The sequence below is a fragment of the Methylococcus sp. EFPC2 genome (assembly GCF_016925495.1).
Lineage (GTDB): Bacteria > Pseudomonadota > Gammaproteobacteria > Methylococcales > Methylococcaceae > EFPC2.
The window spans coordinates 2,305,312-2,362,982 of record NZ_CP070491.1 but is presented as its reverse complement, the minus strand read 5'-3'; the positions used below and the strand labels follow the sequence as shown (position 1 = coordinate 2,362,982).

49 protein-coding genes (2 of these 49 only partly in view) are annotated in these 57,671 nt (G+C 62.2%); 38 read left to right on the top strand and 11 right to left on the bottom strand.

The window, feature by feature from the left end:
• A protein-coding gene (locus JWZ97_RS09970; protein WP_205428458.1) for a nitrite/sulfite reductase crosses the window boundary here: on the bottom strand, positions 1-1,505 show its 5' portion. The gene continues 148 nt to the left of window position 1, outside the view; the window shows 1,505 of its 1,653 coding nt (coding positions 1-1,505); its start codon is at positions 1,503-1,505; the stop codon falls past the left edge of the window.
• 354 nt (positions 1,506-1,859) lie between these two features.
• Here JWZ97_RS09970 and nhaD point away from each other — a divergent pair, with 354 nt between their 5' ends.
• Positions 1,860-3,176 (top strand): sodium:proton antiporter NhaD, encoded by a 1,317-nt coding sequence (nhaD, locus tag JWZ97_RS09965; RefSeq protein ID WP_371822618.1) that lies wholly within the window; start codon positions 1,860-1,862, stop codon positions 3,174-3,176.
• Between the two features lie 145 nt (positions 3,177-3,321).
• Here the strand turns inward: nhaD and JWZ97_RS09960 are convergent, their stop codons facing one another.
• Positions 3,322-4,002, bottom strand: coding sequence for a response regulator transcription factor (locus tag JWZ97_RS09960; protein WP_205428449.1), 681 nt, complete (start codon positions 4,000-4,002; stop codon positions 3,322-3,324).
• A gap of 285 nt (positions 4,003-4,287) precedes the next feature.
• Between JWZ97_RS09960 and JWZ97_RS09955 the strand changes: the two genes are divergently transcribed.
• On the top strand, positions 4,288-7,464 hold the full coding sequence (locus JWZ97_RS09955; protein WP_205428448.1) for a discoidin domain-containing protein: 3,177 nt from the start codon (positions 4,288-4,290) through the stop codon (positions 7,462-7,464).
• A gap of 57 nt (positions 7,465-7,521) precedes the next feature.
• Here JWZ97_RS09955 and JWZ97_RS09950 read toward each other — a convergent pair whose 3' ends face one another.
• A complete protein-coding gene (locus tag JWZ97_RS09950) occupies positions 7,522-9,783 on the bottom strand; it encodes a PKD domain-containing protein (protein ID WP_205428446.1) in 2,262 nt (753 codons plus the stop codon).
• 218 nt (positions 9,784-10,001) lie between these two features.
• Here JWZ97_RS09950 and nadC point away from each other — a divergent pair, with 218 nt between their 5' ends.
• The 16 genes from nadC (at position 10,002) to JWZ97_RS09870 (ending at position 27,883) form a co-directional block, all read left to right on the top strand.
• Complete coding sequence (nadC, locus tag JWZ97_RS09945) at positions 10,002-10,823, top strand: carboxylating nicotinate-nucleotide diphosphorylase (RefSeq protein WP_240342305.1); 822 nt, start codon at positions 10,002-10,004, stop codon at positions 10,821-10,823.
• A 117-nt stretch (positions 10,824-10,940) separates the two neighbouring features.
• A complete protein-coding gene (gene ppk1, locus JWZ97_RS09940; RefSeq protein WP_205428441.1) occupies positions 10,941-13,268 on the top strand; it encodes a polyphosphate kinase 1 in 2,328 nt (775 codons plus the stop codon).
• A gap of 52 nt (positions 13,269-13,320) precedes the next feature.
• Positions 13,321-13,875, top strand: coding sequence for a GTP cyclohydrolase I FolE (gene folE / locus JWZ97_RS09935; protein WP_371822482.1), 555 nt, complete (start codon positions 13,321-13,323; stop codon positions 13,873-13,875).
• 12 nt (positions 13,876-13,887) lie between these two features.
• Complete coding sequence (hemH, locus tag JWZ97_RS09930) at positions 13,888-14,859, top strand: ferrochelatase (protein ID WP_205428438.1); 972 nt, start codon at positions 13,888-13,890, stop codon at positions 14,857-14,859.
• An 11-nt stretch (positions 14,860-14,870) separates the two neighbouring features.
• A complete protein-coding gene (locus tag JWZ97_RS09925; RefSeq protein ID WP_205428437.1) occupies positions 14,871-15,770 on the top strand; it encodes a 5'-nucleotidase in 900 nt (299 codons plus the stop codon).
• A gap of 97 nt (positions 15,771-15,867) precedes the next feature.
• Positions 15,868-17,376, top strand: coding sequence for a sensor domain-containing diguanylate cyclase (locus tag JWZ97_RS09920; protein WP_205428435.1), 1,509 nt, complete (start codon positions 15,868-15,870; stop codon positions 17,374-17,376).
• Between the two features lie 187 nt (positions 17,377-17,563).
• Positions 17,564-18,391, top strand: coding sequence for an HDOD domain-containing protein (locus JWZ97_RS09915; RefSeq protein ID WP_205428433.1), 828 nt, complete (start codon positions 17,564-17,566; stop codon positions 18,389-18,391).
• Positions 18,392-18,503: 112 nt separating this feature from the next.
• On the top strand, positions 18,504-18,878 hold the full coding sequence (gene sdhC / locus JWZ97_RS09910; RefSeq protein WP_205428431.1) for a succinate dehydrogenase, cytochrome b556 subunit: 375 nt from the start codon (positions 18,504-18,506) through the stop codon (positions 18,876-18,878).
• Positions 18,879-18,885: 7 nt separating this feature from the next.
• A complete protein-coding gene (sdhD, locus tag JWZ97_RS09905) occupies positions 18,886-19,266 on the top strand; it encodes a succinate dehydrogenase, hydrophobic membrane anchor protein (protein ID WP_205428429.1) in 381 nt (126 codons plus the stop codon).
• Positions 19,267-19,268: 2 nt separating this feature from the next.
• Positions 19,269-21,056, top strand: a complete 1,788-nt coding sequence (gene sdhA / locus JWZ97_RS09900) for a succinate dehydrogenase flavoprotein subunit (protein WP_205428427.1) — start codon at positions 19,269-19,271, stop codon at positions 21,054-21,056.
• Positions 21,057-21,072: 16 nt separating this feature from the next.
• Positions 21,073-21,855, top strand: a complete 783-nt coding sequence (locus tag JWZ97_RS09895; RefSeq protein ID WP_205428425.1) for a succinate dehydrogenase iron-sulfur subunit — start codon at positions 21,073-21,075, stop codon at positions 21,853-21,855.
• Positions 21,852-22,097 (top strand): succinate dehydrogenase assembly factor 2, encoded by a 246-nt coding sequence (locus JWZ97_RS09890; RefSeq protein WP_205428423.1) that lies wholly within the window; start codon positions 21,852-21,854, stop codon positions 22,095-22,097. Before JWZ97_RS09895 ends, JWZ97_RS09890 begins: the two co-directional genes overlap by 4 nt.
• Positions 22,087-22,509 (top strand): protein YgfX, encoded by a 423-nt coding sequence (locus JWZ97_RS09885; protein ID WP_205428421.1) that lies wholly within the window; start codon positions 22,087-22,089, stop codon positions 22,507-22,509. Before JWZ97_RS09890 ends, JWZ97_RS09885 begins: the two co-directional genes overlap by 11 nt.
• A 125-nt stretch (positions 22,510-22,634) precedes the next feature.
• Positions 22,635-23,159, top strand: a complete 525-nt coding sequence (locus JWZ97_RS09880) for a tetratricopeptide repeat protein (protein ID WP_205428419.1) — start codon at positions 22,635-22,637, stop codon at positions 23,157-23,159.
• Positions 23,160-25,100 carry an ATP-dependent DNA helicase gene (locus JWZ97_RS09875; protein ID WP_205428417.1) on the top strand — a complete coding sequence of 647 codons (1,941 nt, stop codon included), beginning with the start codon at positions 23,160-23,162 and terminating at the stop codon, positions 25,098-25,100.
• A 92-nt stretch (positions 25,101-25,192) separates the two neighbouring features.
• Positions 25,193-27,883, top strand: a complete 2,691-nt coding sequence (locus tag JWZ97_RS09870) for a cation-transporting P-type ATPase (protein WP_205428415.1) — start codon at positions 25,193-25,195, stop codon at positions 27,881-27,883.
• 80 nt (positions 27,884-27,963) lie between these two features.
• Here JWZ97_RS09870 and JWZ97_RS09865 read toward each other — a convergent pair whose 3' ends face one another.
• Positions 27,964-30,120, bottom strand: a complete 2,157-nt coding sequence (locus JWZ97_RS09865; protein ID WP_205428413.1) for a carboxy terminal-processing peptidase — start codon at positions 30,118-30,120, stop codon at positions 27,964-27,966.
• Positions 30,121-30,533: 413 nt separating this feature from the next.
• Between JWZ97_RS09865 and JWZ97_RS09860 the strand changes: the two genes are divergently transcribed.
• Both JWZ97_RS09860 and JWZ97_RS09855 read left to right on the top strand, forming a co-directional pair.
• Entirely contained in the window at positions 30,534-30,794 is a 261-nt protein-coding gene (locus JWZ97_RS09860) for a hypothetical protein (protein WP_205428411.1), read from the top strand.
• Positions 30,795-30,815: 21 nt separating this feature from the next.
• The gene (locus JWZ97_RS09855; protein WP_205428409.1) at positions 30,816-31,409 is read left to right on the top strand and encodes a DUF502 domain-containing protein; all 594 of its coding nucleotides are present in this window, start codon (positions 30,816-30,818) and stop codon (positions 31,407-31,409) included.
• 128 nt (positions 31,410-31,537) lie between these two features.
• Here the strand turns inward: JWZ97_RS09855 and JWZ97_RS09850 are convergent, their stop codons facing one another.
• Positions 31,538-32,305 (bottom strand): metallophosphoesterase, encoded by a 768-nt coding sequence (locus tag JWZ97_RS09850; protein WP_240342304.1) that lies wholly within the window; start codon positions 32,303-32,305, stop codon positions 31,538-31,540.
• 145 nt (positions 32,306-32,450) lie between these two features.
• Here JWZ97_RS09850 and ispG point away from each other — a divergent pair, with 145 nt between their 5' ends.
• Complete coding sequence (ispG, locus tag JWZ97_RS09845) at positions 32,451-33,668, top strand: flavodoxin-dependent (E)-4-hydroxy-3-methylbut-2-enyl-diphosphate synthase (protein ID WP_205428407.1); 1,218 nt, start codon at positions 32,451-32,453, stop codon at positions 33,666-33,668.
• Positions 33,669-33,694: 26 nt separating this feature from the next.
• Here ispG and JWZ97_RS09840 read toward each other — a convergent pair whose 3' ends face one another.
• The 3 genes from JWZ97_RS09840 to JWZ97_RS09830 form a co-directional block, all read right to left on the bottom strand.
• The gene (locus JWZ97_RS09840) at positions 33,695-34,312 is read right to left on the bottom strand and encodes a hypothetical protein (RefSeq protein WP_205428399.1); all 618 of its coding nucleotides are present in this window, start codon (positions 34,310-34,312) and stop codon (positions 33,695-33,697) included.
• A gap of 68 nt (positions 34,313-34,380) precedes the next feature.
• The gene (locus tag JWZ97_RS09835) at positions 34,381-35,514 is read right to left on the bottom strand and encodes an aminotransferase class V-fold PLP-dependent enzyme (protein ID WP_205428397.1); all 1,134 of its coding nucleotides are present in this window, start codon (positions 35,512-35,514) and stop codon (positions 34,381-34,383) included.
• A 289-nt stretch (positions 35,515-35,803) separates the two neighbouring features.
• Positions 35,804-36,226: a hypothetical protein gene (locus JWZ97_RS09830; RefSeq protein WP_205428395.1), complete on the bottom strand. Its 423-nt coding sequence runs from the start codon at positions 36,224-36,226 to the stop codon at positions 35,804-35,806.
• Positions 36,227-36,516: 290 nt separating this feature from the next.
• Here JWZ97_RS09830 and gyrA point away from each other — a divergent pair, with 290 nt between their 5' ends.
• From gyrA to JWZ97_RS09775, 11 genes are all read left to right on the top strand, one after another.
• Entirely contained in the window at positions 36,517-39,108 is a 2,592-nt protein-coding gene (gene gyrA / locus JWZ97_RS09825; RefSeq protein WP_205428393.1) for a DNA gyrase subunit A, read from the top strand.
• A 34-nt stretch (positions 39,109-39,142) separates the two neighbouring features.
• Positions 39,143-40,225 (top strand): 3-phosphoserine/phosphohydroxythreonine transaminase, encoded by a 1,083-nt coding sequence (serC, locus tag JWZ97_RS09820; RefSeq protein WP_205428386.1) that lies wholly within the window; start codon positions 39,143-39,145, stop codon positions 40,223-40,225.
• A gap of 74 nt (positions 40,226-40,299) precedes the next feature.
• Entirely contained in the window at positions 40,300-41,400 is a 1,101-nt protein-coding gene (gene pheA, locus JWZ97_RS09815; RefSeq protein WP_205428384.1) for a prephenate dehydratase, read from the top strand.
• A 61-nt stretch (positions 41,401-41,461) separates the two neighbouring features.
• The gene (hisC, locus tag JWZ97_RS09810) at positions 41,462-42,577 is read left to right on the top strand and encodes a histidinol-phosphate transaminase (protein ID WP_205428382.1); all 1,116 of its coding nucleotides are present in this window, start codon (positions 41,462-41,464) and stop codon (positions 42,575-42,577) included.
• Entirely contained in the window at positions 42,574-43,449 is an 876-nt protein-coding gene (locus tag JWZ97_RS09805) for a prephenate dehydrogenase/arogenate dehydrogenase family protein (RefSeq protein WP_205428381.1), read from the top strand. The genes hisC and JWZ97_RS09805 overlap by 4 nt, the downstream gene beginning before the upstream one ends.
• Positions 43,450-43,678: 229 nt before the next feature.
• Complete coding sequence (gene cmk / locus JWZ97_RS09800; RefSeq protein WP_205428379.1) at positions 43,679-44,344, top strand: (d)CMP kinase; 666 nt, start codon at positions 43,679-43,681, stop codon at positions 44,342-44,344.
• A gap of 105 nt (positions 44,345-44,449) precedes the next feature.
• On the top strand, positions 44,450-46,117 hold the full coding sequence (rpsA, locus tag JWZ97_RS09795) for a 30S ribosomal protein S1 (protein ID WP_205428377.1): 1,668 nt from the start codon (positions 44,450-44,452) through the stop codon (positions 46,115-46,117).
• Positions 46,118-46,170: 53 nt separating this feature from the next.
• Positions 46,171-46,482: an integration host factor subunit beta gene (ihfB, locus tag JWZ97_RS09790; RefSeq protein ID WP_205428375.1), complete on the top strand. Its 312-nt coding sequence runs from the start codon at positions 46,171-46,173 to the stop codon at positions 46,480-46,482.
• Between the two features lie 68 nt (positions 46,483-46,550).
• Complete coding sequence (gene lapB, locus JWZ97_RS09785; RefSeq protein WP_205428373.1) at positions 46,551-47,711, top strand: lipopolysaccharide assembly protein LapB; 1,161 nt, start codon at positions 46,551-46,553, stop codon at positions 47,709-47,711.
• A gap of 31 nt (positions 47,712-47,742) precedes the next feature.
• The gene (smrA, locus tag JWZ97_RS09780; protein WP_205428371.1) at positions 47,743-48,339 is read left to right on the top strand and encodes a DNA endonuclease SmrA; all 597 of its coding nucleotides are present in this window, start codon (positions 47,743-47,745) and stop codon (positions 48,337-48,339) included.
• Between the two features lie 196 nt (positions 48,340-48,535).
• Positions 48,536-50,542: a cation:proton antiporter gene (locus tag JWZ97_RS09775; protein ID WP_205428369.1), complete on the top strand. Its 2,007-nt coding sequence runs from the start codon at positions 48,536-48,538 to the stop codon at positions 50,540-50,542.
• 3 nt (positions 50,543-50,545) lie between these two features.
• Here the strand turns inward: JWZ97_RS09775 and JWZ97_RS09770 are convergent, their stop codons facing one another.
• The gene (locus JWZ97_RS09770; RefSeq protein WP_205428368.1) at positions 50,546-51,343 is read right to left on the bottom strand and encodes a hypothetical protein; all 798 of its coding nucleotides are present in this window, start codon (positions 51,341-51,343) and stop codon (positions 50,546-50,548) included.
• Between the two features lie 125 nt (positions 51,344-51,468).
• Between JWZ97_RS09770 and JWZ97_RS09765 the strand changes: the two genes are divergently transcribed.
• From JWZ97_RS09765 to tilS, 3 genes are all read left to right on the top strand, one after another.
• A complete protein-coding gene (locus JWZ97_RS09765; RefSeq protein ID WP_205428366.1) occupies positions 51,469-52,188 on the top strand; it encodes a dienelactone hydrolase family protein in 720 nt (239 codons plus the stop codon).
• Between the two features lie 39 nt (positions 52,189-52,227).
• Entirely contained in the window at positions 52,228-53,193 is a 966-nt protein-coding gene (gene accA, locus JWZ97_RS09760) for an acetyl-CoA carboxylase carboxyl transferase subunit alpha (RefSeq protein WP_205428364.1), read from the top strand.
• 105 nt (positions 53,194-53,298) lie between these two features.
• Positions 53,299-54,648, top strand: coding sequence for a tRNA lysidine(34) synthetase TilS (tilS, locus tag JWZ97_RS09755; protein ID WP_205428362.1), 1,350 nt, complete (start codon positions 53,299-53,301; stop codon positions 54,646-54,648).
• A 39-nt stretch (positions 54,649-54,687) separates the two neighbouring features.
• Here tilS and JWZ97_RS09750 read toward each other — a convergent pair whose 3' ends face one another.
• Together JWZ97_RS09750 and fliL are read right to left on the bottom strand one after the other, a co-directional pair.
• Positions 54,688-55,032 (bottom strand): phenylpyruvate tautomerase MIF-related protein, encoded by a 345-nt coding sequence (locus JWZ97_RS09750; RefSeq protein WP_205428360.1) that lies wholly within the window; start codon positions 55,030-55,032, stop codon positions 54,688-54,690.
• Positions 55,033-55,053: 21 nt separating this feature from the next.
• Positions 55,054-55,455 (bottom strand): flagellar basal body-associated protein FliL, encoded by a 402-nt coding sequence (gene fliL / locus JWZ97_RS09745; protein ID WP_205428359.1) that lies wholly within the window; start codon positions 55,453-55,455, stop codon positions 55,054-55,056.
• 87 nt (positions 55,456-55,542) lie between these two features.
• Here fliL and nagZ point away from each other — a divergent pair, with 87 nt between their 5' ends.
• The 3 genes in view from nagZ to JWZ97_RS09730 are tightly spaced (at most 11 nt apart) and all read left to right on the top strand, a layout consistent with a single transcriptional unit that may run on beyond the window.
• Entirely contained in the window at positions 55,543-56,571 is a 1,029-nt protein-coding gene (gene nagZ, locus JWZ97_RS09740) for a beta-N-acetylhexosaminidase (protein ID WP_240342302.1), read from the top strand.
• An 11-nt stretch (positions 56,572-56,582) separates the two neighbouring features.
• Complete coding sequence (locus JWZ97_RS09735) at positions 56,583-57,131, top strand: hypoxanthine-guanine phosphoribosyltransferase (RefSeq protein ID WP_240342301.1); 549 nt, start codon at positions 56,583-56,585, stop codon at positions 57,129-57,131.
• 9 nt (positions 57,132-57,140) lie between these two features.
• A protein-coding gene (locus JWZ97_RS09730) for an S-methyl-5'-thioinosine phosphorylase (protein ID WP_205428357.1) crosses the window boundary here: on the top strand, positions 57,141-57,671 show its 5' portion. 204 nt of this gene lie beyond the right edge of the window; only the first 531 of its 735 coding nucleotides appear in the window; it begins with the start codon at positions 57,141-57,143; its stop codon lies beyond the right edge, outside the window.

Sequence of the window (57,671 nt, the reverse complement as noted above, 5' to 3'; positions counted from 1 at the left end):
GGGCCGAGGCGTTCACCGAGCGACGCATCATTGGAAGAGGAGCCACCCAGGGTGATCTGGTACCACTCCTCGCCTTTCTTATCGACGCCGAGGATGCCGATGTGGCCGACGGTATGATGGCCACATCCGTTCATGCAGCCGGAAATGTTGATGCGCAAGTCGCCCAGGTCGTAGAGGTAGTCAATATTTTCCAGCCTTGAATAAATATCCTGGGCGACCGAAATGGAACTGGCATTCGCCAGTGAGCAGAAATCCAGCCCCGGGCAGCAGATGATGTCGGTGGCGGTACCGATGTTCGCGGTTGCTAAGCCGAGTTCGTCGAGCGTCTGCCATAAGGTATAGAGATCGGACTCCTTCACGTCGGCGAACACCAGGTTCTGCGTGTGTGTTACGCGCAGTTCTCCGCCGCTGTAGCGGTCGCACAAATCGGCGACGGCATCCATTTGGGTATCTGTGATGTCTCCGGGCGCGACACCCGGGGCCTTGAGCGAAATGAAGACGGCTCGGTAGCCAGGAGTTTTATGTTCCGCGGTGTTGCGCCGCACCCACGCGGCGAAGCCGGGATCGCGTTCCTGATGCGTGACAAAGGCGGAATCCGGCGAGGATATCGTTTCGTAAGCCGGTGGCAGAAAGTACTGCTTGACCCGTTCAATCTCGCGGGCGTCGAGCAGTAGGCTGTCGCGGATATGAGCCCACTCTTCCTCGACCAGCGCGGTGAACTTCTCGATTCCTTCTTCTTTCAGCAGGATTTTGATGCGTGCCTTGTATTTGTTGTCGCGCCGGCCGTAGCGGTTGTAGACGCGCAAGATGGCTTCGAGATAGGACAGCAGGTGCTGTTTTTCGAGGTAAGGACGTATGGTCTTGCCGATGATGGGGGTGCGGCCCAGGCCGCCGCCGACCAGTACCTCAAAACCGATCTCGCCGCTTGCGTTCCTGACCAAGTGCAGGCCGACGTCGTGAAGCTGCGTCGCGGCGCGATCCTTGGCGGCGCCGCTGACCGCGATCTTGAACTTGCGCGGCAGGAAGGCGAACTCGGGATGCAGGGTGGACCACTGGCGGATGATCTCGCACCAGGGACGCGGATCCTCGAGTTCATCGACGCATACGCCGGCAAGATGGTCGCTGGTGACGTTGCGGATGCAGTTTCCGCTGGTCTGGATGGCATGCATTTGTACGGAGGCAAGCTCGGCCAGCATGTCCGGCACGTCCTCCAGCCTGGGCCAGTTGTACTGGATGTTCTGGCGGGTGGTGAAGTGGCCGTAGTTCTTGTCGTATTTGCGGGCCAGGTGCGCCAACATGCGCAACTGGCGTGACGACAACAGGCCATAAGGCACCGCGACTCGCAACATCGGCGCGTGGCGTTGTATGTAGAGTCCGTTCATCAGCCGTAGCGGCCTGAACTGATCTTCGCTCAGTTGTCCTTCCAGAAAGCGGCGGGTCTGATCGCGGAACTGGGCGACCCGTTCGTCGACCAGAGTTTGATCGTATTCGTCGTATCGATACATGGCGGAATCTAAATGTTGGAGGGCGGAAGCCTGACGTTCTGCGAATAGCTCCTGAGTCCGGGAGGAAGGGGCTCGGGGGCTTATTGCGATACTGTCGTAGAAATTGCTATGGCTATGATTTTACTTTATAAAGGGCGGCCATAGGAAATCAATTCGAAGGCTTGGGGCGCTTGCGTGGATTCGCCGCGCGACCTGAACAGAGTTTGCGCCGTTTCGCTGAAAATCAGGGGGGCTCGTTTGCCGGGGCGCAGGAGCGTTTCGGGGCGCGGGCGATCGTTTTTCAATTACTAACAAGAGGGTTTGGCTTTGTTACGCGCACTTGCATTTATCTCGCTGCTTCTGGTCGTGCCAGGTGTGGCGTTGGCCGAAGAATTTGACGTATTGGGCCTGACGAACACGCACCGGGGGCTTTACTGCGTTCTGATCTTCATCATTTCCTACGCCTTCGTCATGACCGAGGAGTTTACGCACCTGCGTAAGTCCAAGCCGGTCATTCTGGCTGCCGGCATCATATGGGCCGAGGTCGCCTATCTGGCCAGTTCCAATGGCGTGCCGGCGGAAGCGGTGCACACGGCTTTTGAGCGTAACCTGGCAGAGTTTGCCGAGTTGATGCTCTTCCTGCTCGTGGCGATGACCTATATCAACGCCATGGCCGAGCGCAATGTCTTCGAGGCTCTGAGGGCTTGGTTGGTCAATCGCCGATTCGGTTACCGCAAGCTGTTCTGGATCACCGGCGTAATCACCTTTTTCCTTTCCGCGGTAGCCGACAACCTGACTTCGGCATTGCTGGTTGGCGCCGTCGTCATGGCCGTGGGTGCCAACAGCCCGAAATTCGTTGCCCTGGGCTTCATCAATTTGGTGATCGCGGCCAACGCCGGCGGCGCTTTCAGCCCGTTCGGCGACATCACGACGCTGATGGTTTGGCAGGCCGGAAAAGCCGAGTTCTTCGATTTCTTCGAGTTGTTTCTCCCTTCGGTGGTGAATTTCGCGGTTCCTGCAGCCTTCATGCATTTCGCCATACCCGACGAAGCGCCGAGCTTCAGTGACGAGGACGAGAAGGTCGATCTCAAGCCGGGCGCTTTGGTGATCTGCGGCCTGTTCCTCTTGACCATAGTGACCGCCGTCAGCTTCAAACAGTTCCTCCACCTCCCGCCTTTCCTAGGCATGATGGTCGGTCTGACCTATCTGATGTTCTACGGCTACCGGTTGAAGCTGGTCTTCAATTACGGCAACTTCGGAAAGTTCGATGTGTTCCAGCACGTGAAGGATTCCGAGTGGGATACCTTGCTGTTCTTCTTCGGTGTGGTGTTCGCGGTCGGCGGCCTGGGTTACATCGGCTATCTGCAATTGGCCTCCGCCGCCATGTACGATGGTCTGGGCGCTACGACGGCCAATATCCTAATCGGCGTATTGTCGGCCATCGTCGACAACATTCCGGTGATGTTCGCCGTATTGCAGATGAATCCCGATATGGACATTTATCAATGGATGTTGGTGACGCTGACCGCGGGTGTCGGCGGTTCCATGTTGTCGGTCGGATCGGCTGCAGGCGTGGCGCTGATGGGGACCTCGCGCGGCATGTACACCTTCTTCAGTCATCTGAAGTGGACGCCGGCCGTGATCGCCGGCTACGCCGCCGCAATCTTTGCACACTATTTGATCAACGGATGATCCGCAAAGCCTTGTAATCGGTTGCACGCAAAAACGCCTGGTGATAGCCAGGCGTTTTTTTTGGTGCGGTGGGGCGTCGCTGATGTAACGGAAATGGGGAGGTGGCCGCCTTCTGCCTGACCGGCCAGCGATGTCTCCGCCGACCTCAGCTTGCCGAAGACTGCTGGGGGGCTTCCGATTCTCCTTCCTGCAGGTTGTCCAAAGTCGCCTGCAGCCCGATCACATCGCCGCCCAGCGCCAAGTGAGCGAGTTGTGCCGAATTGGTGACGCCGAGTTTTTTCAGGATGCGCGTCTGGTGTACGCCCACGGTCTTGGGGCTGGAGTTGAGCAGCTTGGCGATCGCTATGACCGTTCGACCCTCGGCCAGATGCCGGAACACTTCGAACTCGCGCGGAGTCAGTAATTGCAGGCCCCAACCCAGCTTGCCCGACTGGACGGGCGGCGAGTCGATGAAATAAGAGCCCCCATCGGCCACTATGCGGGCGGCGGCCAGAATCTCCGCAACCTTTCTTCTTTTGCCAACGAATCCGCGCACACCTATGTCCCGCGCGCGCTGGATCAGCATTTCGTTCTCATGAGCGGAGAATATCAAGATTCTTGCATCCGGCGAGCGCTGCAGTATTTTGCGCGCGACTTCCAGTCCACCGATATCCGGCAGGGACATTTCCATGATCACGACGTCCGCATTACAGTCCAGGTAGGACTGGTAGCCGGTATAGCCGTTGTCGGCTTCGCCAACTACTACGAAATCCGAGGACTGTTTGGCCGAGCATGTTAGGCCGTCGCGCACGACGGGGTGGTGATCGATCAATAAGAGTCGAATCATACCGGTCGATAGCTCCTGTGTTTCTGGGGCATGGGGAAAGTCCTGGCAGATGCCATGTCCCCTGCCCGCGGTTTCCATGGCATCGCCGCCCTTTTGGGGGCGGGCTAAGTTTATCCGAAATCTGGGTCATTTGTGCAGTAAGTCATTTCCCGTTAGTGGGGAAGTATGCGGAGGCCTCCTCAACATGAACCAATTCGAGTAACAAAACCGGAAAAATAGGGATTTTCTCTATATATATTGTCGCGGCTTGTGCTTGCAGGATTTTGTGATGATAGGGTGAGGCTCATGATTAGAAAAATAGGAAAACTTCCCCTGACATACTTACTGCTTACGGCGGGGGCGAATGCCGCGCAAGGCGCGGATACCGTCGTTCTGGACGATTTCGAATCAATTTCCGGATGGTTGGCCACCCGTTCCCCGAAAGCCGATTTGAAACTGACTCTTGACGCCGGCCGAACGGGTAAGGCAATACGGCTCGACTTTGCCTTCCCGGAAGGGGGAGGGCAGATTGTTTTTCACAAGCGATTGGGTATCAAGCTGCCCGAAAATTATGCGTTTACCTATCAGATTCGGGCAGAAGCTCCGGCGAGCGATCTGGAGTTTAAATTGTCGGGTGCGGGAGGACAGGATGTCTGGTGGAATCGACGCTACGACCAGACATTTTCCCCGGATTGGCGTGAGTATAGGGTGAAGAAGCGGATGCTGGATTTCGCCTGGGGGCCGTCCGGAGGAGCACCGCTCAAACGAGTGGAGTCCGTCGAGTTTGTCTTGACGTCTTCGGAAGAAGGGAAGGGCAGCCTGTGGCTGGACGATCTCCGACTCGAGAAACGCGACCCCGAGACGACCGGCCCCTTTTTGCCGACGGTGACCGCTTCGACCACGAGAGGCGCTTACACCCCGGACGCGGTGATCGACGGTAAGCCGGAGACCTTTTGGAAAAGCGACGGGCGATCCGAGCGGCAGTGGTTGATGCTGCATTTCCGGAAGAGTCGCGAGTACGGCGGGCTGATAATCGATTGGAGCCGGGAGGACTTCGCATGGGCTTACCAGGTGCAAATTTCCGCGGACGGAGTGCACTGGTTGCCGGTGCATTCCGTCACAGCCGGGAATGGGGGGCGCGATTACATCTATTTGCCCGACACGGAGTCACGCTTTTTACGTTTGGCGTTGAGCAAAAGCAGTCGCGGCCAAGGTTATGGTATCCATACCCTAAGCGTGCAGCCGTTCGAGTTCTCCGCCACGCCCAACCTATTCTTCCAGTCCGTCGCGAGTGATGCGCCGCGCGGCCTCTATCCGCGTTATTTCTTCGCGGAGCAGGCCTATTTTACGGTCGTCGGCGAAGACGACGGCGCGCGCCAGGAAGCGCTGCTCGGGGCGGATGGCGCACTGGAGGTCGACAAAGGCGCGTTTTCCATCGAGCCTTTTCTTTACGCTGGCGGCAAGTTGATCACCTGGAACGACGTCGATCCGGAGCAGGAACTCGACGAGGGCTATCTGCCGATACCGTCGGTGAAGTGGAAATACGATGGGCTTGCGCTAACAACCACCGCGTTTGCCGACGACGGCGTGCTCTATGCCCGCTACCGCATCGAAAACGGGCGGACAGAACGCGTACAGCCACGGTTGTTTCTCGCCTTGCGGCCTTTCCAGGTCAATCCCTTGTGGCAGTCCCTCAACATGGTCGGGGGTACGACGCGCATCGGCCGACTGAAGCAGGATGGACGCGCGATCTGGGTCAACGACGAACGCCTGGTTGTTCCTTGGCCCCAGCCTCTGCATTTCGGAGCGCTCAGCTTCGAACAAGGCTCCGTCACCGATGATTTGCTGGAGGGCAAGGTGCCGGGAGAATCCGAGGTCGTCGACGCTTTCGGCTATGCGTCCGGCGCACTGGAATATGACTTTGATCTGGCGCCGGGTGCGTCGCGTGAAGTTTTTCTGGCCGTCCCGTTTCGTGGGGCGAAGGATACACCGGAATCAAAATGGGTCGGAGAAGAGGGTGATAGAGCCGCGCGCTTTCACCTCCAGCGGGCTCGAGACGCCTGGGCCTCCCGCCTTGCTCAGGTGGAGTTCGGGGTTCCGCTGATGGCCCGAAAGTTTGTCGATACGCTCAAGAGCAATCTGGCCTGGATCCTGATCAATCGCGATGGTCCAGTCTTACAGCCGGGATCCCGTACTTATGCCCGTGCCTGGATACGCGACGGCGCAGTCATTTCTTCCGCTTTGCTCGGCATGGGCTACGCCAAAGAAGCGCGAAGTTTCATCACCTGGTACGCCGGCCAGCAGTTTGCCAACGGCAAGATACCCTGCTGCGTCGACCGGCGAGGGCCCGACGGCGTGCCGGAAAACGACAGCCATGGCGAGTTCATCTACATGATCGCCGAATATTTCCGCTATACGCACGACATCGGCTTCGTCAGGGAGATGTGGCCGCATATCGCCAAGGCCGTGTCCTACATCGAATCCCTGCGGAAACGGCGCCTGACCGACGCGTACCGGACCCGTGAAGAAAAGCGGATCTTTTACGGTTTGATGCCCGAGTCCATCAGTCATGAAGGTTATGCCGCCCGACCGGTACACGCCTACTGGGACGATTTCTGGACCCTGCGCGGACTCAAGGATGCCGCACAACTCGCCGAACGGGTGATGGATGAAGAGCATCGGCGGCGCTATGCCGAGTTGCGCGACGAGTTCGCCCGTGACTTGTACGCGTCCATCCGGAATGTCATGAACGCGCGCGCGATCGCTTATATTCCGGCCTCGGCCGAACTGGCGGATTTCGATTCGAACGCCGTGGCCATGTTCGTCACTCCGGGGGGGGAATTGTCCCGTCTTCCTCAGCCGGCACTGGCAAACACCTTGGACGAGTGGTGGGACTATTTCCAAAAGCGCCGCGACGGCGAGGTCGAGTGGTCGGCCTATACGCCTTATGAAGTCCGCATGGCCGAGGCCTTGGTCCATCTGGGGCAGCGCGAGCGTGCGCTGGCCCTTCTTGACTACCTGTTTCAGGGGCAGCGGCCCGCGGCTTGGAACCAGTGGGCCGAGGTGGTCTGGCGCGACCCCAAAACGCCCAAGTTCATCGGCGACATGCCCCATACGTGGATCGGTGCCGAATATGTCCGCGCATTTCGCAGTCTGTTCGCTTATGAGCGCGAGGCTGATCAAGCCCTGGTTTTGGCGGCGGGATTGCCGTCAGAGTGGCTGGCCAGCGGCGAGGGCGTATCGGTCAAGGGTCTGCCCACGTGGCACGGTACGCTCAATTATGCGCTCCGCCCAGCAGCAAACGGCGAAGTGCACTTGAGTCTGACCGGCGATCTGAGTTTCCCGCCGGGAAAAATCGTGGTCGCTGCGCCGAGCTCGACGCCGCTCAGGGGCGTCACCGTCAACGGCAAGCCCATCAACACCTATACGGATACGGAGGCCGTGATCGGAGCGTTTCCCGCCGAGGTGGTATTGAAATATTGAGCTCGTCGGGCAATAAAACGCCCCGTCGTTGCGGACGGGGCGTGGGGGATGGGACGCTTATCGGCTGATGCTGACCGCACTGACGGCATTCGTGGCCGGCTCATAGGTATAGCCGGGCAGGCTGATGCCGGTTACCGAGAAGGTGAACGTTCCCTTGGCGGCTTTCGTGGGCGGCGAGAGCAGGGTCGCCACGCCGGACGAGTTGCTTATTGCCCTGGCATTTGTGTTCACCAGGCTGCTCCATTTGCCGGTGATGGTCGCATTGGGGATGAGCCGACCCTTGCCGTTCGTCACGGTCACGCTCGCCTTGGCCGCGGTCACCTTGTTGACGGTGATCAGGCCGATCGAGACCTGGGAGACCCGCAGAGAGGTCAACGCAGGGTCGGGCGCGACCGTAACGGTGACGGCCTGGCTTGCCGTCAGACCCGCGTCGTCGACGACCGTCAGCTTGGCCGTGTAGGTGCCCACATTGCTATAGGTGTGTAAGGGGTTGGGTTCGTTTGCCGCCGTACCATCGCCGAAATCCCAACGGTAGGAAACGACGGTTCCGTCATCGGTGGTTCCGTTGCTGGAGAAGCTGACCGGCAGCGGAGCGAATCCCGTCAGAGGCGATCCCGAAGCGACGACAACGGGCGGCTGCAGACTGGCTGGGGCGGTGGCTTCCTGGGTAATGGCGCCCGTGAGGCGGTACTGCCCCAAGCTGCCGTAGTCGGTGTAGCCGGGATGGGTGGCGGTGGCGGCTTTGCCGGTACCGTCGATCTTGAGGTAATACGTGCCCGCCCCCAGCGTCGTGGATAGCGAGGCGCTCAGCGAGTCGGCCGGATTTGCTGCGAGGACCAGTGTGCCGGCGGAGTCGTAGAGTTCCGCCGACACATCCAGGTTCGGCCCACGGGCCGCGGGATAGACCGTCAGGTCGACCGGTCCTCCGGTCGTGGCGAAAGCGTATAAATCCACATCCCCTCGCTGTTCGATATTGCCGGTGCGGTCGATGCTGACCGTGCTGCCGCTGACCGTACCCGAGAGCGTCGTGGCGGTGGCCGTGGTATTGCCGACGTCGTCGGGCCGAACCAGTGCTCCGTGGGTTTGGATGATGCTGAAATCGTCCTGCTTGTTGTTGGCGTTGGGATATTCGCCCTGGCTCCATTGCACGAGTTCCTTGTAATAACCGACACCCATGATGGGAGCCCAGCCCGTCGCACCGGAGCCGTGGCCCTGGTAATACGCCACACTGGTGGTGCCATCATGGTTTAAGCCGAGGTTATGTCCGACTTCGTGGGTGATCGCTTCGGCCACGTATTTCTCGTTGCCGGCTCCCAGATTGTCGTAAAAGATCCAGGCAGGTTTGTAACTGGTGCTGGGGTAATCGAACACGCCTACATAGGCGATGCCGCCGCAGGCGCAATTCAAAACGTTCTTGGTGATGAGTGCTCGGGTTCCGTAGGATGGATCGGTCCAACCGCTGCGATCCAGGGACTCCGCAGGGGGCTCTTCGGTGGTCACGTCGACGTTGAAGGCCGCGTAATCCTCGGCCACCCGCTGCCAGATGTATTGGATGCGCGCCCGTTCGGTATCGTCGAACAGCGCCGGGTTGCCGGTCAGGTCAAAGGCCGGCGCCTCGAGCGTCGCTTTCCCCGCATAGTTGTTCCATGCCGTGCCGGTTATGGTTTGGCCGTTGAAGTCCAGGTAGATGACCCGATTGGAGCCGGGGCGGCTGTGCAGTTTGAACGTCTGGTTCAGGTCGAGAGGCGCGGCGGTGGCTGCGGCCGAAGCGGTGTCGGTGGTTCCGCTCGCCAATTCGGGTGCTTGCGGAGGGGGAGGAGTTTCCACGTAATACATGCGCCCGGTCACGTCGATCCACGCCGTGGCATCCTGTTCCAGCACTTCCTTGAAGCGCTCGGGAGTCATCCCGTGAGCCGCCGCCACCGCGGGCAAATTGGCGCCGAGGGCGGCTATGGCCTCCTTGCCCTGCATGTTCTTGCTCATCAGCGTTTTGCCGGCAGTCGCGCCGTCCGCTTGCGGGCCCGGCGTTTTTTCGCCCGCCCGCCCGGCGGCCACGGCATTCCCCGCTCCGGAGCCGTTTTCGCCCGCTATGGCAACCGACTCGACCAGGCCATCGTTCCCCGACTTCAGGACATAGTTATAACCCTGGAGCGTTTGAGCGGCCGCTTCGGTCGACAGTCCTGCCGCGCCCACGGTCAAATTCGCGCCGATCGGTTTATCGGCCGCCCAAAGTGTGTTGCCGGCGCACAGCCCGACGGCAGCAACCAGCAGCCAACGGCCGCCACGCGAGTTGCGGCGAGCATCGTATGGTGTGTTCATCGCGTTATCTCCTTGAAGTCGTTCCCGGAACGGGAAGCACATTTCCAAAATCGGTACGGGGCACAGTGTGGCCGAATCCTGTGTTCAAACTGTGACATCGGCCACAATGCCGGCATACTTTGTGTCTCAGAGCCAAATTCGCGAACGTTTGTATTTTCCGTTTCAGCGTTTACAGTGAGCGTTCGTCGAGAATCCGAAGAGGCAAACCTGCAGTGTTGGTGAGCGAGGCAGAAATAGACCGCTTTTTGGCGGAGGATCTGGGTACGGGCGACTTAACGGCACAGATCGTGCCGAAAAACGCGTGGGCGAGTGCCCGCTTGATCACGCGCGAAAAAATGGTGCTGTGTGGACGGGCGTGGTTCGACGCCGTGTTTGCGCGCCTGGATGACACGGTGCGGATCGAATGGCAGGTGGGGGAAGGCGAGGAGGCCGAGGCCGGCACCACGCTCTGCCAGCTTGATGGGCCAGCGCGCGCCTTGTTGAGCGGCGAAAGGACCGCCCTGAATCTTTTGCAGACTTTGTCGGGCACCGCTACGCTGGCTCGTGAATACGCTCGGGCGGTTGCCGGGACGACGCTGAAAGTCCTCGATACCCGTAAGACTGTCCCGGGATTGCGACAGGCGCAGAAATACGCCGTACGTTGCGGCGGATGTCACAATCACCGTATGAGACTGGACGACGGCATCCTGATCAAGGAAAACCACATCCTGGCGGCCGGTTCCATCGCGCGTGCGCTGGACGAAGCGCGCGCGCTGCATGCCGGAGTGCCGATCGAGGTCGAAGTGGAAAGCCTGGACGAACTCGAACAGGCCCTGGCGGCCGGGGCGAAGAGGCTGCTGCTGGACAACTTCACCCTCACCATGATGCGCGAAGCGGTGATCCGCACCGCCGGTCGGGCAGCGCTGGAAGCCTCCGGCAATGTCGATCTGGCCACGGTGAAGGCCATCGCCGACACGGGCGTGGACTATGTCTCGGTCGGGGCTTTGACCAAAAACGTACGCGCCATCGACCTGTCGCTGCGCATCACGCTGGCCGCTTGAGCGGGGCCCCGACTCGCCCGGTGCCCGCTTGGCTAATCCGGCGAAACTCTTTAGCCTAGGCGGCGGAGGTCTGTCCGATCCCGGCGCTCTCCGGACCTGCCTTCATGAGGAACTCCCTTGATCATCGGTAACGTAAAAGGCATCAGCAAATCGACCCGTGCCCTGTTGGCCGAGCACGGAATTTTTTCGGTGGAGGAACTGGCGCAGTCGGACGTGGACCGCCTGCTGAAGATACCCGGCTTCACCCGCCAGAAGGCGGAGCGCATGGTCCGTTCCGCCCGGCACGTGGTCGGCGATCTGGAAAAACAGCATAGCGCGATGCGCTTACAGGGCATCGAATTGTCCGCGCCCAGCCAGGGCCAGACGGCCGATGCCGTCGATCTCGCCGATCCCCGGTTGTATATCAATCGCGAATTGAGTCTGCTCGATTTCAACTGGCGGGTCTTGGAGCAGGCCAAGGACGAGCGCACGCCCTTGCTGGAGCGGCTCAATTTTCTGGCTATTTCGTGCTCCAACCTGGACGAGTTTTTCGAGGTTCGCGTGGCCGGACTCAACCAGAAGGCCGAACTGGGATCGAGCAAGACCGAGCCCGACAGCTTGAGCCCTCAAGAGGCTTTGGCGGCCATCGGCCAGCGCACGCACGAGCTGGTGGCCGAACAATACCGCGTGCTCAATGAGCTTCTGCTGCCCCAGCTCGAGGCGCAAAACATCTGTTTCGTCCGCCGCACCGACTGGAATGCGTCGCAGCAGACCTGGCTGCGCCGGTATTTCGAGGAAGAGCTATTGCCCATCCTGAGCCCCATGGGGCTGGATCCCTCGCACCCTTTCCCGCGCATCCTCAATAAGAGCCTCAATTTCATTCTTTCCCTGTCCGGCAAGGACGCCTTCGGTCGCGACATCGAATTGGCCACCCTGCAGGCGCCGCGCGCCTTGCCGCGCATCGTGCATCTGCCGCCCGGCGAGACGGAGAGCGGGCCGCACGACTTTGTGTTCCTGTCTTCCATCATCCATGCCTTCGTCGACGAGCTGTTTTACGGCGTGAAGGTGCGCGGGTGTTACCAATTCCGGGTCACGCGCAACAGCGATCTGTTCCTGGACGACGAAGAATTCGACGATCTGCTGCACGCGGTCGAAGGGGAGTTGACCGCGCGCAATTTCGGCGACGAGGTCAGGCTGGAAGTGGCCGACAACTGTCCCGACGGCATCGTCGAGTTCTTGCTCGGACAATTCGGGCTGGCGGAGGATCGCTTGTACCGGGTCGAGGGACCGGTCAACCTGAGCCGCGCGCGCGAGGTCTACGACATGATAGAGCGGCCGGATCTCAAATACCCACCGTTCATCGCCGGCCTGCCGCGCGCCTTGGCTAGCTATAAGGACGATATCTTCGAACTGATCCGCAAGCAGGACATCCTCCTGCATCACCCCTACGAGTCGTTCGCTCCGGTGATCGAGCTGGTTTGGCAGGCGGCGCGCGATCCGCAGGTCGTCGCGATCAAGCAGACTCTCTACCGCACCGGTTCCGATTCGCCGCTGGTGGAGGCCCTGGTCCATGCGGCGCGTGCCGGCAAGGAAGTGACGGTGGTGGTGGAATTGCTGGCCCGTTTCGACGAAAAGGCCAACATCTCCCTGGCCAACCGCTTGCAGGAGGCCGGTGTCCAGGTGGTGTACGGCATCGTCGGCTACAAGACCCACGCCAAGATGCTGCTCGTCCTGCGGCGCGAGGGGCGTAACCTGCGTTATTACACCCATCTCGGCACCGGCAATTACCATTCGCGTACTTCCCGCATCTACACCGATTACGGGCTGTTCACCTGCGACAAGGAGTTGGGCGAGGATGTGCGCCGCGTGTTCGTGCAGCTCACCAGCCTGGGCAAGGTCAGCCGTCTCAACAAGCTGCTGCATTCGCCTTTTACCTTGCACAGCTCGCTGATCAAGAAGATCAACCGGGAGATCGAGCACGCCCGCCACGGCCGCTCGGCGCGCATCGTCATCAAGATCAATTCCGTCGACGAGCCGCAGTTGATCCAGGCCTTGTATCGGGCGTCGATGGCGGGCGTGAAGATCGTCCTCATCGTGCGCGGGGTGTGCTGCCTGCGCCCCGGCGTGGCGGGTGTGTCCGAAAACATCGAGGTGCGCTCCATCATCGGGCGTTTCCTGGAGCACAGCCGCGTCTATTACTTCGAAAACGGCGGCGAGCCGGAAATCTACGCCGCCAGCGCGGATTTCATGAAGCGCAACATGTTTCGCCGGGTAGAAAGTTGTTTCCCCATCGAAAACCGCAAGCTCGGTGAGCGTATCCGCGCGGACCTGGCGCGCTACCTGGCCGACAACAGCCAGGCCTGGCTGTTGAAGGTCGACGGAAGTTATCAGCGCCTGACGCCCGCCGGGGGCGAAGAAGTGAGTGTGCAGGCCGCATTGTTGAAACAATATGCCGAGCCGTATTGATGCCTACCCGCAAGCGTGTACCATTCCCCGCTTTTTGCCCACCGACCGAGCGATGAGTTCCATGGAAAATCTCTTCACCCAAATCATCCAGGAAATCGGCGAGGACGTGACCCGCGAGGGGCTCGTCGACACGCCCAAGCGCGCCGCAGCCGCTTTCCGTTTCCTGAACCGCGGCTACCAGCAGACACTGGACGACGTGCTCAACAATGCCATCTTCGAGGCCGATACCGAGGACATGGTGATCGTCAAGGACATCGAGCTGTATTCGCTGTGCGAGCATCATTTGTTGCCGTTTATCGGCAAGTGCCATGTCGCCTACCTGCCGACGGGCAAGGTGCTCGGATTGTCCAAGGTGGCGCGTATCGTCGACATGTACGCCCGCCGCTTGCAGATCCAGGAGCGGCTCACCAAGCAGATCGCCGACGCCATCCAGCAGTCCATCCAGCCTGCCGGGGTTGCCGTGGTGATCGAGGCCAAGCACCTTTGCATGATGATGCGCGGCGTGGAAAAGCAGAATTCGGTGATGCAGACCTCGTCCATGCTGGGCTTGTTCCGCAAGCAAATCAGTACCCGTTCGGAATTCCTCAATCTCATCAACCGGGCCTGAGGGCGTTCGCACGTGAGCGCGAAAAATACCAAAACCGGCCTGTTGCTGGTCAACCTGGGGACACCGGATGCACCGACGGCGGCCGCGGTGCGGCGTTATCTGGCCGAGTTTTTGGGCGATCCGCGGGTCGTGGAGATCCCCAGGCCTATCTGGTGGTTGATCCTGCACGGCTTCATCCTGCGGCTGCGGCCGCGCAAGGCGGCTCACGCATATGCCTCGATCTGGACCGAGCAGGGTTCTCCCTTGCTGGTCCTGACCAAGGCCTTGGCCGAAGCCGTGCATGCGGAGCTGGGCGACGACATCCCCGTCGAACTCGCCATGCGCTACGGTCGTCCCGCCATCCGGGAGCGCCTGGAGGGGCTGAAGGCCCGCGGCGTCAACAATATCATCGTGCTGCCGCTGTATCCGCAGTACGCGGCGGCCACCACGGCCTCCATCTTCGATGCCGTCAGTGCGACCTTCACCCGCTGGCGGCATATACCGTCCTGGTCGTTCTTCAGCGACTACCACGACGAGCCGGCCTATATCGAGGCGGTGGCCGATAGCATCGCCGCCTACTGGCAGGAGCATGGCCGGGCGGAGCGGCTGCTCATGTCCTTCCACGGCCTGCCGGAGCGCTCGCGGGCCTTGGGTGATCCCTATTACGATCAATGCGTACGTTCCGCCGCCCTGATCGCGGCGCGATTGGGTCTGGGGGAGGGCGCTTGGCAACTGGTTTTCCAATCTCGCTTCGGTCCCGCCGCCTGGCTCAAGCCTTACTGTGTGGATGTCTTGAAGAGCTTGCCGGGCGAGGGCGTTCGTTCGGTCGACGTGGTCTGCCCGGGGTTTGCGGTGGACTGTCTGGAGACGCTGGAAGAAATCGCCATCGCCAACCGCGAGGTTTTCCTCGAGGCCGGCGGAAGCAGCTATCGCTACATTCCGGCGCTCAACGACAGCCCGGGCAATGCCCGTTTGATCGCCGGATTGACCCGGTCACGAAGCTAGCGAGGCAGGGCATGGCGGTGCAGGCGCGCAAACTGGTGGTCGCCATTTCATCGCGTGCGCTGTTCGATCTGGATGCCTCGCACCGGATATTCGAACAGGACGGCAAGGAGGCCTATTGCCAATTCCAGGTGGCACACGAGGACGAACCGCTGGACCCTGGCGTGGCCTATCCGCTGGTGCGCAAGCTGTTGTCGATCAACGACAGGCTGCCCGAGCCGCTGGTAGAGGTGATACTCCTCTCGCGCAACAGCGCCGATACCGGCCTCAGGGTTTTTAATTCCATCGAGCATCACCGCCTCGACATCAGCCGCGCCGCTTTCACGGGCGGACAGTCGCCGTTCGGTTACATACAGGCCTTCGGCGCGCACCTGTTCCTGTCGTCCAATGCGGAAGACGTGGTCCGCGCATTGGACGCCGGCCACGCCGCCGCGACCATTTTTCCTTCCGCGACGGGCGCGAATGCGTCCGATCAGTTGCGCATCGCTTTCGACGGCGACGCCGTGCTGTTTTCGGACGAATCGGAGCGCATCTACCAGGCCGAGGGCTTGCAGGCGTTCACCGCCAACGAAAAGGCGGAGGCGCGCACGCCGATGACGGGTGGGCCGTTCAAGGAGTTTCTCGCGGCGCTGCATTACATACAAACCCGCTTCGAGGCTGAGGCCTCGCCCATACGCACCGCGCTGGTTACCGCCCGCGGAGCGCCCGCGCACGAAAGGGTGGTGCGCACCCTCAGGACCTGGAACATCCGCATCGACGAAGGCCTGTTTCTCGGCGGCATGGAGAAAGGGCCTTTCCTCAAGGCTTTCGGCGCCGACATTTTTTTCGATGACCAGCAAGGGCACTGCGAATCCGCCAGTCGCCATGTCGCCACCGGTCATGTCCCGCACGGCGTGAGCAACACCCGCCGCTGACTTTCCCGCAGCGCTGTGAAATTGTTCGCAGCTTTGCGCGCGCATCTTGGTACAAAATTTGACTGCAATCACTTTTTCCTTCGTCTTGAGGATGGACGTGAAAAGAGAAGTCGGTCTACGGAATTTGCGAGTCTATCTGGTATTGGGAGGCAGCTTTCTCACGCTGACGGGAATGCTGATGGTGGTCTCGGTTTCGTTGGATATTCGCCGGGCGGAGCAGCGCTTCTCGGAGCAGGCCAACCTGACCCAGAGCCGTTTCGAGGCGATGGCGAGCCGCAACCAGATCGCCCTGCAGGGCTTTGCCGCCATGCTGAAAATCGTCGACCCCGACGATTTTCAGGCGCAGTCCCAGTACGCCCGTGAGGTTCTACGGACACAGTCCCACCTCTATATGCTGGAAATCGTGCAGCAGGCCACGGCCGAGCGTCTGCTCGAAATGAGCCGGTCGCTGGCCGTGCGGGGTATCACCGGGTTTACCCCCCAGCGCGTCGAAGCAGGCCGCCTGGTGCCGGCTCCGGCGCAGGCCGCGTATTACTTGCTGACCTTCATGGAGCCCTTGACCCCGGAGAACCGGCATGTGCTCGGATTCGATTTCGAATCCATGGACGCCACGCGCGACGTGCTCCATCGGGCAATGGTCACGGAGACTGCCGTCGCGAGCGCCCCCTTGCGTGTGTTCGACGGCGAGATGGCCTATCTCCTGATGCAGTCCGTACGCCGCAACGATAGGCAGATTTTCGCCGTCGTGATTTGCAGGGCCAAGGACATGATGCCGGCCGAACTCGCTGCGGACGGGCGCCTGGGCCTGCAGGTCATTTATGAAGGTCCCGGCGGCACGGCGGAAAACAAGCTGATTTCCCAGCCCGTGAGCATCGAGCCCGGCCCTCTCGCGCGCCGGTTTCTTCCCCGTCTGCGCGCGCAGCACCCGGTCGACGGACCCGAGCAACCGTTCCGCTTGGTCATCGAGAAGCAGTTGGACTGGGATATCATCCAGCTCCCGATGGTGGGCCTGATCGCCGTGGGCGGAGCGGCGGCGCTCCTCGTACTGGTCGAATATGCCCGCGCTCATCATCGTCACGAGATGAAGCGCCTAGAGGAAAGCGACAAGCTATTCGTGCTGGCCAACTTCGATAACCTCACCGGCCTGCCGAACCGTCAACTGTTCAAGAACCGCCTGGAGCAGGCCCTGGCCGTCGCCCACAGACAGGGTACCTTGCTCGCGGTTCTGTTCCTCGATCTCGACGGATTCAAGGGCATCAACGATTATTACGGCCACCAGACGGGGGATCGGGTGTTGCGGAGAGCGGCCGGCATTTTTCAGCGTTGCGTGCGGGAAATCGATACCGTGGCGCGTTTGGGCGGAGACGAATTCGTCATCCTGCTACAGAACATCGACGGACGGGGAAAAGCGGAACAAGTGGCGCAGAAGATCAAGAAGGCCTTCATGAAGCATGGCGGCGAAGCCAAGGCCTTGCCCATCATCGGCGTCAGCGTCGGGGTCGCGATCTATCCCGAGGACGGCGTGTCCGCCGTCGACTTGATCCGTGAGGCCGACGTGCATATGTATCGCGACAAGAGCGAGCGCAAGTCCCCGCCGGTGGCCTAAGCGGCGTCCGCAACACCCCGTCGCGCGGGTGACGGGAGAGCCCTCGGATTTCCGGCCTGCCTGGGGCGGCCGCCATGATGGTATACTCCAGCTTCGTTTTAAAAGGAAATCGGACGCCTCGCCGAGGGTTCGAAGCGCTGGATAGTCGGTGGCGTGTCGACCCTCGACCGACACTTTGGGGTCTTGCATGAAAAACATCGACGCCTTGTTCGAACAGTGTGAAAAACTGCCGGCCATACCCCAGGTCGTTCGCGAGCTTATCCTGAGTTTCAACGATGTCGATGTAGACACCAGGAAGATCGCCGCCAAGATCGCCCTCGATCAGGTGATTTCCGCCCGCGTCCTGAGAGCGGCCAATTCGGCGCGTTTCGGCGTCTCGCGCCGCATAGCCTCGCTCGGCGATGCCATGCTGCTGATGGGGTTCAACGCCGTGCGCACCCTGGTGATCGCCAGCGGCTTGGCCGGTGCCGTCAAGGCCCCTCCCGGTTTCGATCTGAAAGCGTATTGGAAGCACTGTGCCGCCACCGCGGGCTATGCCGGCTGGCTGGCCAGGCGCCTGGGTCTGCGGGAGGACTTTGCCTATACCGGCGGTTTGATGCTGCATATCGGCATCCTGCTGATACGCCAGGAGTTGCCGGGAGTGGCGGACGGCATCGAGAAGGAGGTTGCCGCCGGAACCGGGCGCGTGATTGCGGAAGAGAAGGCGCTGGGTTACAACCATGCCGATGTCGGTGCCGAACTGGCCCGGCGCTGGAATTTCCCGCCCGAAATCACCCAGGCGTTCCAGGTGTATCCGCGGCCGCTGGAACAGGCCGAGTTCGTTCCTCTCGCCGGCGTGTTTTATCTGGCCGATCTGATTGCGACCCTGCAGCTGGCGAACGTGGATAAGGACGACCTCAAAGCCGGCCTGCCGGTCGAGCTGACGAGTCGGCTGGCGGCCGACGTCGACGAGTTGGCGGCCGCGTTGCCCGGTGTCTCGGAAATCAGCGGAGCCTTCGATGCGCTGCTCGGTTGATGCGGGTCGAACGGCCGGAATTCGAATCCCCGGAGTGGCTTTCTCGAGCGATCGAGCGGCCCGCGGGGTTGATTTGCGAGTCTGTGCAGAATTTGAGTCCCCCGGTTTCCCGATGAACGAACGTCCCCTGTCACCCCATTTGCAGATCTATCGACTCCCTTTGACGGCATTGGCGTCGATTTTCCATCGCATCACCGGGGTCTTGCTGAGCGTCGGCCTGATCTTTCTCGCCGGCCTGCTTATGGCGGCCGCCCAAGGTGCCGAACACTATGCGCCGCTACGGGATTTCCTGGGCTCGCTGCCGGGGCGAGCGCTGCTTTGGGGATGGCTATACGCCCTGTGCTTCCACCTATGCCATGGGCTGCGCCACCTGATCTGGGACAGCGGCCGGGGCTTCGACCGCGCCACCCTCGGTCGACATGCCTGGTACGAAGTGGCGGCCTCGCTCATCTTGACCGTCCTGCTCGCCCTTGCCCGTTTCGTCTGAACTCGCCATGAATTTTTATACGCCTCTTTCGCGCGCGCGCGGTTTCGGGTCGGCTCGCAGCGGTCGGCAACACTGGTGGCGCCAGCGAGTCACCGCTTTGGCCCTGATTCCCGTAAGCGCCTGGCTGGCGCTCTCGGTCGCCGCGCTCCCGCAGGCCAGCCATGCGGAACTGTTGGCCTGGGTGGCGCAGCCCTGGAACACGGTTTTACTGCTGGCCGTGGCCGGACTGGGCTTTTACCACGCCATGCTGGGCTTGCAGGTGATCGTCGAAGATTACCTCCACGCGCCGGTGGCCAAAATACTCGGCCTGCTCGCCGTCAAGCTGGCCCTGGGATTCGCCGCTCTGGTGGCGGGCTACGCTATCTTGCGCATCGCCTTCGCGGGTTGAGCATGGCAAACGGCTACCCGATCATCCAGCATGATTACGACGCCATCGTGGTCGGGGCCGGAGGCGCCGGCCTGCGCGCCACGTTGGGCTTGGCCTCGCGCGGCCTGACGACCGCCTGCATCACCAAGGTTTTCCCCACCCGCAGCCATACCGTGGCCGCCCAGGGAGGCATCAGCGCCGCGCTCGGCAACATGGGCGAGGACGACTGGCGCTGGCACATGTACGACACGGTGAAAGGCTCGGACTGGCTGGGCGATCAGGATGCGATCGAATATATGTGCCGGGAGGCCATCCCGGCCGTCATCGAGCTGGAACATTACGGCGTGCCGTTTTCCCGCACCCCCGACGGCAAGATCTACCAGCGCCCCTTCGGCGGCATGACCACCCATTTCGGCGAGGGCGTCGCCCTGCGCACCTGCGCCGCGGCGGACCACACCGGCCACGCCATCCTGCACACGCTGTATCAGCAGTCCCTGAAACACGGGGCGGAATTTTTCATCGAATTCGTCGCCCTGGACCTCCTCATGGAGGACGGGGTCTGCCGGGGCGTGCTGGCCTGGCGCCTGGACGACGGCAGCCTGCACCTGTTCCGCGCCCATACGACTCTGCTCGCTACGGGGGGCTACGGCCGCGCCTACTTGTCCTGCACTTCCGCGCACACCTGCACGGGCGACGGCAACGCCATGGTTTTGCGCGCCGGCTTGCCCTTGCAGGACATGGAGTTCGTGCAATTTCATCCGACCGGCATCTATGGCGCAGGTTGTCTGATCACTGAAGGAGTAAGAGGCGAGGGGGGCTATCTCAGCAATTCGGAGGGCGAGCGCTTCATGCGCCGCTACGCCCCGCATGCCGGAGATCTGGCCTCGCGCGACGTGGTGAGTCGGGCCATTACCCTGGAAGTGCGGGAAGGCCGTGGCGTGGGGCCGCACAAGGACCATGTGCATCTGCACCTGGAGCATCTCGACCCCGCCGTCGTCCGCGAGCGCCTGCCCGGTATCGCCGAGAGTGCCCGCATTTTTGCCGGCGTGGACGTGACCCGAGAGCCCATACCGGTGCTGCCGACCGTGCATTACAACATGGGTGGCATACCGACCAACTACCGGGGCGAAGTGGTCAGTCCGCGGAACGGCGATCCGGAAGCCGTCGTGCCCGGCCTGATGGCCATAGGCGAAGCGGCCTGCGTATCGGTGCACGGCGCCAACCGGCTGGGTTCCAATTCGCTGCTCGACCTGGTGGTGTTCGGCCGCGCCGCCGCGATCCGTTGCGCCGAATTGATCCGGCCGCGCCAGCCTCACAAACCCTTGCAAGGTTATGCCTGCGATGCCGCGCTGTCCCGTTTCGACAAGCTGCGTCACGCCCGCGGTACACGCAAGACCGCGGAAATACGCCTGCGGATGCAGCGTTGCATGCAGCGTCACGCCAGTGTCTTCCGCACCGGCGAGGTGTTGGCGGAGGGTGAGGCAGAGTTGCGCGCCGTCCTGGACGATTTTGCCGACGTGTCTTTGGTCGACCGCTCGCTGATCTGGAACACCGATCTGGTGGAGGCGCTGGAACTGGAAAATCTGTTGCAGCAGGCGCTGGTGACGCTGGCCGCCGCGCGCAACCGGGAGGAAAGCCGCGGCGCCCATGCGCGCGAGGATTTTCCCGAACGCGACGACCGCGAGTGGCTCAAACACAGCCTGGTGCGGCTGGAAGGGCAGGGAGGCGTCGCCATCGATTACCGGCCGGTGCATCTTTACACGCTCGACGACGACGTCGAGGTCATTCCGCCCAAACCGCGGGTTTATTGAGGCGAGGTTGCGTTAGATGGGCTTGTTCAAACGACCGGATATCTCCAAGGTCCACCCGGGAAAGCACTGGTCCGCGCCGGCCGGCGGCCAAGTGCTGCGGCGCTTCGAGATCTACCGTTACGATCCGGAAAACGGCGGCCATCCCCGGCTGGACGTTTTCGATATCGATACGGCACGCGCCGGTTCCATGGTGCTGGACGCGCTCATCGCCATCAAGAACGAAGTCGACCCCAGCCTGAGCTTCCGACGCTCCTGCCGCGAGGGGGTTTGCGGCTCGTGCGCCATGAACATCGACGGGCGCAACACCCTGGCTTGCACGCAGGCGCTGTCTGACTGCGGCACGACCGTGAAGATTTATCCCTTGCCGCATCTGCCCGTCATCAAGGACCTCGTGTCGGACATGACGCATTTTTACGCCCAATACGCGTCGGTGCGGCCCTGGCTGGAGGCTCAGACGCCACCCCCGGCCGACCGCGAGCGGCCGCAGGGCAAGGCGGAGCGCGAGCGACTGGACGGGTTGTACGAATGCATCCTGTGCGCCTGCTGCTCGACGGCTTGTCCGAGCTACTGGTGGAATGGCGACCGCTACCTGGGGCCCGCAACCCTGTTGCAGGCTTACCGTTGGATCGCCGACAGTCGGGACGAAAGCGCCGGCGAGCGCCTCGACGCCCTGGAAGATCCGTTCAAGCTGTATCGCTGCCATTCCATCATGAACTGTACCGATACCTGCCCCAAGGGCCTCAATCCGGCCAAGGCGATCGCCGAGATCAAGAAGCTGCTGATCGAGCGGCAGCTATGAACGGGACGCGCGCGCGGCTGGGCTGGCGCTGCCGGCGCGGCACCCGCGAACTCGATCTGTTGCTGGCGACTTATCTCGAACAGGCCTACGATCAGGCGCCCGTTCCTGAACAAGCGGCTTTCGAGTCGCTGCTGGCGCTCCCGGATCCCGAGCTGGCCGCGCTGCTGTCGGGTACTTCCGTGCACCCCACCGCTGCCCTGAACGCGCTTGCCGACAAGATCCGCGCGCAGCTTGCATCTTGAGCCCGGGCCTTCCGGCGCGCTCAAATGGATGCTTTACGCCGCCCACGCGCTGGCTGTGCTCGCCGCCCTGGTTTCGTCACTGCCCTGGTGGGGAAAAAGCCTGCTAGCCGGCGCCATATTCGGCCACCTGAGATACTCGTCCTGGCGCCACCTGCAGGAGCCTGCGTGTTCGGGATTGCTTTACGAGGCCGACCGCGGCTGGCGGCTGGGACTGAATTCCGGCGCCTGGCTTGCGGTGCAGGTGTTGTCGTCCAGCGTCGTGACGCCCTGGTTCGTGGTTCTGCACCTGCAAACCGGAGCCGGCCGCCGCGCTTGGCTGATCGTCCGCGACAGCCTGCCGTCCGAGGACTTCCGCCGACTGAGGGTGTACCTGCGCCTGCAGGTCGCGCAAAGCGGCGACCCGCTTACCTGAGGGTGCGGGCGGCGGGCTGGAACTGGAAGGCGGTGCCGATGTTCTGTATTCTGGCTTCACCGAGGCCGCAGGCTTAGCCCTGCGGCTTTTCCGTTTCTCCATCCAACCCCTACAGCTTCGATACCGTGATCACCACTCCGCGTCGCGCCCTGTTATTGTTTCTCTTGCCCAGCCTACTCTCGGCTTGTGCCCCTGTGGCTTATCGCGGTACGGAAATCCAGACACCGCCGCCCGCCGCCGAACCCAAACCCATTCCGGCCCCGGTGGCTCCGTCTCCTGCCAGGCCGGCGGCGCCGAGCAAACCGCGTGTCGATGCCCCCGTCAAGGCCTCGCCGCCTGCGGTCGCCGCCCTGATGCAGGAAGCCGAAAGCAGCCGCAGCGCCGGCCAGCTCGACAACGCCGCCGCCACGCTGGAGCGGGCCATCCGCATACAGCCCCGCAATGCCCAGTTGTGGCAGCAACTCGCGGCCGTCCGGCTGCAACAGGGTCAGCCCGGCATCGCCGAGGATCTGGCCAAAAAATCCAACGTGCTGGCCAAGGGCGACCGGGCACTGACCCAGAAGAACTGGACCTTGATCGCGGAAGCCCGTCGCTCGAAGGGCGATGTCCAGGGCGCCGCCGATGCGGAAGCGAAAGCGGCCGGGCAATAGATGTTCGACGCGCAACGCGTGTTCGGCCCGGATGGGCTGCTGGCGCGCGCCATTCCCGGTTATCGGCCGCGCGGGGCGCAGGTCGAAATGGCCGAGGCGGTCGCCCGGGCCATCGCCGACAAGCAAAGCCTGATTGCGGAAGCCGGCACCGGGACCGGCAAGACCTTCGCCTATCTGGCGCCGGCCATTTCATCCGGACGCCGCGTGGTCGTTTCCACCGGCACCAAGAATCTGCAGGACCAGCTTTTTCTCAGGGATTTGCCGCGCATCCGCCAGGCCCTGGCCGTGCCCTTGCGCGCCGCCTTGCTGAAAGGCCGCGGCAATTATCTCTGCCTCTATCGTCTGAAGAACGTGCTCGCCTTCCGCGCCGGCCATCAGCGGGCGGAAACGGCCGCCGTCGAAAGCATACGCCGCTGGGCCAGAACCACGCAGACGGGCGACATCGCCGAGGTGGTCGATGTGCCCGAATCTTCGCCCTTGTGGCATGCGGTCACTTCCACGGTCGACAACTGCCTGGGGCAGGAATGTCCCGATTTTGCCGAATGCCTGCTGGTCAAGGCCCGCCGCAAGGCCATGGAGGCGGAGATCGTCGTCGTCAACCATCACCTGCTGTGGGCCGACTGGGCGGTCAAGAACGACGGATTCGGCGAGCTGCTGCCCGAGCCGGATGTGGTGGTGGTCGACGAGGCCCATCAGTTCGCCGAAACGGCGGCGCAATTCCTGGGGGTGAGCATCACTTCGCGGCGTCTCAACGAACTGGCCCACGACAGCGTCATGGAGCAGCTCAAGGACGCCCGCGATCAGCCCGAGCTGGCCACGGCCGCCGAAAAATTGGAGCACGCGGTCGCCGATTTCCGCCTGAGCCTGGGCGTGGATGTCCGGCGCGACGCCTGGCGCACGGTGGAAGACCAGGACACGGTCCGGGAGGCTCTCGGTCTGATGCGCGAGCGCTTGAGTACCCTCACCGAAGGCTTGAAAGTCGCTTCCGTGCGGGGGAAGGGGTTGGAGTCCTGCTGGAAGCGGGGCGAGGAACTGGAGGTGGAACTGGCCGAGTTTCTCGACGGCGAGAGCCAGGATGCCGTGCGCTGGTTCGAAACCGTCAAGCGCGGATTCAACCTCAACCGCACGCCACTGGAAATCGCCGGCGAATTTGCCAAGTTCCATCGCAGCAGCCCGGCGACCTGGATATTCACTTCGGCCACCCTCAGCGTCTCCGGCAAGTTCGACCATTTCATCGCCTCCCTAGGTCTGAGCGAAGCCGCCACCGGCCGCTGGGAAAGTCCTTTCGATTACCCCAACCAAAGCCTGTTCTACCTGCCCACCGACCTGCCCGAGCCGTCGGCTCCGGACTACACGCCGGCGGTGGTGCGCGCTGCCGTGCCGGTGCTCAGGGCCAGCCGCGGCCGGGCTTTCATGTTGTTCACCAGCCATCAGGCCTTGCAAACCGCGGCGGGCCTGCTACCCGCGCAGGTCGATTTTCCGCTTTTCGTGCAGGGCAGCCAGCCCAAGGCGGCTCTGCTGGAGGCCTTTCGCCAAGCCGGCAACGGCGTATTGCTGGGCACTTCCAGCTTTTGGGAAGGCGTCGACGTGCAGGGGGAGGCGCTCTCCTGCGTCATCATCGACAAACTGCCTTTCGCCTCGCCCGGCGATCCGGTGCTGGGCGCGCGCCTGGAAACCCTCAAGCGCAAAGGCCTGAGCCCTTTCGGTGCTTACCAGTTGCCGACGGCAGTCATCGCGCTGAAACAAGGCGTCGGCCGGCTGATACGCTCCAGCGAGGACCGCGGGGTGCTGATGCTGTGCGACCCACGCCTGGTCGGCAAGCCCTACGGCAAGGTGTTTTTGAACAGCCTTCCGCCCATGCGACGCACCCGGCTGTTGGCCAAGGTGGAGGCGTTTTTCCGCGAAGCCCCCCCAGGACCCGAGCCCAAGCTTACTCAGTAGGCCGAATACGGCAGAGTCTCGCCTAGGCAAACCGGCGGCGGAGGGTGAAAATCCACCCATCGCTCGGATCGTCTTCCAGGGGAGCGTCGCCGATGAAGATCCATCAACTCACGCCCGACGAAGCGCTCGACAGCCTGAACAGCGGCGCCGATGGTTTGTCGCAAAGCGAAGCCCGCCGACGCCTGCACGAGTACGGTCCGAACCAGATCGACACGGTGAAGGGCGAGCCCCTGGGATGGGTCTTCATCCGGGAATTCATCCATTTCTTCGCGCTGATACTATGGCTGGCGGCGGGTTTGGCATTTTTCGCCGAATCGCGGCAACCGGGCGGCGGCATGGACACGCTGGGCTACGCCATCCTCGGCGTCATCGTCATCAACGGCTTGTTTTCCTTCTGGCAGCAGTTCCGCGCCGAACGGGCCATCGCCGCCTTGCGCAAGCTCCTGCCGCAGTATGTCAAGGCGCTGCGGGACGGCAAGATCGGCTTGATCCTCGCGGCGGATCTGACGCCCGGCGATGTGATCCTGCTGCAGGAGGGCGATAACGTCCCGGCGGACTGCCGCTTGCTCGAAGCCTTCTCCCTGCGGGTCAACAACGCCACCGTCACCGGCGAGTCCTTGCCCAAGGCGAGGGACGCTCAGCCTTGCGCGGAGGAAGATCTGCTGCACGGCCGCAATACCCTGTTGGCGGGAACCTCCATCGTTTCCGGCGACGGCCGGGCGGTGGTGTTCGCCACCGGCATGCATACCGAATTCGGCAAGATCGCCCATCTGACGCAAACGGCCCGCGCGGCGACTTCGCCGCTACAGCAGGAGATCGTCCGCCTTAGCCGTATCGTCGCGCTGCTGGCGCTCTCGCTGGGCCTGGTGTTTTTCCTGATAGGCCAGGGCATGGGCTTGTCGTTCTGGGAGAACTTCATTTTCGCCATCGGCATCATCGTGGCCAACGTCCCGGAAGGCTTGTTGCCCACGGTCACGCTGTCCCTGGCCATGGCGACCCAGCGCATGGCGAAGCGCAATGCGCTGATCCGTCATCTGCCGTCGGTGGAGGCATTGGGATCGGCGACCGTGATCTGCACCGACAAGACCGGCACGCTGACCGAGAACCGCATGGTGGCGAGTTCGCTTTATCTGGATGGCCAAATCCTGACCCCGATCGCGGTCAAACGGCAGCGCGAACTGGCGCGGGTCTACCGCCGTTTTTTCGAGGATGCCTTGCTTTGCCACAATCTGAAAGAGACCGTGGCGGCCGGCAAAGCGCGGCTATTGGGCGACCCGATGGAAGTGGCCCTGGTAAGCATGGCGAAGGCCTGTCTGGGAGAGAACATTTCCTATCCCAAGATCAACGAAGTGCCTTTCGACACCGACCGCAAGCGCCTTTCCACGGTCCACCAGACGCCCGGCGGTCCGGTGCTTTATTGCAAGGGTGCGTTGGAAATGCTGTTGCCCTTGTGCAGCCGGGTGCAAACGGGCGTTGATGTAACGCCCCTGACGCCCGAAGTTCGCAAGGCTTACACGCATGCGCTGGAAGACATGGCGCGCGACGGTTTGCGCGTGCTGGCGTTTGCCTGGCGGGAATTGGAGGAGGGGCATGAGGCGGCGCAGGTGGAACGGGAGCTGATACTCTGCGGTCTGGTGGGACTGGAAGACCCGCCCCGGCCCGAAGTCAAGGATGCCATAGCAAAATGCCGGGAAGCGGGCATCAAGGTCATCATGGTGACCGGCGATCATCCGCACACCGCCCTGGCCATAGGCCGGCAGATCGGCCAGATCCAGGCGGAGAAACCCGTGGTCATTACCGGCGAACAGTTGCGCAAGCTGTCCGAAATCCAGTTGCGTCTGGCGCTGGACGCGCCCGACATCATATTCGCCAGGGTCGGCGCGGACCAGAAAATGCGCATCGTCAGTGCGCTGAAAAAGAAGAAACAAGTCGTGGCAGTGACCGGCGATGGGGTCAACGACGCACCGGCCTTGAAAATGGCAGACATCGGCATCGCCATGGGGGTTACCGGCACCGACGTGGCCAAGGAGGCCGCCGACATGATCCTGCTGGACGACAATTTCGCCAGCATCGTCGCCGCCATCGAAGAAGGCCGGGCGGTTTACGACAACATCCGCAAGTTCCTGAGCTACATCCTCACGTCCAACATCCCGGAAGTGGTGCCCTATCTGGCTTTCGCGCTGTTCAAGATACCCTTGCCCTTGACCATAATTCAGATACTGGCGGTGGATCTGGGCACGGACATGCTGCCGGCCTTGGGGCTGGGCGCCGATCCGCCGGCTCCCGGCATCATGCAAAGGCCGCCCCGCGCCCGCAAGGAAAGGCTGCTCACCGTACCCTTGCTGCTGCGAGCCTATCTTTTTCTGGGACTGCTCGAAGCCGCCGCCGCCATGGCGGCTTATGCCTTCGTTTTGCAGGCGGGCGGCTGGGATTGGGGCGAACGGCTGGGAAGCCGCGACCCGCTTTATCTGCAGGCGACCGCGGCCTGTCTGAGTGCCATCATCCTCATGCAGATCGTGAACGTGTTTGTCTGCAAATCGCCGGAGCGCAGCGTGTTCGGCGCCCGTCTGTTCGCCAACCGTCTGATCCTGTGGGGGGTAGCCCTGGAAATCGCCCTGATCGGGTTTATCGTCTATACGCCGTGGGGACACGTGCTCTTCGGTACCGCGCCGATCGCGCCGGAAGTTTGGCTGTTCATGCTGCCCTGCGCCGTGGGCTTGTTGGTGCTGGAGGAGGGGCGCAAGTGGATGCTTGCGAGGTGGAACCGGAGAATCGCGGATTGAATGGGCTACGGGGTGAACGTCCACTCACCTCGCGCGGCGCCAGGGCGCACCGCGCGGGTAAGGGCTGGGGATGAGCGGTTTTACTGCAGCGCCTGGTTCTTGGGCTCACGGGCGGAATTACTCGGCGCCCGAGAGGCGAAACCGGGGCGCTCCGTGGTGAGGGCAACCTGGTCGCCCAGGATGTAGGCCGCCTCGCGCAACAAGGTGTCCTTGGCCTTTTTCTCCTGCTTTTTCAGCTCGTCGTCGCCGTCCTTGTTCCCGTCCGGGTCGGCCTTGGCGATATCGGTGTCGGATTTAGGCGCAGACTTGTCCGGCGTGGCGCTTTCGCGCGATTTCAGCTTGGCTTCCTGCGCTTCACGTTCCTTGCGCCGCTCACTCTCGTTGAGGGATATCAGGTTTTTTTTACGTTGCCGATCGAACTCGGCGATGTCTTCGAGCAGATACTGGTAATCCTTGTCCTTGGCGACGCGCTGGTTATGGCGCTGCTGGAGCAAGGGCAGGAGGGTGTCCCAGCCGGCGGAGGTACGATAGTCGGTGGCCTTGATACGCATCCAGGGCAGGCCGTTGTCGTAGGCGGACTCGCCGAAATGCTCGGCATCCGAGGTGGCGGGCAAATTGATGTCCGGGGTCACGCCGCGCAGTTGGGTGGTGCCGCCGTTGACGCGGAAGAACTGGGCCACGGTCAGCTTCAGGTCGCCGAGCTGGGGGGATTCGGTGCGGGCGACGTTGTTCAGGTTGACGACGGTCTGCACCGTGCCTTTGCCGAAACTGGTTTCGCCGATCACCAGTCCGCGCCGGTAGTCTTGGATCGCGGCGGCGAATATCTCCGAGGCCGAGGCCGAACCGCGATTGATCAGGACGCCGAGCGGGCCATCCCACACGGCACCCGGCGCCACGCCTTTCGCGACGTTGACTTTCCCGCTGGCATCGCGCTGCTGAACCACGGGCCCGGCGCCGACGAACAGCCCCGTCAGTTCCACCGCTTCGGTCAACGAGCCTCCGCCGTTGTTGCGGAGATCCACCAGCACGGCGTCGACTTTTTCGGCCTTCAATTCTTCCAGCAGGCGCGACACGTCCCGCGTTGCGCTCTTATAGTCGGGCTCCTTGTTTTGCCGGGCCTGGAAGTCTTCATAAAAAGTCGGCAGGGTGATCACGCCGATGCGGTAGGGGACGCCCTTGTCGGCCAGGGACAATACCGTTTTCTTGGCGGCCTGATCCTCCAGTCGGATTTTTTTGCGCACCAGCGTCACGAGCTTGTGTTCGGAGTCCGGGTTCGCGCCGGCGGGGACGATATCGAGGACCACGACGGAATCCGCTTCGCCGCGTATGAGGGCGACGGTGTCGTCGAGACGCCAGCCCACGACGTCGGTCAAGGCGCCTTTCTCGCCTTGTGCGACCCCGGCGATACGATCGCCCGCTTTCAGTTTTTCCGACAGGGCCGCGGGGCTGCCGGGCATGAGTTCCTTGATGGTGGCGTAATCGTCCTTTTCTTCGAGCACGGCGCCGATGCCGACCAGGGAGAGCTTCATCGAGATGCCGAAATCTTCCTTGGTCCTGGGGCCCAGGTAGTTGGTGTGCGGGTCGACCGACATGGTGTAGGCATTCATGAAGATCTGGAAGGCATCGTCGCTCTTCAGCTTGCCTATGCGTTTGAGGAAGTTTTCATAGCGCTTGTCCAGGACTTCGACGATGTTCTTGTCGTCCTTTCCCGCCAGCTTGAGTTGCAGCCAGTCGCTCTTGACGCGCTTGCGCCACAAATCGCGGATTTCGTCTTCGGACTTGGCCCAGGGCTCTTTTTCCCGCAGAAACTGGTAGTTGTCATTTTGCTGGAATTCGAAGCCGGTCTTGAGCAGACTGCGGGCATAGGTGTAGCGCTCGACCGCCCGTTGGGCATACAGATTGAAAATGGCGAACGGGAGGTCCAGATTGTCCGTGAGCACCGCGTCGTCCAGTTTGGTGCGGGCCTCCTGCCAGCCGTCGACGTCGGCCCGAATGAACAGCATTCTTTCGGGATCGAGCGATTTCAAATAGGCGTCGAATATTTTTTCCGACAAGGCATCGTTGAGCGCCACCGGTTTGTAGTGATGTTCGCCTATCAATTCGGCCGTCAGGTGCGCCGCAAGCGTCTGCTGCTGCAAGGGTTTCAGGACCGGGTAGGGCGGGTGTTCGGTTCCGGGCGCGTTGGCCTGGACGGCGGCCGCAAATGCGAGTGCCAGCCAAATGAGTTTCCTATTCATGCATTGCTCCACGTAGTGATCAGGTTCAGGTTATCGCGCTTGCGGTGGGGGTGGTGGTGTTTACCGTTGGGTTTAGCTGCTACTAGACCGTTCGACCCGCAAATTGGTTCAACGAGGGCGAGGGAGGCGAACGGTCGTCCGATTGCCGGTTAGCCGGAACTTCCGGAGCTTTTGGGTGTTTTGCGCGCTTCCCAGCCACTTTAATGATCGCGCTTGCTACGTCAAGAGCGCCGGTACGGGACGAGCCCTTCGTCCGTCGGCGGACGGGGGCAGTGTCCAGGCCACGTCAACCGGATTATCATTCGCCTGTTCCCACTGCTTCGATTCGGTAATGCGTGCATTTGGCCGACTCTTGCATAGCACCGAGCGGGCAGGGGCGCTTTCTCACTTAGATAAAGAACTAAGAGGATCTTATGTTGTTGTACATACTCAGGGGCGTCGTCGCGCTCGCAGGTCTGATTTTCATCGTCGGCATGATCAAGCCCAAGTGGATACTGTTTTGGATGAAAAGGCCGGACCGCCTGACGGTGACCATGATCGCCATGCTGCTTTTCATGGGGTCATGGACGGGAATCGCTAAACTCACGCTGAAGCCCAGAGACAGGGAGCATCCGCCGGTCGAGTCCCAGCGATCCCTCGACGATCAGAATCAGTTGCAACTCGACAACCGTTAACAGGCTCGCAAGGAATATCCCATGCTTCAGCATATCAAGCAGCTTTCCGAATATTTTTTAATCGGCGTACTCGCCATTCTGCCCATCGTGATCGTGATCGAGGTGGTTCTGTTGCTCAAGGACCTGATCGCGGGCACTTTTTTCAGCGTCTACGGCTACGTGGACAGCTATCTCTTCACCAGCATCCTGTTCGCGGTCATCGTGGTCGCATTGTCCTACATCGGTTATTCCCTGGTGCAGCGGCGCCGTTCCATCATCATTTCCACCGCCGATCTGCTGGTCGAAAAAATCCCGCTGATCAACACGATTTACCGGGTGTCCAAGAAAGTGATCGCCATGTTCAGCGGTGGAGGCGAGGGCAACAAGCGTGAAGTGGTCTATATCGAATATCCGAAGAACGATATTTGGGTGCCGGCTTACGTCACCAACCGCAAGGGTGAGTGGTATGTGCTTTTCGTGCCGACTTCGCCGAATCCGACCTCGGGATTTACGGTGGTGATGCACGAGTCCAAGGTGGTCAAGTCGGCGCTGAACATCGAGGAAGTCACCAGTTTCATCGTGAGCGTGGGCTCCGACTTCCCCAAGGCAGACGAGGTTACCCGTTTGCCGCACTGAGTGCATCGGCGGTTCGCCGCCATGACCGCAAGGGGGCGGCCTTCGGGCCGCGCTCCTCGTGGGCCCAAGCCCGCCTTAATAAGCTTGCGCGGCGCCAGCTTGACGTCTCGGCGAGGTCCAAAGGAGTGTCAGATATCGACCACCCGACTGGTGGTGAATTCGGAAACCAGGGCGGATGGATAATAACCGCGCGGGTTGCACAAGATCCTCGCGCCCGCGCAACGGTAATCGGACACCACATGCGTGTGGCCGTGGAACCAGGCGGAGATCTCGTAGGTGTGGAATAGCTCCTTGAGGTCGTTGCAATAGGCGTAACGTTTGATGTTGTTGGGGTTGTCGTGCCAGCTCCAGGGCGTGGGGGCATGGTGGGTCACCACAACCGTCTTGCCGTCGAAAGGCTGTTCCAGCTCATTGACCAACCAGCGCCGCGATTCGCGGTGCAGCATCGCGTACTGCGCGAAGTTGAGCACGCCTTGCTGATAACGGATCTTGCGGAAATCGTTGACCGAGGTCAGCAGTTCTTCCAATCTATCGTTTTCTTCCCCGCCCAATTCGGTCCACAAGGTGCAGCCCAGGAAGCGTACCTCGCCCAGTATCATGCTCTCACGCTCCAGATAACGTACCTTGCTGCCGCTACTGGCGCGACGCAGGGCTTCCACCGTGGAGTAATATTCGTGGCTGTAAAACTCGTGATTGCCGGCCACGTAAATCACCGGCCGCCCCAGCGTTTTCAGCCATTCCAGACCCTGCAGGCCCAGCCCGATGTCGCCGGCCGCGATGATGACGTCGGCGTCGGTTTGTTCGACTTCCAGCCCGCCGAATTCCAGGTGCACATCGGAGAAATATTGGATGCGCACGCTGCCGTCGTCACGCGAGAAGACTTTCCATTTATCCATGCGGGTTTGAGTACCGATGATTGAGGGTCAACCCGCAGCCGGTGCGGGGACAAATTCGTAAAACCGGGCGATCGGCTTTAAGCCATCGGACCCGCACTGATAAAATGCTTCCGTTTTAATCCACTCGTCCAGAGGTCTCAATATCATGAAGCGTAGAAACACGGTCGGCGTCAAGGTTGGCCATGTCCAGATCGGCGGCGGTGCGCCTGTCGTCGTCCAGTCCATGACCAACACCGATACCGCCGATGTCGAAAGCACGGTCAAGCAGGTTTATGAACTGGCCCGGGCCGGCTCCGAACTGGTGCGCCTCACGGTGGACCGCGAGGAAGCCGCCGAGGCCGTGCCGCGGATCCGCGAGGCGCTGGACAAGAAGGACTGCAACGTTCCGCTCATCGGCGACTTCCATTTTAATGGCCACAAGCTGCTGGATAAATATCCGGATTGCGCCCAGGCCCTGGCCAAGTACCGCATCAACCCGGGCAACGTCGGGCGCGGTTCCAAGCGCGATCCGCAGTTCGCCCAAATGATCGAGTTCGCTATACGCTACCAGAAGCCGGTTCGCATCGGTGTCAACTGGGGCAGCCTGGACCAGTCCGTGCTTGCGCGTCTCCTGGACGAAAACGCGCAACTGGCCGAGCCGAGACCGCTGCCGGAAGTGATGCGCGAGGCGGTTATCACCTCCGCGCTGGAAAGCGCCGACAAGGCCGTGGAACTGGGCCTGCCGAAAGACCGCATCGTGCTCTCGTGCAAGATGAGCGGCGTGCAGGAGCTGATCTCCGTTTACGAATCCATGTCCGCCCGTACCGATTTCGCCCTGCACCTGGGCCTGACGGAAGCCGGCATGGGTTCCAAGGGCATCGTGGCGTCGACCGCAGCCTTGTCGGTGCTCCTGAATCAGGGCATAGGCGACACCATCCGGATTTCCCTCACGCCGGAACCGGGCGCGGACCGCAGCCTGGAAGTCATCGTCGCCCAGGAAATCCTGCAAACGCTGGGCATACGCTCGTTTACGCCCATGGTCATCTCCTGTCCCGGTTGCGGGCGGACCACCAGCGATTATTTCCAGAAGCTGGCCCAGCAGATCCAGAGCCATCTGCGCCATCAGATGCCGGTATGGAAGAAGAAATACCAGGGCGTGGAAGACATGCACGTCGCCGTCATGGGCTGTGTGGTCAACGGTCCCGGCGAAAGCAAGAACGCCAACATCGGCATCTCCCTGCCCGGTACCGGCGAACAGCCGGTGGCCCCGGTCTTCGAAGACGGCGTCAAAACCGTGACCCTGAAGGGCGAGCGCATCGCCGAGGAGTTCCAGGAACTGGTCGAACGCTACGTCGAGTCGCATTACGGACAGCAGCAGGCCTGAGCCGGCTGCGGCCGAAAGTAGCTGGATCAGTCTACGCGGGCCGCGGCCGCTTCTTTCTTGGCGATAGCCGAGGCCAACTGGTCGGCGGCGGCGGTGATGGCGGCGGCACGGCGGTGCATCAGGGCGAGCATCTCGTTCAGCAAAACCAGCGGTTCGTCTTCCACCACCCCGTCGCCCACCAGCCAGCAGGCCAGGGTGGCTTCATCCCGGCCCAGGGCGCGGGCGGTGTCGCGTTGCCAGTCGGTGCCGTATAGGAATCGGGCGGCGTTGCGAAACAGATCCCGCTCGGAGGCGTCGACGTCGAGTGCGGTCCTGACGGCCGTGTTTTCGACCGGCGCGGGGTTTGTTTCATTCGTCGATGCTTGCTTGCGCTCGGCCGGCAGCCCCCATTCCTCGTGGGTTGCTTCGGCCAGGCGCGAGATCTCCGGCAGCACCGAGCGTATCAGCTCGGCGCCCGCCAGGGGGATATGCCAATGGCGCTTTTGCGGCACCCATTGCACCTTGGGCACCCAGCGCAGCATCCGCTGCAAGGTGTCGGTATAGCCCGCCTTGATGATGATGCCGTCGTCGGTGACCTGTACCCACGGATTCGCCGGAAAAGGGTTGGCCGCCAAGCGGGCGCGTATCTGCTCTTCGTCTGACATGTTGGCTCCTCGGTGGGTGCGGCTTCGTTACCGGGGGCGTAGGCCTTGAGTCGCCGAGCCCCCGTCGTTTAGAAGTTGTCTATCCGATCCAGTGCATCGGCCAGGCTGGCCACCGTGCGGTCGATATTTTGCAGCTTGTCGAGGCCGAACAGGCCCAGGCGGAAAGTTTTGAAATCTTCGCCTTCGCCGCATTGCAGCGGGACGCCGGCGGCGATTTGCAGGCCGACGTCGGCGAACTTCCTGCCGGTCTTGACGGCGTCATCGTTGGTGTAGCTCACCACCACGCCCGGTGCGCCGTAGCCCTCGGCGGCCACCGATTTGATGCCGCGTTCGGCCAGCAGCGCACGCACGCGGCGGCCGAGTTCCAGTTGCTGGTCGCGCAGTTTGGCGAAGCCGTAGGTCTCGGCTTCGCGCATGACCTCGCGCAAAGCACGCAGGGCGTCGGTCGGCAGCGTGGCGTGGTAGGCATGTCCACCCTGTTCGTAGGTTTCGATGATTTGCAGCCATTTCTTCAGATCGGCGGCGAAGCTGGTGCTGGAGGTGGCATCGATGCGCTCGCGCGCCGTCCGGTTCAGCATCACCAGCCCGCAGCAGGGTGGGGCGCTCCAGCCTTTCTGCGGGGCGCTGATGAGGATGTCGATACCGGCCTCTTCCATGTCGACCCAGACCGTGCCGGAGGCGATGCAGTCGAGCACGAACAGTCCGCCGACGGCATGCACCGCATCGGCCACGGCGCGCAGGTAGCCGTCAGGCAAGATCATGCCGGATGAGGTTTCGACGTGCGGGGCAAATACGAAATCCGGCTTTTCATGGGCGATGCTGGCAACCACCTCTTCGATCGGCGGCGGCGCATAGGCCGGCTGCGGACCGGGTTCGACGGGGCGCGCCTGGAGCACGGTGGACTGCGAGGGGATGCCCCCCATCTCGAAGATTTGCGTCCAGCGATAGCTGAACCAGCCGTTGCGGATGACCAGGCATTTCTTGTCGGTGGCGAACTGGCGTGCCACGGCCTCCATGCCGAAAGTGCCGGAGCCGGGTACGACGATGGCGCTGTGGGCGTGGTAAACGGTCTTCAGTATGCGCGAGATGTCGCGCAGGGTTTCCTGAAACACGTTCGACATGTGGTTGGTCGCGCGGTCTGTGTAGACCACCGAGTATTCCAACAGGCCATCGGGATCGACGCTGGGTAAAAGTCCGGGCACGGTTCTGTCTCCTCGCTGGTTGGGGATATACCACGGCGTCGGCTGCGACTTTGCCGGCGCCTTAAGGTTTGCCGCGGTCGTGTCGCAGACGGGGGCAAGGCATGGAAGCACAAGGCTTGCACGCGTCGGGCCGTCTCGAATCGTACTGGTTGGCCGAGGCCCGGGCAATGGAGAAACCGAGCGAAAAGCCCGGAAAATGGCGCTTGCAATAGACCATTCCCCGACAGCGAACAGAGGATGGGCGGGGATCCGGTCAGGGGGCGCGCCGCCGGCCGGGCTGTCGGTTCGATCAGTCCAGTTCGGCGAACTTGCCGCGCGCCTGGCTGACGAGCTTCTCCGCGGGAAGCAGAACATTCTTCTTGGGATCGTGGACGATGGCGCCGAAGTCGTGCGCCAGGGCCGCCGCGATCATCAGGACGCATACGTCTTCCCGCGGATCGCCGCCGGAACGCAAGGCGATGAGGGTGTCGCGCGCGCCGGCCTCGGAGCGCGACTGGGGGTGCTGGCCGAGATAAGCTTCCGCGGCTTCGAAACGGATGTTGAGTCCGCCGTCTTCGCCGTTGAGGGTGCACGGCAAGTAGCCGGAAGTTTCGAAAGGAACATAGGCATCGTCGACCGACAGTTTGAACTTCAGCCCTTTTAGGGCGGTATTTAGCGCTTCGAGCGCAGGAACGTCGGAGCGGTCGAGAATGGCGGACAGGGAAACGGACATGGGGAACTCCATAGGGCTGAGGCGACAGGTGCCCGGTGGGCACCCTTTGACGAGTTGATACCCGCGCAGTCGAACCGGTGTCAAGCGGGTTCATACGCCGGTTCGCGACGCTACGCCGACCCAAAACGCCCCTCTCACTCGGCCGACTTTCGATTCCGACCCCGCCGGGCCCGCGTCTTTGGTATAATCGGCCGGGATTGGCGTCCGCCTGGCACGGGCCGCACGATGCCGGCCCCGAGCGTTAATGGAATAGCGGTCTTCCCTCATACGATACGAAGAACAACGAATTGATGTCCTCTTTCGCCAAAGAAATCATCCCGGTCAATCTCGAAGACGAAATGAAGCAGTCCTATCTCGATTACGCCATGAGCGTGATCGTGGGACGTGCTTTGCCGGATGCCCGCGATGGCTTGAAGCCGGTGCATAGGCGCGTGTTGTACGCGATGCAGGAGCTGGGCAACGACTGGAACAAGGCCTACAAGAAGTCGGCGCGCGTGGTCGGTGACGTGATCGGTAAATACCATCCGCACGGCGACACGGCGGTGTACGACACCATCGTGCGCATGGCCCAGCCTTTTTCCTTGCGCTACATGCTGGTCGACGGGCAGGGCAACTTCGGCTCGGTGGACGGCGACCCGCCGGCGGCGATGCGTTACACCGAAGTCCGCATGGCGCGCATCGCCCACGAGCTGCTGGCCGACCTGGACAAGGAAACGGTCGATTTCGTACCCAACTACGACGAATCGGAAAAAGAGCCGTCGGTATTGCCGACCCGCATCCCCAATCTGCTGGTCAACGGCTCGGCCGGCATCGCGGTGGGCATGGCGACCAACATCCCGCCGCACAATCTGACCGAGGTCGTCAACGCCTGTCTGGCGCTCATCGAAAATCCGGATACCAGCATCCACGAGCTGATGCAGTATATCCCGGGCCCCGATTTTCCCACCGCCGGCATCATCAACGGTGCCGCCGGCATACGCGAGGCCTATCTCACCGGGCGAGGCCGCATCTATCTGCGTGCCCGCTGCGAATTCGAAGGCGAGGAAGGTAGCCGGCAGAGCATCATCGTCAACGAACTGCCCTACCAGGTGAACAAGGCGCGGCTGCTGGAGAAGATCGCCGAGCTGGTGAAAGAGGGCAAGCTGGAGGGCATTTCCGGTCTGCGCGATGAGTCCGACAAGGACGGCATGCGCATGGTGATCGAGCTGAAACGTGGCGAAATGCCCGAAGTAGTGCTCAACAATCTGTATCAGCAAACCCAGATGCAGAGCGTGTTCGGCATGAACATGGTGGCGCTGCTCGATGGCCGCCCGCGCTGCATGAATTTGAAGGAATTGCTGGACGCTTTCATCGACCACAGGCGCGAAGTGGTCACGCGTCGCACGCTGTTCGAGCTGCGCAAGGCCCGCGAACGCACCCACATCCTGGAAGGCTTGGCGGTCGCGCTGGCCAACATCGATGAAATCATCGCGCTGATCAAGGCTTCGCCCAGCCCGGCCGAGGCCAAGGAAGGCCTGCTGGGCCGGGTCTGGCGCTCGGGTGTGGTTTCCGAACTGCTGGCACGCGCCGAAGACGCCCTCCGTTCGCGGCCGGAAGACCTGGATGCCATCTACGGCTTGAGCGAGGAAGGCTACCGCCTGTCGCCCGTCCAGGCCCAGGCCATCCTCGACTTGCGCCTACACCGCCTGACCGGCCTGGAGCAGGACAAGATCATCGCCGAATACCGCGAGCTCCTGGCCCAGATCGACGCATTGCTGGAAATCCTCGGCAGCGACGTGCGCCTGATGGAAGTGATCCGCGACGAGCTGGTCGCCGTGCGCGACCAGTACGGCGACAAACGCCGTTCGGAGATCATCCAGAACCGGCTCGATCTGTCGGCCGCCGACCTCATCACCGAGGAAGACATGGTGGTGACGGTCTCGCATGAAGGCTACGTCAAGTCCCAGCCGCTGTCCGACTACCGGGCGCAGCGGCGTGGCGGGCGCGGCAAACAGGCGGCGGCGACCAAGGAAGAGGATTACATCGAGAAGCTGGTGGTCGCCAACACCCACGACACCATCCTGTGTTTCTCCAGCACCGGCAAGGTCTACTGGCTCAAGGTCTACGATCTGCCGGTGGCCAGCCGCACCGCCCGCGGCCGGCCTTTCGTCAACCTGCTGCCGCTGGAAGAGGGCGAAAAGATCAATGCCATCCTGCCGGTGCGGGAGTTCGACGAGAGCCACTACATCTTCATGGCCACCGCCTCCGGTACGGTCAAGAAAGTCGTGCTCAGCGAATTCGAGCGGCCGCGCAGCCTGGGTAAGAACGCCATCGAACTGCGCGACGACGACCGCCTGGTCAATGTCGCCATCACCAACGGCGAGCAGCAGGTGATGCTGTTCAGTAGCGACGGCAAGGCGGTCTGCTTCGAGGAGACCGACGTCCGCCCCATGGGGCGCGGCGCGGCCGGTGTGCGCGGCATGACGCTGGGCGAGGGGCAGAAAATCATCGCGCTGATCATCTCCGCCGAGGGTACGGTGCTCAACATCACCGAGAACGGCTACGGCAAGCGCACACGGCTGGACGAGTTCCCCCGCCACAAGCGTGGCGGACAGGGCGTCATCGCCATCCAGACCTCGGCCCGCAACGGCCAGGTGGTGGCCGCGACCCTGGTGGAGGAGAGCGACGAAATCATGCTCATCACCGACGCCGGCACCCTGGTGCGCACCCGCGTCGCGGAGATCCGCGAACTGGGGCGCAACACCCAGGGCGTAACCGTGATCAAGCTGAGTCCGGGCGAGCGTGTGGTCGGCGTGGATCGCATCGCCAATCTGCCGGGCGGCGAGGATGAGGGCAACGGTGCCGAAGAGGAATCGGCCGACGAGCCCGGCGAAACCGAATAGCCCAAGTCCGGTGCGGAATTTTTCAGGAGTAGGCATGTCCAGAGTTTTTAACTTCAGCGCCGGACCTTCCATGCTGCCCGAGCCGGTCTTGGCGCGCGCGCGGGACGAGTTCCTCGATTATCGCGGCACCGGCATGTCGGTCATGGAAATGAGCCACCGCAGCGAGGTCTATACGGCTATCGCGCAAAAGGCCGAGGCCGATCTGCGCGAATTGCTGGGCGTTCCCTCCCACTATAAGGTGCTGTTCCTGCAAGGCGGAGCGAGCGGGCAGTTCGCCGGAATACCGATGAACCTGCTGCGCGGCAAGGCATCGGCCGTCTATGTCGATACGGGCATCTGGTCGGACAAGGCGATAGCTGAGGCCAGACGCTACGGCGAGGTGCGGGTGGCCGCCAGTTCGAAGGACAATGGCTATACGAAGCTAATCCCCCGCGGGGAATGGCAAGTCGATGGGGACGCCGCTTATCTGCATTACACCTCCAACGAGACCATCAACGGCGTGGAGTTCCACGACGTTCCCGACGACGGCGGTTTGCCGCTGGTCTGCGACATGTCGTCCAACATCCTTTCGCGTCCCGTCGACGTCAGCCGCTACGGCCTGATCTATGCCGGGGCGCAGAAAAACATGGGGCCGGCCGGCCTGGTCCTGGTCATCGTGCGGGAGGATCTGATCGGTCACGCCTTGCCGGGCACGCCTTCCATACTCGATTACAAGCAGCAGGCGGAGCATCATTCCATGCTTAATACACCGCCGACCTATCCCTGGTATCTCCTGGGGCTGGTGCTGGAATGGCTGAAAGAACAGGGCAGCCTGGCCGACATGGAACGGCGCAATCTCCGCAAGGCCGAGAAGCTTTATGCCGCCATCGACGCTTCGGGTTTCTATTCCAACCCCATCGATTTGAACTGCCGCTCGCGCATGAACGTGCCGTTCCGCTTGCGTTCCGCCGAGTTGGAAAAAGTATTCGCCAAGGAGGCCGCGGCGGCTGGTTTGGTAAACCTGGAAGGCCACCGTTCGGTGGGCGGTCTGCGCGCCAGCATATACAACGCCATGCCGGAAGCCGGCGTGGACGCGCTGATCGACTTTATGGCGGGGTTCGAGCACAAATATGGGTAATTGCTGGTATGAACCGTCGAGTTATCCCTGCCCGGATCGCGCGGCGGGCATGATGCACTGAAGGTGTTACGTTGATGAACAACAATCACGGCGGCTCGGAACTGCCAACGCTTGCGGAGTTGCGCGCGCAGATCGATGCGCTGGACGATCAAATCCTGGCGCTGGTGAACCGGCGTGCCCGTTGCGCCCAGCAGGTGGCCGAGACCAAGGTGTCGGACGGCGAAGTGGATTGTTTTTACCGGCCGGAGCGCGAAGCCGAGGTACTGCGCCGCATCGCCGGGCAGAATCCCGGTCCCTTGCCGAACGAGGCGGCGGTGCGTTTGTTCAGGGAGATCATGTCCGCCTGCCTGGCCTTGGAAAAACCGCTCCGCGTGGCATTTCTCGGCCCGGCGGGCACTTTCACCCAGCAGGCCGCCTACAAACACTTCGGTCACGCCGTGCAGACCCATCCCTTGCCGGCGATAGACGAAATATTCCGCGCGGTCGAGAGCGGTGCCTGTCAGTTCGGCGTGGTGCCGGTGGAGAATTCCACCGAGGGCGTGATCACTCACACGCTGGACAGCTTCCTGCGCTCGCCGCTGCTGATCGCGGGTGAAGTGGTGCTGCGCATCCATCACAACCTGATGAGCAGGGATGGCGATATCAAGGCCATAGGCCGCGTTTTTTCCCACCAGCAGTCCCTGGCCCAGTGCCGCAACTGGCTGGACCGTAATTTACCCGGCGTCGAGCGTGTCGCCGTCAGCAGTAATGCCGAGGCCGCCCGCCTGGCGGTGGAAACGCCGGGCAGTGCGGCCATCGCGGGCGAGGTCGCGGCCGAACTGTATGGTTTGGACATCCTCGAACGCAATATCGAGGACGAGCCCGACAACACCACCCGTTTCCTGATCATAGGCCGCAGCGCGGTCGGGCCTTCGGGTTCCGACAAGACCTCGCTCTTGGTGTCGACCCGTAATTTTCCGGGTGCCTTGCATCAAGCCCTGGAGCCGTTCGCCCGCTTTCGCATCAGCATGAGCAAGATCGAATCCCGGCCGTCGCGGCGCGGCACCTGGGATTACGTCTTTTTCATCGACGTCGAGGGCCACCGCGAGGACGCGGATTTGGCCGAGGCTTTAAAGGCCTTGGAACAAAGCGTCGCGCTGGTAAAAATACTCGGGTCCTATCCGCGGGCGCTCTAGCGGGCGGCTGGGCCGGGTTTTCTCCACCTTTTCACGCTCCGCCTGAGCGGACCGACACATCATGAATGCAGAACAACTAGCCATCCCCGGCGTGCGCCAACTGACCCCTTACCTGCCCGGCAAGCCGATCGGCGAGCTGGAGCGCGAGCTGGGCATCAGCAACATCGTCAAGCTCGCCTCCAACGAAAATCCGCTGGGACCCAGTCCGCTGGCGCTGGAGGCTACGCGTGGCGCGTTGAATGGCGTGCACCTTTATCCCGACGGCGGCGGTTTCGAGCTCAAGGCGGCGCTGTCGGCCAAGCTCGGGGTGGCCGGTGAGCAGATCACCCTGGGCAACGGCTCCAATGACGTGCTGGAACTGGTCGCCCGCGCCTTTCTGTCGCCGGAGTCGGCGGCGGTTTATTCCGAGCACGCTTTCGCGGTTTATCCCATCGTGACTCAGGCGATCGGCGCCCAGGCCCGCGTGGCGGCGGCGCATGACGGGTCGCGCGGCCCGCGTTACGGGCATGATCTGGACAAGATCGCGGCCTTGATCGATGCTCAGGTCAGAGTGGTGTTCATCGCCAATCCCAACAATCCCACCGGCACTTATCTGGGGCGCGACGAACTGCACGCTTTCCTCAAACGCGTGCCCGAGACGGCCCTGGTGGTGATCGACGAGGCCTATACCGAGTATGTCGGCGCGGAAGATTTTCCGGATGCCTTGGGCTGGCTGGCGGAGTTCCCCAATCTGATCGTCACCCGCACTTTTTCCAAGGCCTACGGCCTGGCCGGTTTGCGCGTGGGCTACGCGGTGTCTTCCACGGAAGTCGCCGACCTGCTCAACCGTGTGCGTCAGCCTTTCAATGTCAACTCGCTGGCCTTGGCGGCTGCGACCGCCGCTCTGAACGACGGCGAGCATTTGGCCAGCACCGTGCGCCTCAACAACCAGGGCTTGATCCAGTTGAGTGCCGCTTTCGCCGAGCGCGGTCTGGATTGGATCCCGTCGGTGGGCAATTTCATCACCGTGGATGTCGGTCGTCCCGCCGCGCCGGTTTACCAGGCTTTGTTGCGCGAAGGCGTGATCGTCCGGCCCATCGCCAATTACGGTCTGCCGCATCATCTGCGGGTCACGGTTGGCACGGCGGAGGAGAATCGGGTCTTCCTGGCGGCACTGGACCGCGTGCTGGGCGCATGATAGGCAGGCTGTGCGTTATCGGAGTGGGTCTGATAGGCGGTTCCATCGCCAAGGCCGCCAGGACGCGCGGCTTGTGTCGTGAAATCGTCGGGGTCGACGCCGATGCCGCCAACTTGGCCAGGGCGCTGGAATTGGGCGTGATCGACGCCGGCTATCCGGAGATTGCACCGGGTCTGGACGGCACCGACTGGGTGTTGATCGCCACGCCAGTGGGCGCGTTCGAGCCGGTGCTCGCGGCCATCCGCACGAGCTGGTCGGCCGATGCCGTATACACCGACGTGGGCAGCACCAAACAGAGTGTCATAGCCGCCGCGCGCCGCGTGTTCGGCGAGGTGCCGGTCAATTTCGTGCCCGGTCACCCCATCGCCGGGGCGGAAAAAAGCGGGGTCGAAGCCGCGAAGGATGATTTATACACCGGCCGGAGGGTCATTCTGACGCCAACCACGAACACCGATGAGCAGGCGTTGCGCCGGGTGGAAGCGTTTTGGCAGGCCCTCGGGGCGCGGGTGACCCGCATGGACCCGGCCCATCACGACGAAGTCTTAGCGGCGACCAGTCATCTGCCCCATGTGCTGGCCTACGCGCTGGTGCACATGCTGGGCCGCAAGGACGAGCAGCAGGAGATTTTTCAATACGCGGCCGGCGGTTTTCGCGATTTCACGCGCATCGCGTCCAGCGATCCCACCATGTGGCTCGATATCTGCCTAGCTAATCGCGAGCAAATCGTTCCGCTGCTGGCACAATTGAGCGGCGAGTTGGGCCGGGTGGCGGATCTGCTGGAAACCGGTGCGGCGGACGAGTTGTTCGATTATTTCGCCGAGGCGCGCGGTGCGCGGCAGCGTTATCTGGACCAATCGGAAAAACAGCCATGAATCCATCCATACCGAATCTCCGGTCTGGCCGCCACCCTGGTGCTTGCGCAGGCTTGTCGTGCTGGCCGGGTGACCGCCTATCCACAATTCGCGGCCATCGCTTTTCTGCGCACTCGAGCCACAATCTGCCTGAGCCGGAACGTGTCGAATACTCCTATGCCGGCCGGCATGGCGCAGGCGGGGCCCTGGGGTGGGGGAGCAGAAAGAACCCATGAGTGAGGCGTCGAACATGAGCACGCGTATTCCCGTCGTAGCCTTGGATGGCCCCAGCGGTGCGGGCAAGGGCACGGTCGCCCGAGCCCTGGCGCGCACGCTGGGCTGGCATTATCTCGATAGCGGGGCGATATACCGTTCGCTGGCGGTGGCGGTGCTGGATTCCGGCCTGGCCTTGGATGATGTGGACGGCATCGTCCAGCTGGCCAGCCGTCTCGATCTGCGTTTTCCCACCGGTGAAACACGCCAGGTATTGTTGAACGGCGTGGATATCAGCGACCGCATAGACACGGAAACCTGCGGCAACACGGCGTCTAAGATCGCGGCCTACGGGCCGGTGCGCAAGGCCTTGCTGCAAAAACAGCGGGACTTCCGGCTGGCGCCGGGACTGGTGGCGGACGGGCGCGACATGGGCACGGTGGTTTTCACCGATGCGCCGATCAAAATCTTCCTCACCGCCAGCGCCGAAGAGCGTGCGCAAAGACGTTATAAGCAGTTGATGGAGAAAGGTATCGATGTTAACTTAGCCGACTTGACAAGCGAGATCGAAGAGCGGGACAGACGCGATCGCGAGCGTGCCGAAGCGCCTCTCAAAATGGCCGACGGCGCGGTGCTGGTGGATACCTCAGAGTTGAGCATCAGCCAGGTCGTCGCCCGTTGCCTGAGTCTCGTCAAGGGCTGAAACAGCCGTATTGTCTAGGGTCGCCGTTTTTTTCGGCGCTGACATCCACCTAAACCTTTCCGCCGGTCGTCTTCCGGGTCGCGCGGGATTTAAAGTGATACAACTATGAGCGAGAGCTTCGCAGAATTATTTGAAGAGAGTTTGGCCAAAGCCGAAATGCGTCAGGGCAGCATGCTGTACGGCACTGTTCTGGAAATTACCCAGGATCACGTCGTGGTCAACGCCGGGCTCAAGTCCGAGGGTAATATTCCCAAGTGGCAGTTCCTCGGCGCCGACGGTCAACTCGAAGTACAGGTCGGCGACCAGGTCGAAGTGGCCCTGGACATGCTGGAAGACGGTCTGGGTGCTACCCTGCTGAACCGCGACAAGGCGAAGAAGCAGAAGGCCTGGATCGACCTGGAGAAGGCTCACGAAGGCAACGAAACCGTGGTCGGACGCATCACCGGCAAGGTGCGCGGCGGCTTCACGGTGGCGATCGGCGCGTTGCGCGCATTCCTGCCCGGCTCGCTCGTCGATGTGCGCCCGGTACGCGACACCACCTTCCTGGAAGGCCGCGATCTCGAATTCAAGGTCATCAAGATCGATCAGAAGCGCAACAACGTGGTTCTGTCCCGCCGCGCCGTGGTCGAATCCGAATACAGCGCCGAGAAGGAAGCCCTGCTGGAGAACCTCAAGGAAGGTGCGATCATCACCGGCGTGGTCAAGAACCTCACCGATTACGGCGCCTTCATCGACCTGGGCGGCATCGACGGCCTGCTGCACATCACCGACATGGCGTGGAAGCGCGTCCGCCATCCTTCCGAAGCCGTGCAGATCGGCCAGGAACTGCAGGTCAAGATCCTCAAGTACGATCAGGAAAAGAACCGCGTCTCCCTGGGCCTCAAGCAGCTGGGCGAGGACCCGTGGTTGAACATCGCGCGCCGTTATCCGTCCGGCACCCGCTTGTTCGGCAAGGTCAGCAATCTCACCGACTACGGCTGCTTCGTCGAGCTGGAGGAAGGCGTGGAAGGCCTGGTGCACGTCTCCGAGATGGATTGGACCAACAAGAACGTCAACCCTGGCAAGCTGGTGCAGCTGGGCGACGAAGTCGAAGTCATGGTTCTGGACATCGACGAGGAGCGCCGCCGCATCTCCCTGGGCATGAAGCAGTGCAAGGCCAATCCCTGGGAAGAGTTCGCCGCCACCCACAAGAAGGGCGACAAGATCGCAGGCAGCATCAAGTCCATCACCGACTTCGGCATCTTCATCGGCCTGGACGGCGCGATCGACGGACTGGTCCATCTGTCCGACATCTCCTGGTCGCAAACCGGCGAGGAAGCCATCCGCAGCTTCAAGAAGGGCGATGAGGTCGAGACCGTCATCCTGGCCATCGATCCGGAGCGCGAACGCATTTCGCTGGGCATCAAGCAGCTCGAGCAGGATCCCTTCCAGAACTGGCTGGCCGCCAACGACAAGGGCGCCATCGTCAAGGGCGTGGTCAAGGAAGTGGACGCCAAGGGCGCCGTCATCACCCTGGCGGATAGCGTCGAGGGTTATCTGCGTGCCTCGGAAATCTCCCGCGACCGCCTGGAAGATGCCCGTACGCAGTTGAGCGTGGGCGACGAGGTCGAAGCCAAGTTCATCGGCGTGGACAAGAAGAGCAAATCCATCAGCCTGTCCATCAAGGCCAAGGATTACGACGAGGAATCCGCCGCCATCAAGGACTACACCCTGCAGAGCCCCAGCACTCCGACGCTGGGTGACATCTTCAAGGAACAGATGGAAAACAAGTAAGTTGTTGGTTCGACCGGAGGGGGCGCAAGCCCCCTCCGTTTGTGGGAGCGAAGGTGACTAAATCCGAACTTATCGAACTTCTCGCCGGAAACAACGCCCACATGGCGCCGGACGCCGTGGAATCCGCGGTGAAGTGCATGATCGAACAGATGAGCCAGGCGCTGTCCTCGGGCGAACGCATCGAGATCAGGGGCTTCGGCAGTTTTTCTCTCCATTACCGTGCGCCGCGCGTGGGCCGCAACCCGAAAACGGGCGATTCGGTGGAGCTCAATTCAAAATATGTTCCTCATTTCAAACCCGGCAAGGAATTGCGGGATCGCGTGAATGCCAAGGCGGCTGATCTTGCGCCTGACCTCGCGTCCTAAACATTTGTTGCCCGTCATGTCGACCGCGTCTGTGAGTGCCCCGCCACAGGTGAGGACCGGAAACTAACATGCCGGAAGGATGGGCGCTCTTAATCCTTTTGCCTGTCGCCGCCGCATCCGGCTGGTATGCCGCACAAAGGCATTATTCCCGTAAATATCTCGTAGAGCACACGCACAATCTGCGGCAGGCTTATTGCCGGGGGCTCAATTATCTCTTGCGCGAGCGCACCGACAAGGCTATCGAGGCCTTCGCCGACCTGTTGGTCAACGATTGCGAAACCCACGAAACCCATATCGCCCTGGGCAATCTTTACCGGCGCCGTGGTGAATTGGAGCGGGCGATAGAAATCCATGAAGCCTTGATTTCGCGCGACGGCCTGAGCCCGGAACAGCGCGCCAGTGCGCAGTTCGAGCTCGGTTTGGATTACGCGCGCGCCGGCTTGCTGGATCGGGCGGAAGCGATATTGAGCAATCTGACGGACCATCCCGCCTACGGCAAGCTCGCCCTGCAGCAACTGCTGCAGGTCTACGAGCACGAGAAAGACTGGCGTAAAGCCATGGAGTGCACACGCAAGCTGGCCGCGATAGGCAAAGTGCCGCGCGGCGCGGCGGTGGCGCAGTTTCTGTGCGAGTTGGCGGAAGAAGAGCTTGCGGCCAGCCGGCACGAAGAGGCTCGGAGCTTGCTCGAAGCGGCGCTGGACGATGACCCACGCTGCGTGCGGGCGACCTTGCTGTTGGCTCGCCTGCACATGCGGGATGGCGGTTTCGAGGAGGCTTTGTCGGTGCTCAAGCGGGTGGAGTCGCAAAATCCCGCGTACGTGCCGGAAATACTCGAGCCGGTCCGAATCTGCCATGCGCGGCTGGACCGGCCCGTCGGCGAGCTGTTGGGTTATCTCGGCTATCTCTACGAGACCTATGGTTACGAAAGCGCGGCGCTGGAACTGGCAAGGCAGTTGCGCGGCGAAAGAGGGGTACAGCGCGCCAGCGAACATTTGTTGCGGGTCGTGGATGCCCATCCTTCGCTCAAGGCGCTCAACACGCTGTCGGGCTTGTTGCTGGAGGACGCCGGCGAATCGCAGCGCGAGGCCCTGATACGCCTGGACCGGGCCCTGGACCGCATGGCGGTCGGGCAGGCGAAGTATCATTGCACGCATTGCGGTTTTTCCGGAACGGATTTGCATTGGTGCTGTCCATCCTGTCGCCATTGGGAATCGACCCGGCCCTTGTAAGCGGCGCGATGCGCAAATTCCAGGTGCGGCTATGAACGACGAAGAGAAAACGCTGTTTCTTCAGGAAATGGCCAATGTGCGGCCGTTGAAAAAAACGGCCGCCGAGAGCCCGCGGCGCGAGCGTGGGCAAGCCACGCCCGGCCAGGCTTATCGCCGCGAGGCGGCACAGCGCGGAGTGCGCGAGGAAAATTTCCTGCCCGCCGAATACATCGAACAAGTGGCCCCGGAGGCCGTCATCGGATTCCGCCGCCCCGGCATACAGCACGGCGTGTACCGCAGCCTGGAACAGGGGAAATACCCCGTCGAGGCGACCCTGGACCTGCATCTGATGACCATCGAAGAAGCGCGCGGCCAGGTATACCGATTCATCCACGATTGCATGCGCCACCAGATCCGCATGGCCTTGATCAACCACGGCAAGGGCGCGCGGCGCGGGCCCCGGCAGGCCGTCATCAAGAGCTGCGTGGCACGCTGGCTGCCGATGATGCCGGAGGTCATGGCTTTCCACAGCGCCCAGCGCTTCCACGGCGGCACCGGTGCCGTTTATGTGCTGCTGCGCAAGAGCGAGGAAGCCAAGGAACGCACGCGGGAAAGCTTGGGATTGAAATCCGAAAAGCGTGATTTCTAACCGGAGTTACTGATGTTACCGGCGCTCGCCGGGGGTTTTCCCGAGCGCTTTGGGGGCTGTTAACAGCGATCGGGAGCCCATGGATCACCCTGAGTTGCGCCCGTGGCATTCAACGGCCGCCGCAGCCGGATTTCTCATCTCCGGGAGGGGCGTGATTCAATGACCATCACGCGCGACGGACGACCTCTCACATCCTATGCATAATCTGGGTTTGCTCGACAATATTGCCGTCACGCTGAGCGTGGCGTTTCTGGGTGGATTGATCGTTCAGCGCATAGGCCTGCCCACCATCGTAGGCTATTTGCTGGCCGGGGTGGTCATCGGCCCGTTTACGCCGGGATATTCGGCCGATGCCGAAACCATCAACGAATTGGCCGAGCTGGGCATCATCTTCCTGATGTTCGGCGTGGGCCTGCATTTCTCCTTTGCCGATCTGTGGAAAGTGCGCGATGTGGCCATCATCGGCACCCTGGGGCAGATGCTTACCATGCTGGCGCTGGGATACGGATTGAGCCAATACTGGGGCTGGAATCCCAAATCCGGATTGGTGCTGGGCCTCGTGGTCTCCATCGCCAGCACCATCGTCATGTTGCGCGGCTTCATGGACCGTGGCTGGCTGAATACGCCGGACGGACAGGTCGCGGTCGGCTGGCGCGTCATGGAGGATATCGCCACCGTGCTCATCATCATGGTCATGCCCAATCTGGCGGATACCGGTGCGGCCGTGGATTGGCGCGCCCTGGGGCTCACCCTGTTGTCCGCGCTGGGCTTTCTGGTGATCATGCTGTACGCCGGAAAACGCTTCATTCCCTGGCTGCTGCTGCGGGTGGCGCACACCCGGTCCCGCGAATTGTTCACCCTGGCCATCCTGGCGATTTCGTTGGGCGTCGCTCTGGGTGCGGCGAAGCTGTTCGGCGTCTCCCTGGCCCTGGGGGCTTTCGTCGCCGGAGCGGTGGTCAGCGAGTCGCCGCTCAGCCATCGCATCGCGTCCAATCTGCTACCGTTCCGCGAAGCTTTTTCCGTGTTGTTTTTCGTTTCCGTCGGCATGCTGCTGGATCCCGGCTTCCTGGTGGAACATGTTCAGTCGATCCTGATACTGAGCAGCCTGGTGGTGTTCGGGAAGTTCCTCGTTTCCGGCCTTTGGGTCGTGCCGTTTCCGCGCCCGGCCAGTACCGCGCTGGTGGTCGCCGCGGGCTCCTGCCAGATCGGCGAGTTCTCCTTCATCCTGGATCAGAGCGGCCTGAACCTTGGCCTTCTGGACCAGGGACAACACTCGCTCATACTGGCCACCGCGCTGCTGTCCATCGTCGTCAATCCGTTCATGTTGCATGCCGTCGATCCACTGCGGCGTGGCCTGCGGAGCATCCGACCGTTGTGGCGCTGGCTGGACCGCCACGGCTCCACCCAGGTTCCGGTCGAGGACTCGGTAGCCGATCACGTGGTGGTGGTCGGTTACGGGCGGGTCGGCTCACACATCGTCGATGTGATGGGAGGGCTGGGCATACCTTATCTGGTTATCGACGCCCAGATCAGCCGGATCGAAAAACTGGCGAAAAAAGGTGTGCCAACCCTGTTGGGCGACACGGCGAATTCCGACATCCTGAGCCATGCGGCATTGCCCCGTGCCCGTCTGCTGGTGGTCACCCTGCCTGAAGAAGCCGCCACCGAGCTGACGGTCGCCGCAGCGCGGGATCTGGCGCCCCAGCTTCCCATCATCGCGCGGGCCGCCACTCGGGACGGGGTGAAGCGGCTTTCCGAGCTTGGCGCGCAACTGGTGATCCATCCGGAGCTGGAAGGCGGCCTGCAAGTGCTGCGGCACACCCTGCTGCAACTGGGGTTTCCCCTCCATGACGTCCGGCGTTACGCGGACACGGTGCGCCACGAGAACTACAGCGCCCTGGTCAAGCCGCTCGGAGAGCATACCCTGTTGCGCGATCTGCTGGATGCTTCCGAATTGATCGACATCGCCTGGCGCAAAGTGCCCGAGGATAGTCCCCTGGTCGGCAAAACGCTGGGCGAAGCGGCCTTGCGTAGCAAGACCGGCGCCACCCTGGTGGCCATCAAGCGTGGAAGCGACCTCATGGTCAACCCGACGACGCAGTCGGAGTTTCGACCGAAAGACCGCCTCGGCCTACTCGGCAACCCGGAACAGCTGGAGGCGATGGATCGTTTGTTGATCGCGCCGTCGACAGGCAAGCAGTGAGTTTTATTCCCCGGGCATGAGCCGGGGATTTACCGCTGACTTTGGCAGCACACCCCAGCCCAGACCGGCCACCAACGCGGTGATGTCTTCGTAGGCATGCACCGAGAGTTCGGCGTGGGAGGGCTTGCCTTCCTTGCGCAAGCCGCATTCGATCAATATCGCGCGCAGATATTGCAGGCTGTGTACCGGGTGGGTGTTCATGTCGCTCATCAGGTAATCGAATTTGTCGGCGAAGGTGGCGTCGTCCAGGTAGGGCGTGGCCAGCCCCCGTTCGACGGTGTCCTGGAGCCGCAGGAAAAACCCGACCTGGCCTCGGTGTAGTTCGGGATCGTGGTTGAATTTCCAGGCATGTTCCAGGTCGTGGACCATGAAGGCATAAGCGTTGGGCTTGCCCAACATCGGTTGCAGCAGGCGGGGAAATTCGGAAAAGATCGTGACGGGGCGGATACCCGTGGTTTGCATGCCAAGAACTTCGCGGGGCGAAGGTATGCGTTCACATAAACGCAGCGGCCAATCGTTCCGCAGCCAGGCGCAAAGCGCCGCGGTCACGTTCGGTATGACGCCGAGAAACTGATACTGCCCCAGGCACTCGCTCAGTCGGGGAGACACGTCGTCCGCATCCTGCCACTGCCGCAGCCACAGCGGGATGTCGGGCCGGGGCGTTTGCTTGGATTTGCGGGCCGCGCAGCGAGTACCGTTCAGTTCGACCTGCCAGTGCAGAAAATAAAGCCCGGCGTAGGCCGCGTCGGACAATTCGCCCGCGCGCCAGCGCCGGGTGGTCGAAGGGAGGTCGGACAACATGGTGTGGATGGCTGGAAAACGTTCGGTATGATCGTATCATCGTAAGCGACCGGTGGTTCCAGTGATTTGTTTACGGGGACCGATTTCACGACGCCGATACCCAAGACAGATCAAGGAGAAACGGGATGACCGTGCAAACCCGAACCGTTAGCTATCAACATGAGGGGACCGCGCTGGAAGGTTTTCTCGCCTGGGACGATACCCAAACTTCGCCGCGCCCCGCGGTGATCGTGTCGCACGCCTGGGCCGGCCGAGACGAGTTCCCTTGCGACAAGGCGCGGGCATTGGCGGAGCTGGGCTACGTCGGCTTCGCCCTGGACATGTACGGCAATGCGGCGGTGGGCAACAGCGCGGAGGAAAACTCCCGGCTGATGGGGCCGTTCATGGCCGACCGCAGCCTGTTGCTGGGGCGTATCACCGCGGCCCTGGAAACGGTGAGGCGGCAGCCCGAAGCCGACCCCGAGAGCATCGCCGCCATCGGCTTCTGCTTCGGCGGACTCTGCGTGCTGGACTTGGCCCGCAGCGGCGCCGACCTGCGCGGCGTGGTGAGTTTTCACGGCTTGCTGAATCCGCCCGAGCCGGCTCCCAATGCCCGGATTCGCGCGAAGGTCCTGGCGCTGCACGGCTGGGACGATCCCATGGGGACCCCCGATCAGGTGTTGGCCTTCACCCGTGAATTGACCGAAGCCGGGGCGGACTGGCAGTTGCATGCCTATGGCCATACGGTTCATGCCTTCACCAATCCGCGCGCCAACGATCCCGCGTTCGGTACGGTGTACAAGGCGTCCGCAGACCGCCGGTCATGGGCGGCGATGCGGGATTTCCTGCAAGAGGTGTTAGACTAATGCCCCTTTTTCGTACAGCCCCGCGTGCCCGTATAGCCTATGGATCTGAAATTCCTGGATTTTGAACAGCCTATCGCCGAGCTCGAAGCCAAGATAGAGGAACTCCGCAACGTCGGTTTCGACAACGAAATCAATATTTCCGAGGAAATCGAGAAGCTGGAGGAGAAAAGCAGCAAACTGACTGCCTCGATATTCTCCAAGCTTTCCGCCTGGCAAATCTCCCAGATCTCCCGCCATCCCCAGCGTCCCTACACACTGGATTATCTCGGGCTGATGTTCGACGACTTCCATGAACTGCACGGCGATCGCGGGTTCGCCGACGATCCGGCCATCGTCGCCGGGGTGGCGCGCCTGGACGAATTTTCGGTCATGGTCATAGGCCACCAGAAGGGCCGTGACACCAAGGAAAAGATTTATCGCAACTTCGGCATGCCGCGCCCGGAAGGTTATCGCAAGGCCTTGCGCCTGATGCGACTGGCGGAACGTTTCCGTTTGCCCATCCTGACCTTCATCGATACGCCGGGCGCCTACCCCGGCATCGGCGCGGAAGAGCGCGGGCAGAGCGAGGCCATCGCCCGCAATCTGTTCGAAATGTCCAAGCTCAGGACCCCCATCATCTGCACGGTAGTGGGCGAGGGCGGTTCGGGCGGCGCATTGGCCGTGGGTGTGGGCGATCGCCTGCTGATGCTGCAATACAGCACCTATTCGGTCATCTCGCCGGAGGGCTGCGCTTCCATCTTGTGGAAAAGCGCGGACAAGGCCGAACTCGCGGCCGAGGCCATGGGCATTACCTCGGGCCGACTGCAGGAGTTGAACCTGATCGACGAAATCGTGCCGGAGCCTTTGGGCGGGGCGCACCGCGATCGCCAAGCCACGGCCGATGCGCTCAAGTTCACGCTCAAAAAGCATCTCGCGGAATTGCAGTCCCGGTCCATCGAACAATTGTTGGATAAACGCTATGAGCGTTTGCTGAGCCATGGCGTTTTCGAGGAAAGCGCTGCCTGAGCGGCCACGCAGTTCGCGCCCTGCTTCGGAGAAACCGCCGGCAACGGCGGTTTCGGCGTTATGGCACCCGGAAATCGACGAGTTCCGTATCGTGAGGCGTTAGGCATGGCACCGACCGTAGCCGAGTTCGGCGCCCAACTGGCACTCGCTCCGCCCCCCCGACGTTACCTCATCGCCTACAGCGGCGGACTGGATTCGCACGTACTTCTGCACTTGTACAGCCGGCTCCGCGCGACCTGGGCGGAGCCGCCGGGCTGCCAGGTCCTGCACGTACACCACGGCCTGCAGGACGAAGCCGATGCCTGGGTCGAGCACTGCGCCCGTGTCTGTCGGGAATTGAGCCTGCCTTTCCAGTCCCTCTACGTGGACGCCCGAGCCCGTCAAGGAGACAGCCCGGAGGAGGCGGCTCGCGACGCACGCTACCGCGCCTTGCAGGATAGGGTGGAGGACGGCGACGTCCTGCTGATCGCCCAGCACCAGGACGATCAGGCCGAAACCCTGCTGCTGCAATTGCTGCGCGGCGCCGGCCTGGCCGGTTTGGCCGCGATGCCGAAATGCGCGCCCTTCGGTTCGGGCTACTTGTTGCGTCCCCTGCTGGACTGGCCCCGCACCGCGCTGCAGGAATATGCCGAAGGGCAGCAACTGCGCTGGATCGAGGATCCGAGCAATGCCGACGCGTCCTACGATCGCAATTTCCTTCGATTAAGCGTGATTCCCCTGTTGAAGGCACGCTGGCCCGCCGCCAGCAAGACGCTGAGCCGCAGCGCGGGCCATTGCGCCGAGGCTTTGCATCGCCTGGAACACCTGGCCCGCGACTTGTACCTCGTGGTCCTCAATGAAGACAAAGTGACCCTCAGCGTGTCGCGCCTGCTCCAACTGGAGCAGGCCGATCGGCGCTGGGTGCTCAGGCAATGGCTGCGCGAGCGGGGCTACAGGCTACCCGCGGCGGCCGCGCTGGAGCGTCTGGCGGGCGAAATGCTGCTCGCCCGGGAGGACAAAATGCCGGTGGTGGCTTGGCCGGAGGGGGAGGTGAGGCGTTATCGCGACGCGCTTTATCTGCGGGCGCCGGCAGCGCCGCAGGATACGGCGGCGGTTATGGAGTGGAACGGTACGAGCGCGCTGGAATTGCCGGACGGCAACGGTATCTTGGTCGCGAGATCTTCCGGGGAAGGCGGTATCGCGCTGGATGCCTGGCGGTCGGCGCGGATCACCGTACGCTACCGCCAGGGCGGGGAGGTCTGCCGTCTGCCGGGCCGGGCCGGTAGCCACGCCTTGAAGAAGTTGCTGCAGGAGGCGGGTATCCCGCCCTGGGAGCGAACGCGCTTGCCTTTGATCGAATTGAATGGAGCGCTGGCGGCCATCGCCGACCGCTGGGTGTGCGACCCCTTTCAGGCGGCTCCCGGGCGGCCGGCCATTAGGATCGAATGGGAGAGTAAGGGCGGAAGCGGGCTTTAGCCCATGAATGCCGCAGTCCGAAAACGCTCCCGGCGGGGATCAGAACGTCCCGCCGTTCCAGCCCCAGGCCGATCCCTTGACGTCGGTGAACTCGATATAAACCCGCGCCGGATCGATGTCGGCCTGTTCCTGCAGGAGCGAGGACAGCACCTTGGACAAGGGGCGGATCGCCACGCTGGGCAGGCCTATGCTTTTCAGTTCCAGATAGGCGGCCGGTTCGTCGGTGCCGGCGAACAACAGGTTCTGGCCATCGTTCAAGGCGACCATCACATAGCTCTCTGGCTTGTTCAGTTCCTTGGCGACCCGTTGCGAAGCCAGGGCGGCTATCCGTTTGGACTGCTCCTGCGGAAGGCTGCGATTGATTTGTATCTTGAGATAAGGCATGGCGATGGCTCCCGTGTTGACTTATTGCACCATGAAATCGGTGAAGAACAGATCCTCGAATCCCTTGCCGGCCTTGTAGTGCTCCAATACCTTGGCCACTTCCGCCTTGGCCTCATTCCGCAACTTCTCGCGCTCCTCGGCCGTCGAAATTTGTTCGGGGTTGCGTCCGCTGAACAGCATGATCAGGGCATGTCTGAGCGCCGGCATGTTCGTTTTGATTTTTTCGGCGACCGCGTAGTCCGACACCAGCAACTGGATTTCCGCTCGTAGGTAGTGGCGCCGGCCTTCGAGGTTGACGATGACCGATTCCAGTTTCACGTATTGCGGGCCCTCGGTTTCGCTTCCCGATTTCTTGCCTTCGGCAGCCTGAGTGCCGGAGGACATGGCCAATAACAGTGTCAGAATACCGAGAAGTTTGCGCACACCTCGCTCCACATCGTCTATCCCGGGCGCCGGGAGCGACCGATTATAGTTTAAAATGCCGGTTTTCCGTCCACAGCCGCCGCCTGCATGACTTCTCCAGCCCAACTCGGTCCCGTGATGTTCGATCTACGGGAGGCCACACTCGCGCCCGACGAAAAAGAACTACTGAAGCACCCCGCCGCCGGCGGCATCATTCTGTTCACGCGGAATTTCGTCTCGCCCGAACAGGTGAGCGGCCTGATCGCGGATATCCGCGCGGTCCGTCCCGAGTTGCTGATCGCCGTCGATCACGAAGGCGGCCGGGTGCAGCGTTTCCGTGAAGGTTTCACCCGCTTGCCGCCCGCCGCCGCATACGCTCAGGCTTGGTCCGGCGAGCGCCTGCGGACGGCGCTGGAAACGGCCGGCTGGCTGTTGGCCGCCGAGCTGCGCGCGGTCGGCGTGGACTTCAGTTTCGCGCCGGTGCTGGACGTGGACTGCGGCGTCAGCGAAATCATCGGCGACCGCGCATTTTCGCGCGATCCGCAGGAAGTGGCCGATTACGCCTCGACCTTCGCGTCGGGTCTGCGTCGAGCCGGCATGGCCGCTGTAGGCAAACATTTTCCCGGACACGGAGCGGTGGCGCTGGACTCCCATCTCACGTTGCCGGTCGACCCGAGGCCTTATGCCGAGATCGAAGCCCGCGACCTGCTGCCTTTCCAGGCTTTGATAGCGCAAGGGCTGGAGGCCGTGATGCCTGCCCATGTGGTTTATAGCGCGGTCGATTCCCGGCCGGCCGGTTTTTCGCCCTACTGGATAAAGACGGTGTTGCGCGAGCGGCTGGGCTTCGACGGCGCGGTGTTCAGCGACGATCTGAGCATGGAAGGCGCGGCCGGCGTCGGCGGTTATGCCGAGCGCACCCGGCTGGCGCTGGAGGCCGGCTGCGACGTGGTTTTGGTCTGCAATCGCCCGGAAGCGATCGCCGAGGTACTGGAGTCGGCGGCGAGTCATTCCAGCCTGCCCCGCCAGGACCGGCTGGAGCGCTTGCGCGGCCGATACGCAATCGACCGCACCGAACTGCTGCAGAGTTCGGAGTGGCGGCAGGCGGTTGCCGCCCTGGCCGAGTTGGCGACTCATTGAAGGAATAGATGATGAATCTGATAGCAGAAGTCCGCCGTGTGGAAGCCGAAGCGGAGTTGATCTATGGCGAAGCCGAGGTGGAAGCGGCAATAAGCCGCACCGCTACGGAAATAAGCGAGCAACTGGCCGACCAGAATCCGCTGGTGCTGGCCGTGCTCAACGGCGGCATCATCTTTGCCGGCAAGCTGTTGCCCCGCCTGAACTTCCCGCTGCAACTGGACGCCGTCAACGCCAGCCGCTACCGCGGGGAAACCCAGGGCAGCCATATCCAGTGGCTGCTCAAGCCCAGCCACCCGCTGAAAGACCGCGCCGTGCTGCTGGTCGACGACGTGCTCGACGAAGGCGTCACACTGGCCGAGCTGATCGCTTATTGCCACGAGGAAGGAGCCGCCTCGGTCCACGTCGCCGTGCTGATCGACAAGCAGATCGGCCGTGAGCGGCCCTGCGAGGCCGATTTCGTCGGCCTCAAGGCGCCCAACCGCTACCTCTTCGGCTACGGCATGGACTACAAGAACTACCTGCGCAATGCGCCGGGCATCTATGCCTGCAAACATCTTTAAGGAGACTGCATGAGCCTGCTGGCCATCATAGGCGGTACCGGCCTGACCCGGCTGCCGGAATTCGAAACGCAGCGCCGCCAGCCGGCGAATACCCGTTGGGGCGTGCCATCGGCCGAGCTGACTTTCGGCCGTTTGCACGGTCGCGACATCGTATTCCTGGCGCGCCACGGCGATAGCCACACCATTCCGCCGCATCGCATCAATTACCGGGCGAACATCCAGGCGCTCAAGGATGTGGGCGTGACGGAAATCGTGGCCTGTGCGGCGGTCGGCGGCATCCGGTCGGACATGGGGCCGGCCAGGCTGGCCGTGCCCAGCCAGATCATCGACTACAGCTACGGTCGGGCCCACACCTACTTCGAAGACGACTTGGATCACGTCACCCACATCGACTTCACTTTTCCCTATACGCCGCAACTGCGCGAACGCCTGTTGGACGCCGGCCAGCAGGCGGGCCTCAGGGTCGTCGACGGCGGTGTCTACGGTTGCACCCAGGGTCCGCGTTTGGAGACGCCGGCGGAAATCACCCGCATGGAACGC

Excerpts from the sequence above, each read along its gene's own strand:
- JWZ97_RS09770 (WP_205428368.1), bottom strand. The coding sequence starts at position 51,343 with ATGTTGTCCGACCTCCCTTCGACCACCCGGCGCTGGCGCGCGGGCGAA.
- smrA (WP_205428371.1), top strand. The coding sequence starts at position 47,743 with ATGAACGACGAAGAGAAAACGCTGTTTCTTCAGGAAATGGCCAATGTG.
- JWZ97_RS09840 (WP_205428399.1), bottom strand. The coding sequence starts at position 34,312 with ATGTCAGACGAAGAGCAGATACGCGCCCGCTTGGCGGCCAACCCTTTT.
- accA (WP_205428364.1), top strand. The coding sequence starts at position 52,228 with ATGGATCTGAAATTCCTGGATTTTGAACAGCCTATCGCCGAGCTCGAA.
- JWZ97_RS09850 (WP_240342304.1), bottom strand. The coding sequence starts at position 32,305 with ATGGATAAATGGAAAGTCTTCTCGCGTGACGACGGCAGCGTGCGCATC.
- JWZ97_RS09830 (WP_205428395.1), bottom strand. The coding sequence starts at position 36,226 with ATGTCCGTTTCCCTGTCCGCCATTCTCGACCGCTCCGACGTTCCTGCG.
- JWZ97_RS09805 (WP_205428381.1), top strand. The coding sequence starts at position 42,574 with ATGATAGGCAGGCTGTGCGTTATCGGAGTGGGTCTGATAGGCGGTTCC.
- gyrA (WP_205428393.1), top strand. The coding sequence starts at position 36,517 with ATGTCCTCTTTCGCCAAAGAAATCATCCCGGTCAATCTCGAAGACGAA.
- JWZ97_RS09875 (WP_205428417.1), top strand. The coding sequence starts at position 23,160 with ATGTTCGACGCGCAACGCGTGTTCGGCCCGGATGGGCTGCTGGCGCGC.
- JWZ97_RS09915 (WP_205428433.1), top strand. The coding sequence starts at position 17,564 with ATGAAAAACATCGACGCCTTGTTCGAACAGTGTGAAAAACTGCCGGCC.
- JWZ97_RS09960 (WP_205428449.1), bottom strand. The coding sequence starts at position 4,002 with ATGATTCGACTCTTATTGATCGATCACCACCCCGTCGTGCGCGACGGC.
- JWZ97_RS09955 (WP_205428448.1), top strand. The coding sequence starts at position 4,288 with ATGATTAGAAAAATAGGAAAACTTCCCCTGACATACTTACTGCTTACG.
- JWZ97_RS09860 (WP_205428411.1), top strand. The coding sequence starts at position 30,534 with ATGTTGTTGTACATACTCAGGGGCGTCGTCGCGCTCGCAGGTCTGATT.
- rpsA (WP_205428377.1), top strand. The coding sequence starts at position 44,450 with ATGAGCGAGAGCTTCGCAGAATTATTTGAAGAGAGTTTGGCCAAAGCC.
- JWZ97_RS09735 (WP_240342301.1), top strand. The coding sequence starts at position 56,583 with ATGAATCTGATAGCAGAAGTCCGCCGTGTGGAAGCCGAAGCGGAGTTG.
- nagZ (WP_240342302.1), top strand. The coding sequence starts at position 55,543 with ATGACTTCTCCAGCCCAACTCGGTCCCGTGATGTTCGATCTACGGGAG.
- cmk (WP_205428379.1), top strand. The coding sequence starts at position 43,679 with ATGAGCACGCGTATTCCCGTCGTAGCCTTGGATGGCCCCAGCGGTGCG.
- JWZ97_RS09925 (WP_205428437.1), top strand. The coding sequence starts at position 14,871 with ATGGCGGTGCAGGCGCGCAAACTGGTGGTCGCCATTTCATCGCGTGCG.
- hisC (WP_205428382.1), top strand. The coding sequence starts at position 41,462 with ATGAATGCAGAACAACTAGCCATCCCCGGCGTGCGCCAACTGACCCCT.
- JWZ97_RS09775 (WP_205428369.1), top strand. The coding sequence starts at position 48,536 with ATGCATAATCTGGGTTTGCTCGACAATATTGCCGTCACGCTGAGCGTG.
- JWZ97_RS09895 (WP_205428425.1), top strand. The coding sequence starts at position 21,073 with ATGGGCTTGTTCAAACGACCGGATATCTCCAAGGTCCACCCGGGAAAG.
- JWZ97_RS09750 (WP_205428360.1), bottom strand. The coding sequence starts at position 55,032 with ATGCCTTATCTCAAGATACAAATCAATCGCAGCCTTCCGCAGGAGCAG.
- folE (WP_371822482.1), top strand. The coding sequence starts at position 13,321 with ATGAGTTCCATGGAAAATCTCTTCACCCAAATCATCCAGGAAATCGGC.
- JWZ97_RS09765 (WP_205428366.1), top strand. The coding sequence starts at position 51,469 with ATGACCGTGCAAACCCGAACCGTTAGCTATCAACATGAGGGGACCGCG.
- JWZ97_RS09950 (WP_205428446.1), bottom strand. The coding sequence starts at position 9,783 with ATGAACACACCATACGATGCTCGCCGCAACTCGCGTGGCGGCCGTTGG.
- serC (WP_205428386.1), top strand. The coding sequence starts at position 39,143 with ATGTCCAGAGTTTTTAACTTCAGCGCCGGACCTTCCATGCTGCCCGAG.
- pheA (WP_205428384.1), top strand. The coding sequence starts at position 40,300 with ATGAACAACAATCACGGCGGCTCGGAACTGCCAACGCTTGCGGAGTTG.
- sdhC (WP_205428431.1), top strand. The coding sequence starts at position 18,504 with ATGAACGAACGTCCCCTGTCACCCCATTTGCAGATCTATCGACTCCCT.
- sdhA (WP_205428427.1), top strand. The coding sequence starts at position 19,269 with ATGGCAAACGGCTACCCGATCATCCAGCATGATTACGACGCCATCGTG.
- JWZ97_RS09865 (WP_205428413.1), bottom strand. The coding sequence starts at position 30,120 with ATGAATAGGAAACTCATTTGGCTGGCACTCGCATTTGCGGCCGCCGTC.
- tilS (WP_205428362.1), top strand. The coding sequence starts at position 53,299 with ATGGCACCGACCGTAGCCGAGTTCGGCGCCCAACTGGCACTCGCTCCG.
- sdhD (WP_205428429.1), top strand. The coding sequence starts at position 18,886 with ATGAATTTTTATACGCCTCTTTCGCGCGCGCGCGGTTTCGGGTCGGCT.
- lapB (WP_205428373.1), top strand. The coding sequence starts at position 46,551 with ATGCCGGAAGGATGGGCGCTCTTAATCCTTTTGCCTGTCGCCGCCGCA.
- JWZ97_RS09890 (WP_205428423.1), top strand. The coding sequence starts at position 21,852 with ATGAACGGGACGCGCGCGCGGCTGGGCTGGCGCTGCCGGCGCGGCACC.
- ispG (WP_205428407.1), top strand. The coding sequence starts at position 32,451 with ATGAAGCGTAGAAACACGGTCGGCGTCAAGGTTGGCCATGTCCAGATC.
- JWZ97_RS09855 (WP_205428409.1), top strand. The coding sequence starts at position 30,816 with ATGCTTCAGCATATCAAGCAGCTTTCCGAATATTTTTTAATCGGCGTA.
- JWZ97_RS09870 (WP_205428415.1), top strand. The coding sequence starts at position 25,193 with ATGAAGATCCATCAACTCACGCCCGACGAAGCGCTCGACAGCCTGAAC.